41 protein-coding genes are annotated in these 48,108 nt (G+C 43.4%); 26 read left to right on the forward strand and 15 right to left on the reverse strand.

The window, feature by feature from the left end:
- A partial coding sequence (locus AC438_RS12805; protein ID WP_238376390.1) for a DNA topoisomerase occupies positions 1-891 on the forward strand: 891 nt, incomplete at its 5' end.
- A gap of 27 nt (positions 892-918) precedes the next feature.
- Here AC438_RS12805 and AC438_RS12810 read toward each other — a convergent pair.
- Together AC438_RS12810 and AC438_RS12815 are read right to left on the reverse strand one after the other, a co-directional pair.
- The gene (locus AC438_RS12810; RefSeq protein WP_053981661.1) at positions 919-1,785 is read right to left on the reverse strand and encodes a hypothetical protein; all 867 of its coding nucleotides are present in this window, start codon (positions 1,783-1,785) and stop codon (positions 919-921) included.
- A 62-nt stretch (positions 1,786-1,847) separates the two neighbouring features.
- Positions 1,848-3,032 carry a hypothetical protein gene (locus AC438_RS12815; RefSeq protein WP_053981662.1) on the reverse strand — a complete coding sequence of 395 codons (1,185 nt, stop codon included), beginning with the start codon at positions 3,030-3,032 and terminating at the stop codon, positions 1,848-1,850.
- Between the two features lie 747 nt (positions 3,033-3,779).
- Here AC438_RS12815 and AC438_RS12820 point away from each other — a divergent pair.
- From AC438_RS12820 to glmU, 10 genes are all read left to right on the forward strand, one after another.
- Positions 3,780-4,130 carry an ATP synthase subunit I gene (locus tag AC438_RS12820; protein ID WP_162230740.1) on the forward strand — a complete coding sequence of 117 codons (351 nt, stop codon included), beginning with the start codon at positions 3,780-3,782 and terminating at the stop codon, positions 4,128-4,130.
- 76 nt (positions 4,131-4,206) lie between these two features.
- Positions 4,207-5,121: a F0F1 ATP synthase subunit A gene (gene atpB, locus AC438_RS12825; RefSeq protein ID WP_053981664.1), complete on the forward strand. Its 915-nt coding sequence runs from the start codon at positions 4,207-4,209 to the stop codon at positions 5,119-5,121.
- A gap of 76 nt (positions 5,122-5,197) precedes the next feature.
- On the forward strand, positions 5,198-5,443 hold the full coding sequence (atpE, locus tag AC438_RS12830; protein WP_053981665.1) for a F0F1 ATP synthase subunit C: 246 nt from the start codon (positions 5,198-5,200) through the stop codon (positions 5,441-5,443).
- Between the two features lie 50 nt (positions 5,444-5,493).
- Positions 5,494-5,964, forward strand: a complete 471-nt coding sequence (locus AC438_RS12835; protein WP_053981666.1) for a F0F1 ATP synthase subunit B — start codon at positions 5,494-5,496, stop codon at positions 5,962-5,964.
- Between the two features lie 12 nt (positions 5,965-5,976).
- Entirely contained in the window at positions 5,977-6,513 is a 537-nt protein-coding gene (locus AC438_RS12840; protein WP_053981667.1) for a F0F1 ATP synthase subunit delta, read from the forward strand.
- Between the two features lie 42 nt (positions 6,514-6,555).
- Positions 6,556-8,100: a F0F1 ATP synthase subunit alpha gene (gene atpA, locus AC438_RS12845; RefSeq protein ID WP_053981668.1), complete on the forward strand. Its 1,545-nt coding sequence runs from the start codon at positions 6,556-6,558 to the stop codon at positions 8,098-8,100.
- Between the two features lie 51 nt (positions 8,101-8,151).
- Positions 8,152-9,012 (forward strand): F0F1 ATP synthase subunit gamma, encoded by an 861-nt coding sequence (gene atpG, locus AC438_RS12850; RefSeq protein WP_053981669.1) that lies wholly within the window; start codon positions 8,152-8,154, stop codon positions 9,010-9,012.
- A 77-nt stretch (positions 9,013-9,089) separates the two neighbouring features.
- Positions 9,090-10,490, forward strand: a complete 1,401-nt coding sequence (atpD, locus tag AC438_RS12855; RefSeq protein WP_053981670.1) for a F0F1 ATP synthase subunit beta — start codon at positions 9,090-9,092, stop codon at positions 10,488-10,490.
- 49 nt (positions 10,491-10,539) lie between these two features.
- Positions 10,540-10,965 (forward strand): F0F1 ATP synthase subunit epsilon, encoded by a 426-nt coding sequence (locus tag AC438_RS12860; protein ID WP_053981671.1) that lies wholly within the window; start codon positions 10,540-10,542, stop codon positions 10,963-10,965.
- Between the two features lie 133 nt (positions 10,966-11,098).
- Entirely contained in the window at positions 11,099-12,463 is a 1,365-nt protein-coding gene (glmU, locus tag AC438_RS12865; RefSeq protein WP_202904765.1) for a bifunctional UDP-N-acetylglucosamine diphosphorylase/glucosamine-1-phosphate N-acetyltransferase GlmU, read from the forward strand.
- Positions 12,464-12,543: 80 nt separating this feature from the next.
- Here the strand turns inward: glmU and AC438_RS12870 are convergent, their stop codons facing one another.
- On the reverse strand, positions 12,544-13,398 hold the full coding sequence (locus tag AC438_RS12870) for a PhoH family protein (RefSeq protein WP_238376391.1): 855 nt from the start codon (positions 13,396-13,398) through the stop codon (positions 12,544-12,546).
- Positions 13,399-13,889: 491 nt separating this feature from the next.
- Here AC438_RS12870 and AC438_RS12880 point away from each other — a divergent pair, with 491 nt between their 5' ends.
- Positions 13,890-14,771 (forward strand): ATP-grasp fold amidoligase family protein, encoded by an 882-nt coding sequence (locus AC438_RS12880; RefSeq protein ID WP_053981675.1) that lies wholly within the window; start codon positions 13,890-13,892, stop codon positions 14,769-14,771.
- An 82-nt stretch (positions 14,772-14,853) separates the two neighbouring features.
- On the opposite strand, the gene AC438_RS12885 is transcribed toward AC438_RS12880, so the two are convergent.
- Positions 14,854-15,750, reverse strand: a complete 897-nt coding sequence (locus AC438_RS12885) for a glycosyltransferase family 2 protein (RefSeq protein WP_053981676.1) — start codon at positions 15,748-15,750, stop codon at positions 14,854-14,856.
- Between the two features lie 218 nt (positions 15,751-15,968).
- On the opposite strand from AC438_RS12885, the gene AC438_RS12890 reads away from it, so the two are divergent.
- The 4 genes from AC438_RS12890 to AC438_RS12905 all read left to right on the forward strand — a co-directional run bounded on the left by AC438_RS12890 (position 15,969) and on the right by AC438_RS12905 (position 21,399).
- Positions 15,969-16,865, forward strand: a complete 897-nt coding sequence (locus AC438_RS12890; RefSeq protein ID WP_053981677.1) for a glycosyltransferase family protein — start codon at positions 15,969-15,971, stop codon at positions 16,863-16,865.
- Positions 16,866-17,085: 220 nt separating this feature from the next.
- Positions 17,086-17,307: a hypothetical protein gene (locus AC438_RS12895; protein ID WP_053981678.1), complete on the forward strand. Its 222-nt coding sequence runs from the start codon at positions 17,086-17,088 to the stop codon at positions 17,305-17,307.
- A gap of 73 nt (positions 17,308-17,380) precedes the next feature.
- Positions 17,381-18,346, forward strand: coding sequence for a D-2-hydroxyacid dehydrogenase (locus tag AC438_RS12900; RefSeq protein ID WP_053981679.1), 966 nt, complete (start codon positions 17,381-17,383; stop codon positions 18,344-18,346).
- 98 nt (positions 18,347-18,444) lie between these two features.
- Entirely contained in the window at positions 18,445-21,399 is a 2,955-nt protein-coding gene (locus AC438_RS12905) for a DEAD/DEAH box helicase (protein ID WP_053981680.1), read from the forward strand.
- Positions 21,400-21,417: 18 nt separating this feature from the next.
- Here the strand turns inward: AC438_RS12905 and AC438_RS16640 are convergent, their stop codons facing one another.
- Complete coding sequence (locus tag AC438_RS16640; protein ID WP_338011127.1) at positions 21,418-21,660, reverse strand: DUF1289 domain-containing protein; 243 nt, start codon at positions 21,658-21,660, stop codon at positions 21,418-21,420.
- Between the two features lie 465 nt (positions 21,661-22,125).
- On the opposite strand from AC438_RS16640, the gene AC438_RS12910 reads away from it, so the two are divergent.
- Complete coding sequence (locus AC438_RS12910; RefSeq protein WP_053981681.1) at positions 22,126-23,265, forward strand: hypothetical protein; 1,140 nt, start codon at positions 22,126-22,128, stop codon at positions 23,263-23,265.
- Positions 23,266-23,351: 86 nt separating this feature from the next.
- Here AC438_RS12910 and ftsX read toward each other — a convergent pair whose 3' ends face one another.
- From ftsX to AC438_RS12950, 8 genes are all read right to left on the reverse strand, one after another.
- Positions 23,352-24,347 carry a permease-like cell division protein FtsX gene (gene ftsX, locus AC438_RS12915; protein WP_053981699.1) on the reverse strand — a complete coding sequence of 332 codons (996 nt, stop codon included), beginning with the start codon at positions 24,345-24,347 and terminating at the stop codon, positions 23,352-23,354.
- Between the two features lie 23 nt (positions 24,348-24,370).
- Positions 24,371-25,039 carry a cell division ATP-binding protein FtsE gene (gene ftsE / locus AC438_RS12920; RefSeq protein ID WP_053981682.1) on the reverse strand — a complete coding sequence of 223 codons (669 nt, stop codon included), beginning with the start codon at positions 25,037-25,039 and terminating at the stop codon, positions 24,371-24,373.
- Positions 25,040-25,381: 342 nt separating this feature from the next.
- The gene (ftsY, locus tag AC438_RS12925; RefSeq protein ID WP_082354151.1) at positions 25,382-26,536 is read right to left on the reverse strand and encodes a signal recognition particle-docking protein FtsY; all 1,155 of its coding nucleotides are present in this window, start codon (positions 26,534-26,536) and stop codon (positions 25,382-25,384) included.
- A 225-nt stretch (positions 26,537-26,761) separates the two neighbouring features.
- Positions 26,762-28,222: a class I SAM-dependent methyltransferase gene (locus tag AC438_RS12930; RefSeq protein WP_053981683.1), complete on the reverse strand. Its 1,461-nt coding sequence runs from the start codon at positions 28,220-28,222 to the stop codon at positions 26,762-26,764.
- Between the two features lie 36 nt (positions 28,223-28,258).
- Positions 28,259-28,711 carry an Lcl C-terminal domain-containing protein gene (locus AC438_RS12935; RefSeq protein ID WP_162230741.1) on the reverse strand — a complete coding sequence of 151 codons (453 nt, stop codon included), beginning with the start codon at positions 28,709-28,711 and terminating at the stop codon, positions 28,259-28,261.
- Between the two features lie 95 nt (positions 28,712-28,806).
- Positions 28,807-29,619 (reverse strand): Lcl C-terminal domain-containing protein, encoded by an 813-nt coding sequence (locus tag AC438_RS12940; protein ID WP_162230742.1) that lies wholly within the window; start codon positions 29,617-29,619, stop codon positions 28,807-28,809.
- Positions 29,620-29,716: 97 nt separating this feature from the next.
- Positions 29,717-30,967 carry a DUF1552 domain-containing protein gene (locus AC438_RS12945; RefSeq protein ID WP_053981686.1) on the reverse strand — a complete coding sequence of 417 codons (1,251 nt, stop codon included), beginning with the start codon at positions 30,965-30,967 and terminating at the stop codon, positions 29,717-29,719.
- A gap of 67 nt (positions 30,968-31,034) precedes the next feature.
- Entirely contained in the window at positions 31,035-33,614 is a 2,580-nt protein-coding gene (locus AC438_RS12950; RefSeq protein WP_053981687.1) for a DUF1592 domain-containing protein, read from the reverse strand.
- Positions 33,615-34,699: 1,085 nt separating this feature from the next.
- On the opposite strand from AC438_RS12950, the gene AC438_RS12955 reads away from it, so the two are divergent.
- The 6 genes from AC438_RS12955 (at position 34,700) to AC438_RS12980 (ending at position 42,849) form a co-directional block, all read left to right on the forward strand.
- The gene (locus AC438_RS12955; RefSeq protein WP_274377618.1) at positions 34,700-35,311 is read left to right on the forward strand and encodes a GspH/FimT family pseudopilin; all 612 of its coding nucleotides are present in this window, start codon (positions 34,700-34,702) and stop codon (positions 35,309-35,311) included.
- On the forward strand, positions 35,305-35,838 hold the full coding sequence (gene pilV, locus AC438_RS12960) for a type IV pilus modification protein PilV (RefSeq protein ID WP_082354153.1): 534 nt from the start codon (positions 35,305-35,307) through the stop codon (positions 35,836-35,838). The genes AC438_RS12955 and pilV overlap by 7 nt, the downstream gene beginning before the upstream one ends.
- 1 nt (position 35,839) lies before the next feature.
- Positions 35,840-36,964: a PilW family protein gene (locus AC438_RS12965; protein ID WP_053981690.1), complete on the forward strand. Its 1,125-nt coding sequence runs from the start codon at positions 35,840-35,842 to the stop codon at positions 36,962-36,964.
- A complete protein-coding gene (locus AC438_RS12970) occupies positions 36,961-37,644 on the forward strand; it encodes a pilus assembly PilX family protein (RefSeq protein WP_053981691.1) in 684 nt (227 codons plus the stop codon). The genes AC438_RS12965 and AC438_RS12970 overlap by 4 nt, the downstream gene beginning before the upstream one ends.
- Position 37,645: 1 nt before the next feature.
- Positions 37,646-42,469: a pilus assembly protein gene (locus AC438_RS12975; RefSeq protein WP_053981692.1), complete on the forward strand. Its 4,824-nt coding sequence runs from the start codon at positions 37,646-37,648 to the stop codon at positions 42,467-42,469.
- Between the two features lie 119 nt (positions 42,470-42,588).
- Complete coding sequence (locus AC438_RS12980; RefSeq protein WP_053981693.1) at positions 42,589-42,849, forward strand: DUF5062 family protein; 261 nt, start codon at positions 42,589-42,591, stop codon at positions 42,847-42,849.
- Between the two features lie 208 nt (positions 42,850-43,057).
- On the opposite strand, the gene AC438_RS12985 is transcribed toward AC438_RS12980, so the two are convergent.
- On the reverse strand, positions 43,058-45,220 hold the full coding sequence (locus AC438_RS12985; protein WP_082354154.1) for a TonB-dependent receptor plug domain-containing protein: 2,163 nt from the start codon (positions 45,218-45,220) through the stop codon (positions 43,058-43,060).
- Between the two features lie 121 nt (positions 45,221-45,341).
- On the opposite strand from AC438_RS12985, the gene AC438_RS12990 reads away from it, so the two are divergent.
- From AC438_RS12990 to AC438_RS13000, 3 genes are all read left to right on the forward strand, one after another.
- Entirely contained in the window at positions 45,342-45,971 is a 630-nt protein-coding gene (locus AC438_RS12990) for a tRNA-uridine aminocarboxypropyltransferase (RefSeq protein ID WP_162230743.1), read from the forward strand.
- A 227-nt stretch (positions 45,972-46,198) separates the two neighbouring features.
- Entirely contained in the window at positions 46,199-46,621 is a 423-nt protein-coding gene (locus AC438_RS12995; protein WP_053981696.1) for a hypothetical protein, read from the forward strand.
- Positions 46,622-46,633: 12 nt separating this feature from the next.
- Complete coding sequence (locus tag AC438_RS13000) at positions 46,634-47,038, forward strand: diacylglycerol kinase (protein WP_053981697.1); 405 nt, start codon at positions 46,634-46,636, stop codon at positions 47,036-47,038.
- Here AC438_RS13000 and AC438_RS13005 read toward each other — a convergent pair.
- Positions 47,019-47,759 carry a glycerophosphodiester phosphodiesterase family protein gene (locus AC438_RS13005; RefSeq protein ID WP_053981698.1) on the reverse strand — a complete coding sequence of 247 codons (741 nt, stop codon included), beginning with the start codon at positions 47,757-47,759 and terminating at the stop codon, positions 47,019-47,021. The genes AC438_RS13000 and AC438_RS13005 overlap by 20 nt on opposite strands.
- Positions 47,760-48,108 lie beyond the last annotated feature (349 nt).

The following is a 48,108-nucleotide window of genomic DNA, read 5'->3' on the forward strand; positions in this document are numbered from 1 at the left end:
AATTGCCCGCCTTTACAATCCGCGTGTGAGGGTGTCAATACCACACAAAAAAATGCTGCCTGGAATAATAAAAAGGTCACCGCTCATCACGCCATTATTCCTACTGCACGACAGCTAAGCAGCCAAACACTCAGTGGTGACGAGGCCAAAGTCTACGAGCTTATTGCCCGCCAGTATTTGGCACAGTTTTACCCTGTACATAGCTTTGACGAAACCGCCGTCACCATTAAGATATTAACCGGTGACTTTTTGACTAAAGCTAAGCGTATTGTTGAAGAGGGGTGGAGGGCGCTCTACTCAAAAGGCTCGCCGACAAGCGACAACAATACTCTGCCCCGTGAGCTGCCTGCGCTCAATAAAGGCGATACGACTTTTTGCAATACCGGCGAAGTTATCGAAAAACAAACCAGCCCCCCTAAACCCTATACCGATGCCACCTTAATTGCGGCCATGACCGGCATTAATAAACACGTACAAGATGCCAGTATCCGTAAAATACTAAAAGATACCGACGGCCTAGGCACCGAAGCGACACGAGCCGGTATTTTAGATTTATTAACCCAGCGCAATTTTATTGAGCGCAAAGGTAAAAACTTATGCGCCACAGACGCCGGTAAAGCGCTCATTGCCAGCCTACCCAGCGAAGCCACAACACCCGATATGACCGCCCACTGGGAGTCATTATTGGATGCCATTTGCCATAAACAAGCTAACTACCAAGATTTTATGCAAAACCTAGAGCGCGTATTACCCGAGGTGATGAGCAAAGTAGAGGGCGAGCGCTTTAGAGGGTTAAAAAGCACCCGCGCACCCTTTAAAAAACGCAAAAGGCCGCAGGGTAGTGCGAGCAAGCCAAGGCCAAAAAAAAGGAGCCTCAAGAGTTCCTCTTAACATCAATAAATGTTCACTACCTAAGACTTAAAAAGCTTTTTGTAGCCTAAAGCCAATATAAGTGGTTTCTTGCTCAACCTCTGGCTGATCAATAGTACGGTTAAAAGTTGTGCCCTTAAGCTTAAAGGGTATATTAGTAGGTTTACTTTTATCCATATCCGCAAAACCAGACTCAACAACGAAACTTGCACGCCATGTTGACAAAAAATCATAATGTATACGACCGTATAAATTTAAGGCGTATACCGCTCTAAGCTCAACAGTACCTTGATAATCATCAGTGCGCGCGCCCTCAGCACTTACAGTAAAACCAATGACATCGTTTTCGCCTCTGACGGTACGGCTAATATTACCGCCTACATCCATGCTCAAACCATTCCAGCTAAATATCTCAGCCTCAAGAAGTGCACCAAAATACCAATGAGTAAATTTTTCATCTAGACCTCCACCGGGTGAGCGTAGTGGATTAATTAGACGATTTTTTTGCTCATAACCCCCAAATACTGCCGCATAGGGCTTAATATAATCCATCTCAAACCAAGCGCCGTACTCTAGCTCTATGGTGTAAAGGTCATAATCGGTCGTTGATGAAAAGCGCTCACCAGCTGTACCACCATTAATTTCACCGAAATAGTCAATGCTGCCTGAGGAGAAAGTAAAGTCTGCTTTAAATTTACTTCCCTTATCAGTGTAGGCGTAATCTAAACCAAAGGCACCAAGAGTACCTTCTTCTATTAGGGCCTCGCGCTTAACATCATCGTTATTAAGTAGATATTCGCGCCACGTAAAATCAGTACCACCACCGTGTATACCTAGCTGGTGCTGCTGTGCATTTACCTCAATTGCAAATGAACCACTAAGCAATAGACCCAATAACCATTGAGCTTTAATCATTACCTTCTCCCACGCAAAAAAAAGCCCGCTCAGAGCGGGCCTTAATAATAGCAGAGTGTTACTTATAGGGTAACATCACATGTATCATTATCTATTTCGTCCCAAGTACATTTAGCATCTTTTCGGGTGCCATCATCTTGTTGTAGGTCATAATTTAAGCCATCAGCATCAGCTGTTGCATAATGAGTATAGCCAGTGTTTTGATCGATAATGCCGATTCTACCACTTGTTGGGTAAATACCCTCAGCACTGCCGGCTGTTTTTTGCAAGGTACCATCGGTAAACAGGCGATAAGAGCCTACAGCCCCTGGAACAGTACTTGTGATATTCCCTTTTAACAGAACATCATAAGACTTAATTTCAATACCATCTGTCTCATCTAAACCAATCTGACCATCTGCGGTAAAGTCTAAAACGTTATAGCCTTCTTTACTTCCTGTGTTAGTAGTAATATTACCGTAAATGTATGCCGTGTAATTACCTGCGTCAACATTATCGGTAGCCAGTGACAGATTAAAGCCACCCGATATAACATCTGGTTTTTTTGTTAAATCAGTCTGAACAAAATAATTGTCCATAGTGATTTTACCGGTTAACTCAAAGTCTTTGTTGTTGGCAGCTTCGCCGGCGATATTAGTTTCAGTCGCGAGTACAACAACAAAGCCACCATCTAATACACGAGGCTCACTACCAATGATCTTATTAGTGTCATCTTCATCGTAGGTGTGAACGGGCTCGTTACAAGTCCGGAAGCTCATATTTAAATTTGTTCTTAAATTACCGGTGGCAAGCTCTGCAAGACCTGAAAACTTAGGTGTGATTTTTTCCGTAGGGTTATCTTTATCGACAATATCGACCAATACGTCCATCTCAAAGTAGTTAGCCGCTTCAATATCAGAGCTTAAGGGGTATTTAGCCTCACCGCCACACAATGCGCCAACGTTAGTTTCAACACCAACGGGGGTTGCACCGCTAGCCAAATCACTGCCTAAAAGTTTACCTACAGAGGTATTATCATCAGAGACAACGCTGATAGTATCAAAAACAACTGAACCAGTACCCATGATTTCTTCAATCACACCAGCCATAAGGTCAGCAATACCTTGTAATGTCGCTGTATCACTGTTGCTAACATTTTCACCGATATCCGGGTCGTTTAATGGGTTTTCATCAGATGCACCGCCACAAGAAGTAACTGTCAATGCAATTGCGGCCGCTAAAAGCCCGTTACGATAAGTTTTAATCATTCCTCTTCCTCCGTGCTTTCTTTTAAGATGCACATTGAATTATTGTTACAACACAAGGTGAATGATGCACGATTTATAGCGGTCTTGCTGAAAACCAGATCACATTGTGTAAAAAATGTTCGATTTTGGAGCTATTGCACCTCGAACTGTAATGCATGCTAAATATTGACATTATATAGCGGTGCAAGCTCGTGCAGATTTAGCTGGTTGTTATTGTGCGCGAGATAGCGCCCCATAGCCACCCGTTAAAGCAGAAACCTGTCGCATTTTTGAACAAAAACCGCTCTAACTGCCAATCATCCACCCATTATCTCACGCGTTAGCCATCCTTAGCCTTCAGTTTAGCCTTATATAAATCTAACAACGGGTGAAAACTTAACAATTTTGCTAACTCCTAATATACCCAACAAGCTAATTTATAACGCTAAGCTAGGTATTTTAAGTCTAGTGGCGCCAGCCTGCCAATAAATGTCGACAGATCTCAACCACATTGCGACTATTTACTCAGTCTACAATAACCAAAACCATCTAAAATCGTATGTTTTTAATCTTTTTAATCTAGATGTCAAGCAGCTGTTGAATAGGCTCGGCATAAACTCTATAATCCACGCGCTTTTGGATAGGCCAAAAAACAACCACATAGTTTATAGGTGATTGTGACTGGGCAATATGTTTGTAAATGAGCTCCTTGAACGTAGGTGATATGTGCTACAAAGCCCGCAGGTTTTAGTCTTATTAGGCCATGGAGTGAGTTTATGTATTGTAGTCTTGCTAGCGACTGCTTATGGCGCACTATTTACGTCATCAGCGTGGCTTATTGCTCAATCTGCTTTTTGGGGTGGGTTGGTTTTTAGTCTACCGACATTGTATTTTACGCTCTATGCTTTTCGATATAGTAAAGCAGGGCAGGCTGCCTTAATGACACAGTCATTTTATAGGGGCCAAGCTGGCAAGTTTTCGCTGGTAGCTATGGGCTTTGCCCTAGTGTTTGCGTTTGGCACTACACTTGCCATTCCTATTGTATTTGTTAGTTTTTGCTTGATGATTCCCGCCCACATTGTGGCTGCGACGTTCATTGGCAAAAATGACAGTCGTTAAGGCCGTTATGTGAGATAGCTCGCAACCTAAGACCTTTGCGTTAACATTTTTTTAACTTTGAAACTTTGAATTAACTATGGCGAGTGAAAACCTTACCCCGACAGCGTACATTCAACACCACTTACAAAACTTAGCTTACGGCAAGCTACCTGCAGGCTACGAGCGTGCAGATGGTACTATCGTTAGCCAAGATATGTGGACTCTTGCTCATACCTCAAAAGAGGCCTCTGACATGGGTTTTTGGTGCTTGCACTTAGACACCCTAGGCTGGGGTATTGTACTAGGTACTATTTTTAGCCTGTTTTTTTGGCGCACCGCCAAAAAAGCAACTGCAGGTAAACCTACAGGCATACAGAGCTTTATTGAGCTTATTGTCGAGTTTATCGATACAACCGTTAAAGGCACCTTTCACCATGCCAACAAAATGGTTGCTCCGATGGGCTTGACTATTTTTGTATGGGTCTTCTTGATGAATCTCATGGATCTTGTGCCTGTTGACTGGCTACCCATTGCTGCCGCTAAGATCTCTGGTAATGATCATCTGTTCTTTAAGGTTGTGCCCACTACGGATCCTAACGCTACTTTAGGTATGGCCTTTACTGTATTTGCCTTAATGATCTTCTTTTCTATCCAAAAGAAAGGTGCCATAGGGTTTTTGAAAGAGCTTACGTTGCATCCCTTTCATTCAGGCAAAATTTACATTGATATTTTCCTTATCCCTATCAACTTTGTACTCGAAACCATTGCGTTAGTTTCAAAGCCTGTTTCTCTCGGCTTGCGTTTATTTGGCAACATGTATGCTGGTGAGATGATTTTTATTCTTATTGCTATTATGTTTGGTGCCGGTGCAATACTCGGTATATTTGCCGGTGCGTTGCAGTGGGGCTGGGCTGTATTCCATATTTTAGTGATTACCATCCAAGCATTCGTCTTCATGGTATTAACAACGGTATATATGGCTATGGCGCACGATACTCACGAAGATCACTAATTTTGATGCCTAGCGCTATGCGCTAGGCCAAACACTTTTTCACTTTTTATTTTTTAACTTCCTTGGAGATATAACCATGTCAGCTTCATTAGTTTATTTTGCAGCCGCTTTTTTAATTGGCTTAGCCGCTTTAGGTACCGGTATTGGCTTCGCCCTTTTAGGTGGTAAATTATTAGAAGGCGCTGCTCGCCAACCAGAGCAAGGTCCTCAGTTACAAACCAAAATGTTCCTTATGGCTGGTCTTTTAGATGCTGTACCTATGATTGGTGTAGGTATCGGTATGTACTTGATTTTCGTTGTTGCGCCGGGTATGGCTGCTTAATTGTTGGCAAAAACTGACTTTTTCAACAAATTAACGCAAGAGGTGTTGGTGTGAATATCAACCTAACGCTAATCGGTCAATCTATAACCTTTTTGTTTTTTGTGCTGTTTTGCATGAAAGCCGTTTGGCCTGCACTGTTAAGTGTAATGCAAGCGCGTGAACAAAAAATTGCCAAGGGTTTGGAAAACGCCGAAAAAGCCGATAAAGATTTAGAGTTAGCAAAGCAAGAAGCTGGCAAGAAGCTTACTGAAGCAAAAAGTCAAGCAGCAACACTTGTTGAGCAAGCGAATAAACGCGCAAGCCAAATCGTAGACGAAGCGAAAGCTCAAGCGCAAATGGAAGCTGAGCGTATCAAAACTGCAGCGCAAGCTGAAGTTGATCGCCAGGTAAGCCAAGCGCGCGAAGAGCTTCGTGGCCAAGTATCTGCCTTAGCGATTGCCGGTGCCGAGAAAATTCTTGGTGCCAGTGTTGATGCTAATGTACACAACGCCATGCTAGATAAACTAGCCGCAGAGCTATAAGCGGAGACTGTTATGGCAGAACTAACCACGCTCGCACGACCTTACGCGCGCGCTGCTTTTGAATCTGCTTATGCTGATAGCCAACTCAATGAGTGGGCTCATGCATTAGCAATTGCAGCAGCCGTATCGAGTGAGTCAAAGGTTAAGCAACTGCTAGCAGCACCCGGCCTAACGGCAGCGCAAAAAAGCGCTGCTTTTGCCGATGTCTGCGGTAGCGAGCTTAGCGACAAGATTAAAAACTTTGTTAGTGTCCTCGCCGATAATAAGCGCTTGGCTTTATTGCCATTTATCGAAACCCTATTTGCCGACTTAAAAGCTCAATTCGAAAAAGCCATTAACATTAATGTGACTACTGCCTTTGAAATATCGGCAGAGTCACAGGCACAGTTAGTGATTGCTTTCACGAAGAAGCTCGACCGAGTCGTGACTCTCGAAAGCACTATCGACGAGAGCCTGATAGGTGGCGCTATTATTCGCGCGGGTGATACCGTAATCGATGGTTCAGTCAGAGGTCGTTTGGCCAAAATGACTGACGCCATGAACTCATAACCTGAACTCCTAAGCAAACGCATTAGGACTGAGGAATAGAGAATGCAGCAGCTGAATCCTTCTGAAATCAGTGAAATTATTAAGCAACGTATTGACAGTTTAGACGTTGCAACCACCGCACAGAACGAAGGCACTATTGTGTCTGTTACTGACGGTATTATCCGCATTCACGGTCTTGCCGACGCTATGTACGGCGAAATGATCGAATTTGAAGGCGGCATTTTTGGTATTGCCTTAAACCTTGAGCGCGACAGTGTTGGCGCTGTTGTACTGGGTGACTATAAAGGCGTAGCCGAAGGTCAAACCTGTAAGTGTACTGGCCGCATTTTGGAAGTACCTGTTGGTGAAGAACTATTAGGTCGTGTTGTCGACGCTTTGGGTATTCCCATTGACGGTAAAGGTCCTATTAACAGCGGCAAAACTGACGCAATCGAAAAAATTGCACCTGGTGTTATTGCTCGTCAATCGGTTGATCAACCTGTTCAACTTGGCCTTAAAGCTATTGATGCCATGGTACCTGTCGGTCGCGGTCAGCGTGAGTTGATTATTGGTGACCGCCAAACCGGTAAAACCGCTGTAGCGGTTGATGCTATCATCAACCAAAAAGGCACCGGCATTAAATGTATTTACGTTGCCATTGGTCAAAAAGCTTCTTCTGTTGCAGCCGTTGTGCGCAAATTAGAAGAGCACGGCGCAATGGATCACACCATTGTTGTTGCTGCAACAGCTTCTGACCCAGCCGCTATGCAATTTTTGGCTCCGTTTGCGGGTTGCACCATGGGCGAATACTTTCGTGACCGTGGCGAAGATGCTTTGATTATTTATGATGATTTGACCAAGCAAGCTTGGGCTTACCGTCAAATTTCATTGCTTCTTAAGCGCCCACCAGGCCGTGAAGCTTACCCCGGTGATGTTTTCTATTTGCACTCACGTTTACTCGAGCGCGCCTCACGTGTTAATGCAAACTACGTTGCCCAGCTTACTGACGGTCAAGTGACCGGTAAAACGGGTTCTTTAACCGCCTTACCTATCATTGAAACGCAAGCAGGCGATGTTTCTGCCTTCGTTCCGACTAACGTGATTTCGATCACTGATGGTCAGATTTTCTTAGAGACCAACCTTTTCAATGCCGGCATCCGTCCAGCAATGAACGCCGGCATTTCGGTATCGCGTGTAGGTGGTTCTGCGCAAACTAAAGTGATTAAAAAGCTATCAGGCGGTATTCGTACTGCATTAGCTCAATATCGCGAATTAGCGGCGTTCTCTCAGTTTGCATCTGACCTCGACGAAGCAACGAAAGCGCAATTGGAGCACGGTCAGCGTGTTACCGAATTGATGAAGCAAAAGCAGTACTCACCACAATCTATTGGTGAAATGGCTGTTGTACTTTATGCCGCTAACGAAGGCTTTTTGAAAGACGTTAACGTTGAGAAAATTGGCGACTTCGAATCTGCATTGTTAGCCTACTTTAACTCTGAATGCGCCGAGCTGATGAATACTATCAACAGCACCGGTGGTTATAACGACGAGATAGCACAAGGCATAAAGCAAGGCTTAGAAACATTCAAAGCAACGCAGACTTGGTAAATCCTTTTTGGGAGTACGTTTTGGCGTACTCCCTAAACTGCGAGAGATAATATGGCTAGCGGAAAAGAGATACGTACCCAGATTGGGAGTATTACCAATACGCAAAAAATTACGAATGCTATGCAAATGGTAGCAGCAAGTAAAATGCGTAAAGCACAAGACCGCATGCAAAAAGGCAAGTCCTATGCGCAGCGCATGCGTAGCGTAGTAGGCCACATCGCCAATGCAAACCTTGAATACAAACACATTTACCTACAAGAGCGTGATGTAAAACGTGTAGGCTACATTGTGGTTTCTAGTGACCGTGGTTTGTGTGGTGGTTTGAACATTAACATCTTCAAAAAAGCCGTTGCCAGCAGTAAAGAGTGGGCAGATAAAGGCGTACAATCAGATTTTTGCTTGATTGGCGCTAAAGCATCGGCCTTCTTTAAAAGTGTTGGTGGCAATGTGGTTGCCTCGGTACGTGATATTGGTGAAGACCCCAGCTTAGAGCATCTTATTGGTAGCATCAAAGTGATGCTCGATGCCTTTAGCACCGGCAAAATCGATAAGTTGTACTTATTGAGCAATGAATTTGTTAACACAATGACACAAGCGCCTTCGGTTGAGCAGCTATTACCGCTTGAACCCGAAGACGATAATAAATTAAAGCACGCATGGGATTATGTCTATGAGCCAGACGCTCAAACATTATTAGACGGTATCCTTGTTCGTTACATAGAAAGCCAAGTTTACCAAGCAGTCGTTGAAAACTGCGCGTGTGAGCAAGCAGCGCGAATGGTGGCCATGAAAGCCGCTACCGACAATGCGGGTGACTTAATTGACGATTTGAAGTTGGTGTATAACAAGGCGCGTCAAGCGGCGATTACACAAGAGCTTTCAGAAATTGTAAGTGGTGCATCGGCGGTTTAAGCCTTTTTAGGTTTAAACCCCCGCATCAAACGAACGTGTTTTAGCTTTAAAAAAATTAAATTTAGAGGAAGCCTCCAATGAGTAGCGGAAAGATCGTGCAGATTATTGGCGCGGTGATTGACGTGGAATTCCCACGTAACGCCGTACCTAAGGTTTACGATGCATTAACCGTAGCCGACAAAGGTTTGACTTTGGAAGTGCAACAGCAATTAGGTGACGGTGTAATCCGCGCTATTGCGATGGGCTCTTCCGAAGGCATCAGCCGTGGCTTGGTTGTCGAAAATACCAATGCGCCTATTAATGTGCCTGTGGGTATCGAAACCCTAGGCCGAATTATGGATGTATTGGGTAACCCTATTGATGAGTGTGGCCCGATCGGTGAGAAAGAGCGTGCCTCTATCCACCGTAAAGCGCCAGCTTATGATGAGTTATCAGCAAGCACCGACCTTTTAGAAACAGGCATCAAAGTGATTGACTTAGTTTGCCCGTTTGCTAAAGGTGGTAAAGTCGGTTTATTTGGTGGTGCTGGTGTTGGTAAAACCGTTAACATGATGGAGCTGATCAATAATATTGCCACAGCTCACTCAGGTTTATCGGTGTTTGCAGGTGTTGGTGAGCGTACCCGTGAGGGTAACGACTTTTACCACGAAATGCAGGAAGCGGGCGTTGTTAACGTTGAAACCTTTAGCGAATCTAAAGTCGCCATGGTTTACGGCCAAATGAACGAGCCACCTGGCAACCGCTTACGTGTTGCTTTAACAGGCTTAACCATGGCTGAAAAATTCCGTGACGAAGGTAAAGACGTGCTATTGTTCGTTGATAATATCTATCGTTACACGCTTGCGGGCACCGAGGTTTCTGCATTGTTAGGCCGTATGCCTTCTGCGGTAGGTTATCAGCCTACACTTGCCGAAGAAATGGGTGTTCTGCAAGAGCGTATTACATCGACCAAAACCGGTTCGATCACCTCGATCCAAGCCGTATACGTACCCGCTGATGACTTAACTGATCCATCGCCAGCCACGACCTTTGCGCACTTGGATTCAACCGTTGTACTGAGCCGTGATATTGCTGCTAAAGGTATTTATCCAGCGATTGACCCACTTGACTCATCTTCACGTCAACTTGATCCGTTAATTATTGGCCAAGAGCATTACGACATTGCTCGCGGTGTGCAAACTGTTCTTCAGCGCTACAAAGAGCTCAAAGACATTATTGCCATTTTGGGTATGGATGAGCTTAGCGAAGAAGACAAGTTAACCGTAACCCGTGCCCGTAAGATTGAGCGCTTTTTGTCTCAGCCTTTCCATGTGGCCGAGGTTTTCACCGGTGCACCAGGTAAGTACGTATCGCTCAAAGATACCCTTGCAGGCTTTAAAGGCTTGTTAGCGGGCGAATATGATAGCCTACCTGAGCAAGCCTTTTACATGGTAGGTACCATGGAAGAAGCTGTTGAAAAAGCCAAAAAGTTTAAGTAAGTCGCGCGTTTTTAAAACACAACTGACTTAAATTGACGGGGAATTAATTATGGCAATGACGTTTCATTGCGACATTGTAAGCGCTGAAGATTCGCTCTTCAGCGGCCTTGTTGAACTACTGGTTGCCAGTGCTTCAGACGGTGATTTGGGTGTGTACTACGGTCATGCCCCATTGCTTACGTCGCTCAAACCCGGCCCCATCCGTGTTAAAAAACAAAATGGCGAAGAAGAAGTTTACTATATCAATAGTGGCTTCTTAGAAGTTCAACCTCATGCAGTGACTGTCTTGGCTGATACGGCCTTGCGCGCTGGTGATATGGACGAGGCCAAGGCCTTAGAAGCGCAAAAACTCGCAGAGCAAGAGTTAAGCAATCAAAGCGGCGAGATCAACTACTCGCGTGCTGCGATTCAACTAGCAGAAGCTTCTGCGCAATTGCGTACTTTACAAGCTATTCGTAAAAACACCGGAAAGTAGGCTCGGCATTTTAAATACTATACAAAAGGGTAGCTTCGGCTACCCTTTTTTGTATCAGTACATTAAGTCACTGCATTTTTCCTATAAACCCAATCTCGATACACTCTATTTACGCCTTTTTGAGGGAATGCACATGTTAGAAGTTGTGATCTTAGCAGCCGGTAAAGGCTCTCGTATGAAATCAGCTGTCCCCAAAGTTATGCACAGCTTAGCCGGAAAACCCTTTTTACAGCATGTTGTAGACAAAGCCCGCGCTATGGCACCTAAGACCATACATTTGGTTGTAGGTCATGGTGCAACTATCGTTAATCAACACTTTAATCAAAAAGATATCCACAGCGTTGTGCAAGCCCAACAATTGGGCACCGGCCACGCTGTCGCACAAACATTAGAACACCTAGCTGATAGCAGTGTTGTGCTCATTCTTTATGGTGATGTTCCCCTTATTCAGCAAGCTACACTCGAGTCACTGACGGCCCTTGTCAGTGCCGATAGCATGGGCTTACTGACCGTAACTTTACCCAACCCTACAGGCTACGGTCGCATCGTGCGCAATCACGGTGCAGTCACATCCATTGTTGAGCAAAAAGATGCCACTGACGCACAGCTTGCCATTGGCGAAGTGAATACAGGCGTCATGGCGGTTAATGCTGCGCATTTAAAACAATGGCTGCCTCAACTCACCAGCAATAATGCTCAAGGTGAGCTTTACCTGACTGATATCATTGCTATGGCCTCCGAGCAAAAAGTTGCCATTCATACGGCGCAGCCAGCCCATACTTGGGAAGTACTAGGCGTCAATAACCGCCAACAACAGGCCGAGCTAGAGCGCATCTACCAAGGTGAGCTCGCGAAACAATTAATGGAGCAAGGTGTAACACTACTTGATCCGGCACGCTTTGACTGTCGTGGTCGCTTAACGTGTGGCGATGATTGTGTGATTGATATCAACTGTGTCATCGAAGGTGATGTGGTTTTGGGTAACGGCGTTGAAATTGGCCCTAACTGCGTCATCAAAAATACGACTATTGGCGATTATACAATCATTAAAGCCAACTGTATTTTAGAAGACTCTACATTACACGCAAACTGCGATATAGGCCCTTTTGCACGTTTACGCCCAGGCACCGAGCTGGCCGATAAAGCAAAAATTGGCAACTTTGTAGAAACCAAAAACGCGCTTATCGGCAAGGGCAGCAAAGTTAACCATTTAAGCTATGTAGGCGATGCGCAACTTGGTGAAAGTGTGAATGTCGGGGCAGGTACAATTACCTGTAACTACGACGGCGCGAATAAACACCAGACTCTCATTGGCGATAACGTCTTTGTTGGCTCGAATACCGCATTAGTGGCGCCCGTTAGTGTTGCCAGCGGCGCAACTATCGCAGCAGGCTCTATTATCACGAAACCCGTGAACGCTGATGAACTCGTTATTGCCCGCGCCAAACAAAAAGCCATTACAGGCTGGCAGCGTCCCGTCAAAAAACCAAAAGCGTAAGACTTTATAGGTAAAAGGGCTCTATAGAGCCCTTAATACAATTAATACAATTAATACAATTAATACAATTTTAGCAAACATTATTCACATTCATAGCGATCAATAACATCTCGCACCAAACCGCTGCGTACAATGTCTTCACGTTCAAAGGTATGAATGGCAACACGACTTAAGCCCTCTAAGCGCTTAATCGCATCTGCCAAACCGTTATCCCCTTTAATATCACTTTGATTAACATCGCCATTAATAACCACTTTACAATCTTCGCCAATACGGGTTAAAAACATTTTCATTTGCGCCGGCGTCGTATTTTGCGCCTCATCTAAAATGACAAAAGTATCTTCTTTAAATGTTCGGCCCCGCATATACGCTAAAGGAGCAGCCACAATACGGCCATGGCGCATTAAATATTTCACGGTACCCGCACCTAAACGCTCATTCAAAATATCGCGAAAAGCATCAATATAGGCGGCAAATTTTTCGTCTAAGTCACCAGGCAAAAAGCCTAAGTTCTCTCCGGCCTCCACCGCAGGGCGTGTAATAATAATGCGCTCAATTTGGCCATCTTGCATAGCCTGTGCGGCAAGAGCACCAGCACAATAGCTTTTACCTGTACCTGCAGGCCCAACACCAAAGGTTAAACAATGATCGGTTATAGCGTGAATATAATCTTTTTGGGCTTTGTTACGAGGGCGAAGCGGTTGGGTATCAAGCCTAGGGGAGTAGGCTGTCGCTACGTTTTGACGAGCATTCAGCTCAAAAATCTCTGCGGTTTGCTCTTGGTTTTTATGAGCTTTTTTGCGTTGTTTACTTCGCCCTGATGCAGGCTTAGATGAGTGATTATGTGTAGAATAAGCTGAATTGCGCCGTGTACTTGCTCGCTTAGCCATAGATTGTGTTCTCCGGTTAACGTCGTTAAAACTAATTAAACTCAAACTTTCTATCTAATGTGCAGACTCTAATTCTCACTATTTAGCAGTGCCTCCGCGTTTTAGCACACCCTGCCACGTGCGATAACCATCAAATTGATATAAATGACATTTCTATGACACCGTGTGCCATACCCTGCAATACCTTGTTGATTGACGCTGGTATCAAGCCACTCAACAAAGAAACCTACTAAAAGACTATGAAACAAAAATACAATTTTGCCAAGCCTAAAATTAAAATATTTATTGTTTCTGCAAGTTATATAACAATGCTCAATGTTCTCTTGGTCTGAATAAGTGCTAAAATCGGCCAACTCCATCTAACACAAGAGTTCGGCACTAACACAAAGGTTCGGCGTCTAGTCAGTATCCATCAGCAGCCTATAGCCGTATAACTTAAACAGCCAGCAACTACAGCAGTACATACAGTACGAATAAAGTAAGAGAATAGCTTTAGATCGCCATCTAAAATTCTCTATATACAAGGTAACACTTTAATGTTAATCATTTATAAATATCGTGAAATAATACAAAATTTTTTAAAATTATCATTTTTAAGTGAGAAAAAGATAATTAGTCATAAATTCAAAAAAAAATTGGGCTACACACTTAACATTGATCAACCCAAGACATTTAATGAAAAAATACAGTATCGTAAATTATATGAAAGAAACCCATTATTTATCACATGTGCAGATAAATATGCTGTTCGAGAATATGTCACCCAAAAAATAGGCAGCCACTATTTGATTCCATTGATTCAAGTTATAGACAGTGTCGATACTATCAATTTTGCGAGTTTACCCGAACAATTTGTCGTAAAAGCGACTCACGGTTCTGGCTGGAACATGATTGTAAAAGACAAATCTAAAATTGACTTTCCGGCAATGCAGTATCAACTGGGTAAATGGTTGCTCAAAAACTTCTACCCTAGGCAGCTAGAATGGCATTATAAGAATATTAAACCGCAGCTCGTTTTTGAAGAAATGATTCTCGATGCTTCAGGTAATATCCCTACGGATTTTAAATTTCATGTATTTAATAAAAAGAATGAAACAGAGATTTATATTCAGGTTGATTCTGATCGATTTGGCGCTCACACAAGAGACTACTTTACAACCTCATGGGAGAAATTAAAGCTAGCCGTCAAGTGCCCTAACTCTAATGAAGAGCCTCAAAAACCTAAAAACCTAGAAGAAATGATCGAAGTCGCTAGAAAATTAAGCGAAGACTTCAATTATGTTAGGGTTGATCTTTATTCGGTCGATAATGCTATTTATTTTGGTGAATTAACATTTTCACCTGAGGCAGGTTTTTCTAAATTCTCACCTGCTGAGGCAGATCGACAGTGGGGCGAATCGTTTATTTTACAACAGTAATTGATAGTTATTTTTGATCCGTATTATGAATAATGATCACTGCGATATATTTCATATACTGACATCAATGCCTAACTGTTTCTTATAATATTTTAGCAATAGCCAGTTCTATTTTTTCTAAAGACTTTAATACTCGGCGTCCCTCAAGAGGGTGAAGAGACCAAGGTTTTTTTAAATTTACACCCACAATAGAAATATGATCTTCAGCAAAGGGGAGCATTTTATCATCTCGATGAATAAATGCTTCGCTCTCTTCTTTTGTCATAATTTTTGCAGGGTACAGCCCTGCTTTACATTGTTTTTCGGCTATTTTCAGTGCCAAGCTTTTTTTCTTGCCTCTATAGCAGGACACATTAGGTAGCCATATAATGAAAGGGCTTAATAGGCAGTGCATAGGCTCAAAATAATTTTGCGCTTGAATTTCATTCAGCTTTTCTCTGTTTTCGAATGTCCAACGTTTTTTTTGTAAACGCCCTACATGAGCAATGAAGATATCTGAATAACAGGTACCTGCCGATTGATTAATGATTTTTCGGGTAAAATAAAAGGTATTATCAATGGGCAGTATTTTTTTTAAGCTTTTTTCTTTTTTAGATAACTTCAAGAAAGTTGGGCTCATGAATGCCATCGATTCAAAGTCTTCAAAATGCTGATAGATAGCGCCTAATTCATCTTTAGATAGTGGGCGAACCAACTGCATATCATCTTGCAAAAAACATGCATAAGCCTCGCCCGGCAAGCTATCGAGCGCGCGCTGCATATTGCCGTACAAACCGCCATGCTTACTTTGGCCGGCATCATTTTCGGGGGTTGTCACTGTATGTTTTTGAGCGATGACAGCCAGCGCCGCTAATGTTTCAGGATCATCGCTATTATCATCAAAAACACGGATATCGGGCGCCTCTATACACTGTTCAATGCTGCTGACACAGTTAAGTAAGTGGCGTCCACGATTGTAAGAAAAGATGCAGAATATCATTAGAACCCGTGCTGTCGCTATGAGATAAGATGCGCCATAGACTAGCATTTTTTCCGTGAAATCTCACGGATCAACGCTCGCAAAGTGACTAGTGTTTGCTATGATGGCGCTGTTCGCTTTTAGCCTTTTACCGGTATACCAATAGTCTCTGTGTCTACCTCCCATAGAGCGATCAATATAGAACTATAAATAGAGCGATCAACATCGAGATGTTCACTATGCCCTCAACCCCCTCTACCTCACCATTCTATGAGCCTTTGATTCATCAGCTGTGGAAATTAGCCGCAACAGGGCTTGTGCCGGGCCGCTGGTTTAGGGCAGCTATACCTACCGAAGCCACCCGTAAAACGCATACGCAAGGCATTACCCTCGAAATTGTGAGCCATTGCTGGCAATATTCGCACTTTCTCGCTTATCAACTCAGCTCATTAGCGCTGACGCCACCGCAAAATCATCGTGTGATTATGACGGTTTACTACGCCCAAGAAGATGAAAAAACCACCGCCTTGCTGGATTTTTTTAGTCAAAAAGCCATTAACAACGTCACATGGCACTGGCAAGCAATGCCAAAAGAAGAGCTGTTTCGCCGTGGCATCGGCCGCAACCGCTCAGCTTTAACTTCAACCGCTGATTGGCTTTGGTTTACCGATTGCGATGTGATTTTTAAAGGCCATTGCATTGATACTATTTGCGATGCCATTAAAGGCCGCCGCGAAGCGCTCTTGTACCCCTCACATGAAAACATTACCCCCATGCTGGCCGAGTCAGACCCGATGGTGCAGCGAGGTGCGCAGCCTGCCATTATTGACATCGAAGGCGATGAGTTTACGCAGCACACTCTCACGCGGGCAACAGGCCCTATGCAAATTGTTCATGGTGATGTAGCCCGCGCTATGGGGTATTGCGATCGACTCTCAATTTATCAAAAACCGACGCACCGCTGGCGCAAATGTTATGAAGATATTCTCTTTCGTTGGCTGGTTGGCTCAGAGGGCGTGCGCCTTGATGTGGGTGGCACATATCGTATTCGGCATATATTTAAAGGCCGCTATAAAAAAGGCTCGTGGTTTTCGCGTTTACGCAGTCGTATTCGTCGTGCAAAAGATCAATATTAGTCGCCTTCTCAATCAAGTTAATGTCAGTAAGTGCTTTTTAAGGGCCGCTTAAAAAGCCTAACGGCTGTCACCTTAAAGGCCAATAGCCAAAAAATGTAGCAGCCGCTTTTGCACAAGTCAGCTCATTGGTCTAACCTCATAGTATGATTGGGTGACTGTAAGACACTAAGCAACTCACCCTACTATTGGCTACTGATAACCTTAACTCGATGGGCATACTATGCACGCTCACTTTGCTTTACTCACTACTGTCATGACTAGTTGTATCGCTATAAGCGCCTGCGGTAAAGGCTCGCTGGCAGAGCTAGATAACATCGAGATCGCCGCCAAACATGATGAGTGTGTTCGCAAAGCACCGACCTCACCGGGCCGCGTGACAGCTTGCGAAAATATCCGTAAAGAGTGCGAAAGCCGGCGTAAAAAAGGTAATTACGCCTGCTAAATAGTATAAAAAGGCTTAGTAAACGTTTACATTACTGTACTTTTATAGCGTTTCTCCTAATAAAGCTTTATTTATGCATAAAATTACATTTTTAGATCACAGTACTTTTCCCCCCAATATCACCTTTACACCTCCGCGCTTTAGACACCAATGGCAAAGCTATGACACAACAGCGCCAACGCAAACCGCCAAACATTTACAAGGTGCAACCTTTGCGATCACTAATAAAGTGGTCATCGATGAAGCTATTTTAAGCCAGTGCCCCACGCTGCAATACATTGCCGTAGCCGCCACAGGATTTAATATCGTTGACATCGCCGCATGCAAAAAGCGTAATATCGTCGTCACCAACATCACCGACTATGCTACTCATAGCGTCGCAGAACATGTATTTATGCTGATGCTTGCGTTAAATAAACAATTGAAAAACTACACTCAAGCGCTAGAGGCTGGTCAATGGCAGCAAAGCGAGCAATTTTGCTTTTTTTTAGATGGCGGCATTCATACATTACGCGGTAAAACATTGGGCCTAATAGGGACTGGGGCTATCGCAATGGCCACAGCCTCGCTGGCGCACGCGTTTGGCATGGAGGTGATTTTTTATAGCCCGTCAGGGCGTGAAGCGGTCGGCAATAATGCCTGCGTTTCACTGCCAGTGTTACTTGAGCGCTCTGATGTGGTGTCGGTGCACTGCCCATTAACCAGCGATACCCAACACCTCATCAACCCGCACACCTTAAAATTGATGAAACCCAGCGCGTTACTCATTAATACCGCACGCGGCCCTATTGTTGATGAAGCCGCAGTGATTGCCGCGCTGCAGCGCAAACAACTCGCTGGGGCAGGGCTAGATGTTGTGGCGCAAGAGCCACCCCGTGCGAATAGCTCAGTAATGCAAGCACTGAAGCACCCAGGACTCATTATTACCCCGCACGTAGCATGGGCTAGCCAAACAGCCATGCAAGCGCTGGCTAATCAACTTATGCAAAAAATAGAAGACTATGTCGCGGGTAAGCCGGTCGTTAATTTGGCGCAATAAGGCATCTTTTTTATAATTAGCGCACACTGGCTCAATACCAAAAAATCGCTCAAAGGCCTGTATAATTATAGGCCTTTTTTTGTTTGAGCCTGTAGCCCATGAGTTTTTTGGCCGCACTGCGCGTGCAACAATCCCAAGTCCAATCCCAAGCTCCATCCCAAACCGAGCAACCTCTTAAGCTATTTTACCAGCTGAGCCTTGAGCACAATACGCTGCCGACCACCGCACAACAGCGGCCCATACTACAATTACAATTAAAGGTAGGTCTTCGACCCAATAGTCCCGAAGCCAAGCCCTATAGCCCACAAACAAGCCACCTGACACTGCCGCCACCTTTTATTCACGATACCGATAAAGCAGTATTGCGCTATTTACTCAGCACACCGCTCAGTCATGGCTGGCCAGTCATCGATACCGAGTTTATCCACGCCCTACTCAATACTGAGCGCGTCATCTTTCAGCCTCTTAATGGCTCACCACAAAAAGTTGGGCTTAGTGCAACACATCAAAATATACTCTTCTGGCAATCACTCAGTAATGGGCAGCAGCAACTCGCCGCCCAAAGCTCTGCAAAACAATCTTTATTCACGACGGGTGATGCGCTAGCGGCTGTCAGTCTGATTGCACATAACACAACAGAGCTGACCTTGGTTATTCATACGTTTTGTATTAATAACCAAGCCCTCAGCCCCGCACAAGTAGCACTCTTACAGCAAGCATTAACACCTCACAACTACACTTTAAGTCCCGCTGACATTCCCGATTTTTTAATGCGTTACCAACAACCCTTTAGCGCATTGAATATTCCACTGCCTACTGCTGTCCCGTCACAGCCTTTAACCGCGCAAGTACGTGGCGCTGTTCGCTGCACACAACATCAAGGGTTAGATACACTAGCCTTAGAGTTCGTGTATATCACCGAGCATTATTGTACCTGGTTTAATGCCGATACAACCGAGCAAAGACACAGCATTATTTTTAATGATGTGCTCTACCATATTAATCGTAACCTCGCGCTTGAAGCGCCTTTTAGCGCACGCTTCAAAAAAGCCATTAAACCCTTTACATATAACAAAACCACCAATACCTACAGTCAAACACAAGATACCCTCTGGCAGACATTTTTTATTCATGAAAAATTAAAGCTTGAAAAAGAGGGCTTTTTTTTTAGGATCAACCACAATTTCACCAAACATTTTATTCAAGCCGATCATTTTTTAAGTGAACTTAAACAAAAAAGTGATGGCAGTATTCAGGTTGATTTATTTTTAGAGTTGGCAAATACACAGAAAGATAAACCCACTAAAATTAATTTACTGACCTTACTCGATCAAATTCATCAGTACAATTTAGGCCTGCAACATGGTGATATTACTCTAGTTCTTGAAGATGGACGTCTTCTTTTAATGCCTGCGGCACATGTCACTAAACTGACCGAAGAGTTTGGTGATGTCATGTTTGCAGGCCGTACAAATTTAACCTTTAACCCCAATCAAGCCTCAAGGGTGGCTCAACTTGCCGCCAGTTTACCCAAACACAGTACGTGGCAAGGAGACACGCAAATACTCGAGCACAGCCAATTATTACAGCAAGCGCCCAAAGTTATACAACAAGCCGATTGTCGCGTGAATGCGGCACTCAGACCCTACCAATGGCTAGGCGTAAACTGGATCCAGCACCTTAAAGAGTGTGGCGTTAACGGCTTATTAGCCGATGATATGGGCCTAGGTAAAACAATACAAACTATTAGCCACCTCAGCTTAGAGCGTGCTAAAAACCCACAAGCTCAACCAGCACTCGTTGTGGTACCCACCAGCTTGCTCCATAACTGGCTTAACGAATGCCATAAATTTGCACCGCACCTAAAGGTGCTTATTTATCACGGCAACCAACGCCGAGCTAAGTTAAGCAAAAGTATTGAGGCTAATAATACCCCGCATATTATTTTAACTAGCTATCAACTCATTATTAATGATAGTGATTATTTTGAGAGTGCGCTGTTTAGCTGGCTCGTACTTGATGAAGCCCAAAATATTAAAAACCCACGCACTAAAATACATATCGCCATTAAAAATGTACAGGCCGAGCATAAACTCTGTTTATCGGGTACCCCAGTAGAGAACAACCTGCAAGAGCTATGGGCCTTGATGAATTTTTTAATGCCTTTATGCTTAGGCAGCCTCAATGATTTTAAATTTCATTTTCAAAAACCGATTGAGCAAGAGGGCAATCACAAAAAATTAGCCCAATTGCTCAAGCGTATAGAGCCTTTTATACTGCGTCGCACTAAATCAATAGTGACTAAAGATTTACCCGAAAAAACAGAAATCCTACAAACAATTGATCTTGGTGAAGCGCAATACAGTTTTTACGAAAGCATTAAAAATGATACTTGGCAAGCACTACAACAAAGCTTAGAAGGCACCGAAAATCCGGGAGAGCAACAATTATTTGTACTTAGCGCTTTACTTAAATTACGCCAAGCGTGTTGTGACCCAGCCTTACTTGGCGAAAAAAGTACTCCTAGCGCTAAGCGCCAGCACTGCATACACATGGCAACTGAGTTGGCCACAGAGGGCCGCGCTCTGTTAATTTTTTCTCAATTTACCAGCATGCTCGATATTTTAGCCTCAGACTTAAAAGCTGCTGGAATCAGCTATGGCTTGTTAACCGGCAAAACCCAAAACCGCCAAGCACTCGTTGAGCAGTTTCAAGCTGGGGCCTTTCCTGTTTTTTTAATCAGCCTGAAAGCCGGAGGTGTAGGTTTAAACTTAACCCGCGCCGATACAGTGATTCACTATGACCCTTGGTGGAATAGCGCAGCACAGCAACAGGCGACCGATCGCGCACACCGCATCGGACAAAAAAATGCCGTCTTTGTGTATAAACTGATCGCCAAAGATACCATTGAAGAAAAAATAGCGGCACTACAAGCGCGCAAAGCCGAGCTTGGCCAAACCATCAATCAGCAAGCACAGCAAACAGGCGCTAATTTTTCAATGAAGCTAGAAGAGCTACTGAGCCTTTGGATCGACGAGGACGCTGCATGCTAAACCCTCAATAGTGATTATTCAGCCGTCACGTGCTAACTGCCGACGTAGACAACGCTGAATAATTTCCATTTTTACTGCCTCCTCCGCTTGAGACCAGCATTTGATCTCTTCAAGGGTACGATGGCAACCAGAGCACACATCGTTTGCGTCAAGGTTACAGCTTTTGATACAAGGTGAAAGAATGACACTGGATGTCGTTAGCATACCAATGGGCCTTATCTGTGGCGTTAAAATTTGCAAAATTGCGCTAACCGCCATCATAGTAACGTATTTGGCACTTATTTATTCGTAAAAATACCCGAAATAATATCGTGCTATCTTTACTATCAGCCTTCAACCCTCTAAACGCATAGACAGCAAGCTGTCATCCATATTGAATAACAAAGCGCGTAAGCCGCCTCATCTACTATTAAACCTATAATCTCTTTTACTATTAAACCTATAATCTCTTTAGCAATATTTACATTGACTGCTAGTATCTTTAATGGAAATGACGCTATTTGATGTCTACAAATAATCGATAATCATGAGTTCATCATTGATAAGACATTTACAGTTGATAAATTTTTACATCATTAGAAATTTATATAACAAAAACATATAAGCTATTTTTTAATAAGGAGTTCTAATGTTTTTTTCAGGCGGTCTGCAATTCATTAGATGACTATTGATGTATTGATGTGCATCTGGCCATGTATTCAATCACTAAAATATAAGGGCAATATAATGAGATTATTTATTGTTAGTTTAATGTCACTTTTGATGTTGTTTTCTCTACCTGCGATTTCTGATATTAAGTTTACCGGCTATGGCTCTATTATAGGGGGAAGAACATTAGGCCAGGTAGATGATCCGTTGCAACCGGGTCAAAAGCGCGATGAAATACTTACCGCTGATTTTTATGATGTAGGCCAGTACAACAATGACTTTACATTTAATGCAGAATCTATTTTTGCACTACAAACAGTGGTTAAACTGAGTGATCAGCTCAAAATTACTGGGCAACTAGTCGCTAAAGCAGTAGATAAATTTCAGCCAGAATTTGACTGGTACTATTTAACTTACACCGCCAACGATAGCTTAACGTTTATGGCGGGTAGAAGAAATATTCCCATGTATTACTACTCGGAATATTCAGAAGTAGGGTTTGCTTATCCCTGGATGCGTCCACCTTCAAACTTGTACTGGTGGCAGGTCACTCAATTTAACGGCTTACATGCCATGTACGATTTTGAATTAGGTAAGTATGATAATACCCTTACCTTTTTTTATGGCAATGAATACTCTAACGATAATGTAGAGCTACTATATTACAATAAACTGTATGGCGGCTCAGCTCAAGCCATTAATGAATTTTGGACAAAAATTGCTGGCCTTAACTGGAATATATCGGGTGACAATTTTGACCTTAGATTTGTGTACTTTCAAAATAATCGAGGCCGTGAAACCATTGAACAAGATGGCAGTATTACAGACGGCACACCTTTTACGCAAAGCTTTATGGGGGTAGGCGGTAAAGTAGATATTCAAAATTTAACCGTCCTTTTTGACTGGAACGTCGCGCAATACAAAGACGCTGTAGAAACAAAATTTCCTACTTATTTAGTCTCGCTCGTGTACAACATTGGTGATTATCAGCCGTATATTGTTTACTCAAAAGCAAATCAAGAACAGGGCAAATTACAAATTACCAAAGACTTAGAAGAGCATTATATTATGGGTTATGGGTTGCGTTATAACGTACTACCCAACGCATCACTCAAATTGCAGTATGATCATTTTGAAGATGAAGGCAATGCCGCAACAGGCTGGGCCTATCACGGTAACTCTGACACGGTGACTGTCGGCTTAGATTTTATTCTATAAATCGCCGACTAAAGAGAACACTGAATAAATAAAAACCGAGCTTAAAAGGCTCGGTTTTTTTATGCCAATAAGTCAATTAGCTGGTACTACGTTGGTTCAATCTCGTTTAGGTGTTTACCCACGGCTAACCACGCCGAAAACAAACCTAAAAAAGTACTGACTGCTAACAACGATAAATTATCGAATAAACTTAAGCCTGCGAGCGCAAAGCTGCTTTGATAAGCGGCGGCTAAGCTTGCGACCGACTCAGCCAGCGATTGGTGACCAAGCTCGACCAGCAGCACCGCCAAAGCGCCACCAAAAAAGCCATACCATGCACCCGTGTACAAAAAGGGCCGGCGTACAAAACCATTCGTACCACCGACAAGCTTCACAATCACAATTTCGTCGCGGCGGCTTTCGATAGCTAAACGAATACTATTACCCAGCGCGAGCAACACCCCCAAACCTAAAAGACTGGCAAGAATAGTGACTATTTTTTTGCCAAGCACCATAATTTCTCGTAAACGACGCACCCAATCCATATCCATATCCACCGATTCAACTAAAGCACTTTTAGACATACTTTGACCTAAGGCCGCCAAACCTGCAGGTGTGGCGGCTTGCGCAGATGGGGTCACGACCAGTGTTGGCGGTAGAGGATTTTGCTCGAGTAAATCTAAGGCATTGCCAAAGCCCGCCATTGTTTGAAAGCTCGCGAGGGCTTCTTTAGGCGATATATACTCCACACTTTTCACATCAGCACGATCACTCAGCTCTTTTTGAAAGCCCTCAATCGCCGCTTCACGGGCACGCGTATGTAAATATACCGAGATTTTAGGGCTTGCATCCCAGCTATCGCCCAAGCTTTGCACATTATTGATCGCGATAAAAAGGGTCGTCGGTAGCGCCAACGCAATCGCCACCACTAAGCTTGTCATAATCGTTTGCAGCGGCATACCCAGTAAGCGCAGTAAGCTGCTCACGGCAGATATACGATGGTGCTGACGCCAGCTTTTAAACTTTTGCCCAAAAGGCGTTTGGCTTTGCACTGCACCGCGTTGATTAGCCAAGTCTTTGGACGCGTTTTTGGCTGGGCTCATTTTTGCGCCTTGCGTTTTTTTACTCACCACATTGCTCCATCATGCGTTAATTGACCGCCTTCAAGAGTCAGTACGCGCCGGTTCATGCGTTTAATCAGCTCAATATCATGACTTGCAATCATTACCGTGACGCCCACCTCACTAAATTGGCGAAATAGCTCCATAATCTCGGCGCTCAACTCGGGATCAAGATTACCAGTGGGTTCATCGGCAAGTAAAACAGGCGGCTTATTCACTACGGCACGGGCAATACCGACACGCTGCTGCTCCCCGCCCGAGAGCGAAATAGGTAAAGCATTTTCTTTGCTCAATAGGCCCACTTTATCGAGCGCTGCACGTACACGACGCGCTACATCACGGTGATGTATACCGCAAATTTGTAAAGGCAGTGCAACGTTTTCAAAAACCGAGCGATCAAACAATAATTGATGATTTTGAAAAACAGCACCCACTTGGCGACGGTGATAGGGCACATGGCTAGAGCCCAAACGGCCTAAATTGCGCCCTGCAATCATGACTTCACCACTGGTGGGCTTTTCCATCAACATAATAAGCTTCATTAGGGTGCTTTTGCCTGCACCTGAGTGGCCCGTTAAAAATACAATCTCTCGCTCTTCTACGCTAAAACTGACTTTATTTAACGCTTCTTGCCCTGTGGCATAGCGTTTACACACATCATGAAATTCGATCATTACCAGCGATATTCCTTTGTCAATAGGGTTTTGCAGGCTTAATTAGGCATAATCGTCATACGACAGCCAAGTAAATGATGCTTACTGTAGCGCGCTAAGGCGCTTTCGCCAAATAAGGTAGGAGTCGATGAGGAATAGAGCGTGATTTTGTATTAATACCTGCCGGTATATAGTGGCCAAAACACAGATGCACCCGCACACCACCACAACAACGCGACGGCGCCCACCCTTAAGTGTTTTACACACACGTTAAACATAACGACCAGAACTTAAAAGGTGGGCGATTCAAGGCTAAACGACGCATGAGAGCCGCTAGAGTATACAAACACTCTAAGCGAGTTCTTACTCATCGTCCCCGTCTTTTCTAAACAATGCATTAACAAAAGCTTTAGCTCTAAAGGGCTGAAGGTCTTCTATACCCTCACCAACACCAATCAAGCGAATGGGCAAACCCAATTTTTGGCTCAGCGCAAAAATAACACCACCTTTAGCCGTACCGTCGAGCTTAGTTAACGCTAAACCTGTCACGCCTGCCACTGTCTGAAAGTGCTCTGCTTGATTCACGGCATTTTGGCCGGTACCCGCATCGAGCACCAAGAGCACCTCGTGTGGCGCGGTATTATCGACTTTGCCCATCACGCGCTTCACTTTAGCAAGCTCTTCCATCAAGTGACTTTTGTTATGCAAGCGCCCGGCGGTATCACAGATCACGACATCGAGTTGCTTAGATTTTGCCGAGGCAATAGCATCATAAATAACACTCGCGCTGTCGGCGCCGGTGTGCTGCGCCACCACATGGATATCATTGCGCTCGCCCCACACTTGTAGCTGCTCTACCGCCGCAGCACGGAAGGTATCACCGGCCGCTAGCATCACACTTTTCCCTTCTTGGCGCAGCTGATAAGCCAGCTTGCCAATCGTCGTTGTTTTACCCACACCGTTTACGCCTACCACTAAAATCACATAGGGCTGCTTAGTGCTATCAATCACCAGTGGCTGCTCGGCAGGGGTAATAATATCGAGTAACTTAGTTTGCAGCGCCGCATACAGGGCATCGGAGTCGGCTAATTGCTTACGCTCTACTTCAGCGGTTAATGCATCAATAATATCAGTGGTTGCTTCAATACCCACGTCAGCCATTAAAAGCTGTGTTTCTAGCTCTTCGAGCAACTCGTCATCAATGGCTTTTTTGCCCAATAGCAAATTGCCAAAGCCTTCTGCAAATTGATGACTGGTACGAGCTAGGCCGTTTTTAATCCGCGCAAACCAGCTTTGTGACTTGGGTTTTTCTCGGGTCTCGGCCGTATGCACCGCTGGCGCTTCAATTTTTACTGGCTGCGCATTGCTTGATGCCGCATCAGAGTCTGACTCAATACTCTGACTATCGCGGCTAAATAAGCCCATAAAGCCTTTTTTCTCGGCTTTTACTTCACTTTTTGCGGGAGTTTCGGGTTTTTTTGGAGCAGAATTTTGGGTTTTATCGCGTTTAAAAAACATGGGCTATTAACTGTCGCCGTTGGCGTTTACAAATAGAAGGGAAAGGTAGCCGCACAGGCTATAGCTGTCTATATAAGCGGCGTACAAAATTTAGACGTAATCGTACCATTTTGTAGGTTGTTTGCTCCAGCGATGAATAATCGAGACGCACGCAATCACTGTGTTAATTGTGGTGCTCCGTACACGCCATTGGCATTGCGCCGCTCTTATACCCCGCCTGTGCCGTTAGCCCAGTAAATATTCAACAAAGGCATTGCGGACGATCTCTAATGCATCTTTTTCTGGGCCAAGATTAGCGCGCATCACCTCGGCAATGCTATTAAGGCTATTCACCCCATCAACTTTTGCCGCCAGCTGCTCAAGCACCGCGTTGCCTTGTGTGTTAAACGTGATATTTATCGGGATAGGTAAGTGTGGTAAAAGCACCCACGCCGGTGGCTGTGTAGGTAGAGGGTGTGTTGGTAAGAGATGTGTTTGCACGGGATGAGTAGCGTTAGCCAAAGGCGCAACAGCGGCGAATGTCCAAATTTGCTCAGTGCGTGTTTGTGCATTAAGAGGGCTATTGAGGTAAGCACTGGTTTCAATATTTTGGTAAACCACCTCAAAACCCGCTAACACCAGTAACTCGATAATCTCATCATGGCTGAGCTTTTGTGCATCGTTAAGGCTGGCACTGTACAGCAGTGGCCCAGTATTCAACCAAAGGCCACCGGGCTTTAAGTACTTTTGTACTTGGGCAATTAATGCCGCAGGTTCACGGCCATTAACATCCATAAACCAAGGGGTCACCACGCTATCAAAACAGCCAGGTTTAAGCGGTGGCTGCCACGCGTTACCCGCCATGGCATACCAATGCTGTAAGTGTTCGCGCGGTGTCGTGTAATCGGGCCAAGGCCTGTAAGGCAATGACCACACATGGTGAGTGGCAAACCCATGCTGAGGCTGGGAATTAAGCTCGGGTAGCTGCCATGCAATATTTTGTGTTACCAAGCGGTGAGCAGCAGTTATTAAGAGTAAATTAGCATCTAAGGCGATTGTATGACTGGCGCCTAACTGCATATGCATATCAACACTTAAACGCCCAGCACCTGCTCCTATCACCCATGTATCACCCAAATCTTTGCCCGTTGCCTTGAGTGCAACGGCAATACGGTTTAGCTCCGCTCTATTTTCGTCCACCGTATTGCGACCAATAACGTGATTAGTCCCGCTATCGGCATCCAACGCCTCAGTCGCCGGCCATGCCCAATCACGCAATAGCAGCTCGTAGTATTGCAACATATGGCTCGCGTCATGATCAGCGTACTCGGCATGTTTTATCGCGCTTAAGCCAGCATCGGCCAATAATGTATTTAGCGCGCCTAATAAGGCTTGATTGCCCTCACAAAGTTGCTGCAAGCGCGCTTGTGTACTGGCTAACTGTGTTTTGTCATTTAATAATGCTTGGCTTTGAACTAGGTTGGTTTCGCCGCGCTCAAGCATGTTGGCATACAAGTTTTGCCATACAGCTTGTTGCCCTATACCCGTATCAAACCAGCATGGCATACCAGCTAAATCAAAATAGTGTTCACTACAGTTTTGGCACCTTTGCTGTTCGGGCTCAAACCCACTATGTGTATCGGCTTGGCATTTGGGGCAAGCCAGCAAATGGGAGGGGGGCGTGTGACATTTGGCAGTGTGGTGCATGGGTACCCTTAGCAACGTATGGCTGAATACAAGGATTTATTGCGCATCGCGTACAAGGCGCACGCTATAGGTTTGATCGGTTTGAATATTAAGAATATCGCCCGTTTTAAAATTAATCCGCCAAGCGTAACCGCCTTCGCGACGCCCGGGTGTACTGGTCCAAAATTCGGCCGCTGTTGTACTCGGAAACACAGTCTCGTTAATGGCAGGCCCGGTACAAGCACGCTCTACAATTGAGGCTAGTTCGTTTTTATTGGGTAAGCGCCAATCACTATAGCCGCCCAACGGGCTGGCCTTTGATGCCTCTAGTGCTTGCGGCCATGTAAATAAGCGCTGTTGCTCAAGGTTTAAATTGCAACGGCTTTTCTCGGTTTGCCATTGCTGCCCCAGTGCACAGCGTTGCCACATTAGCCCGGTGTGGGTATCGGTGACGACATCGGCTTGCAATGTAAAACGGCTAGTAGGTGTTTCTTGGCGTAGGCCATTCACACACGCCGCATGACTCACACTAGCGAATAAAAAAGCCCCACAAAAAAGGGAGGTTATAGATAGTGAGCGCTGACATCTTTTCAATTGAATGAACATTACTGTTGCCCCCCGCTCACCAAGCGCGTATAGGTATCTAATGTTTTGAGCGCCGTGCCATTCCCGCCATCACTAAAGTACACATACCACGCGTTAGCGCGGTTAGGGGCGTAACTTTGGTAGCTCCAATACTGGTCATTTTTAGCATTGGGGAAGTAATCGGTATCAATGGCGTAATCTAAGTTAGCGCTCACAGCAATACTTAAAAGCTCATTAACACTGGGTAAACGCCATTGCTGAGTACCGCACAGCGCTTGCGTATTGGCCGCTGCAATGTAGGCTGCGGTATTACACGCGATACCATTGCAATCATCAGTGCTGGCAAGGCCTTCATTACCGCCGTTACGGGTCGTATCTGGGTCAAACCAGGTATAGCGTAAATCACGAAAGTTAACCGCTGTAGGGACATCGGACTTCACCTCCCACAAAAGCCCGGTGTGGTGGTCTTGCACGCAGCGCCACTGCGTATTGGCCGCCTCAGACCCTGCCGCTTGCCACGCCAATGACTGCTGGGCCAATGTGCTGCCATCGGTGGCGATTTTACTCCAATCAAAACCCGCTTGCCCGCCACCGGTTTTCACTAAACCCACTTGTGCATCGCGCCCTTGGTTACCATCTTGAGCACTTGCCACAAAACAATCCTCTTCTAGTCCGCTTGAGTCACGGCAAAAAGTGGTGCCTGTATCGTTCAGCGGCTTGGCCAGCAACTTAGCCACCGGAGGCTCCACAGCCGCTCCCTTACAACCACTAACACCAATAGCGGCGAGTAATAACGTCACCCTCATAAAACACTGTTTTAGATTTATAGACATTACGCTCAACAACCCTCCAAAAAGACCAAAAAAAAGCCCATACATTACTGTACGAGCCTTTTATGAGATAGGCCATCTAATACGCCTAATTTATACGCTAAGCAATATTGGCGTTTTTCTCAATATCGGTCGTACTAGAGGCAATTTGACCTTTAACGCCTAGCCCTTCAGCAATATCCATCATTAGATCACGGTTACTCCCACCGCCGCCTACGCGCCCTTTAGGGAAACCAGCCATGTTAGTCGCCATTAAGTTGGGGCAGCCGCCTGTGGTATGCGAAATACCGTCTTGGTCGGTCGTTTGTAAAAACACAGTATTGTCGATCATATTGCCGCCGGCAGGATCTGGCGTATCAATCAATGTTTTTACAATGTGCGCCACACCGGTATGCACGTACTTGGTAATGGTAATCAAATCATCACGGCCACGACCATGACACGTTTGATGGTGGCCTTCACTGAACGTGGGGCCTGCATAACGCCATTCGCTCTGGCTATCATCTAACTGAATTGTCGCTACGTTACTCAACCCGCAGCGCATGGCGGTAATGGCAATCTCAGCCATAATTTTAATTTCTGTTTGTACACCGCCGCCTTCATCCATCGCATTGAGCGAGGCAATGGCAGGGTCAGCACAACCCATAGGGGGGACAAATTTAGAGGCATCATCTAAGCGCTTACGAATACGATCCAATGCAGCAAAATGCTCATCAAGACGGGCTTTTTCTTCACTGCCGAGCTTTTTCTTTAATTCATCAAGCGCAGCTTTATTGGCATCGAGTGCCGAGGCTTGCTGTTTGAATAAAGCTTCTGCAGCACCACCGGGAGGTGGTCCACCAAAGTAGGTGTCGTAAGCTGTGGTTGCGTTGCTCTCCGGAATAATGGGGTCACCATTACGACGCCCCATAACATCCCCTTTTGATTTAGGCACGCGCACACCTAAGTTAAGCGCTGAATAAGGTGTGTTAGCACTTAAAATACGCGATAACTGAACATCAAAGCTATCGCCCGAGCCAATATTCATCGCCGCATGCGAAGACCCATGGCCGCCACCAATAACGTTAACCAGATGGAAGTTGCAATAAGCTGCCACCTCTGAATAAGGTGCGCTTGATTGGTTCATACTGCTAATGCTGCTTGGCATCCAAGAGCCTTGCGGTGCACCTGCAGGGTGGTTAAACGTTAAAAAGCGCTTAGGGGTTTCGCCTGCAGCCTCTGCAAAACGGTTCACCATAGCGCCGCCTACAAAGGGGCTTGCGCGCCATAACGCCGATGATATGCCTGCTTTAGAGACCATATCAAGGAATTTGCGGCGCTGTCTGTTGAATTTACGATCTTCAGTAGTCATTCCTATTTACCTTTATTTTATTCTTTGAGCCTAGACAACTGCTGGCTAGCCAGCAGTTGGCCGCGTGTTATTGCGCTTTACGATAGCGTAGCAAGTCTTGCATAACCATTTCGGTCATGACAGCGCGAGGGTTTTTGCTCGCAGCGTTATAAGCTGTCGTGGCTTTATCTTCTACACATTTAAAATCTGTGCGCTGCTGTGCAGTTAAAGAAGATTCAAAGTTGGCATCAACAGAGGTTTCTTTAATGGGCATACCCGCCACAAAACGGAAGGTTTTATCCATTAAACACTCTTCAACACCGGGTAACTGGGCAATCACTTTAGATAAACCTTTAGCACCATTAAATTCAATAGCGCCCGAGTTATCGGTCACCGTTGTTGCGCCGTATAAGGTGCCTGTATTATCGATATCTAAGTCCATACCCGTGCTCCCTTTTTGGGTATCACGCCATTGGCCCACTTGGTCAAAATCTTCGGTACCAAAGAGTGGGTTAATTTGATATTCGTGACAACCAGCACACGCAGGGCTGTCAGTAATGACTTCATAGTAACGACGCGTAGTGGCAATACCTTTTTTATATTCTTCATCCGCTAATGCCAATAACGCATCACGATCGGCCACTAGTAGCGGTGGGGGTGCAATATGCTGACAGAGCATTTGCTCGCGCATACGTACCGCACGGATAATGGGTGCAGTTTTGTCTGGGTGCGCGTTAACCGTCATAAAGGCGCCGGTAGTTAAAATACCACCGCGTTTCTCTAGGCTATCAACCACTTGCCAATCATCAGCGCCCGTACTGCCCGAAACCACACCGTAGTAATCGGCCAAGGTTTTATTGAGCACGGTAAAATCACCGCTGTATAAGCTGTTGAATTCACGATTGTTATAGAAGATCTCACGGAATAGCTCACGCACCTCTTCAGCCATCGACTCGCGTACAGCCATCGTGTAGTTAGGAAACTCGGTGGCATCACGATTAGCCCCTGAGTCTGTCACTTTGTCGGTTTCAAACCAGTAACCCGCAAAAGCCCCCATGCGCTCACGACCCCTTGGGCTATCGAGTAAACGCTCAACTTGTGCACGAATTTGCGCCTCGTAATGCAAACCATCGTTGTTGGCCGCATCAAACAACGCTTTATCGGGCGTAGAACCCGTCAACGTGTAGGCCAATAACGTCGCGTACTCATAAGGATCGAGTACATAGCTATCGGGGTCAGCTTTTTTCATTTTTTCTTCATCGCCACGTGCTGGCGTATAAAGCTCTAATTTACCAAAGGTAAAGCCGCTGACATAAAACTTTGAGTTGTTAGGTAGCTGATTATTAATCTGGACATTCTTACTGGCATTCGAGCTTAAACCTTCCAACTTATAGCGGTATGTTTTGGGTTTATCCGTAGTAATCTCCTCTTCAAACTCTTTGCCACCAATCGTAAATTTAACTTGAGTGGGCAACTCACCGTTGGCACCTTTAGTGGCTTTTACTGTAAAAGCTACAATATCATTTCCAGTCCAGTTATAGGTGGTTTGAGAGCCGGCATAGTACCTGATTTCTGTAAAACCATCGGCATCTGGCGTACCAATATTCCACTGCGTTAACGGCGGAGCAGGGCGATAATAAGGCACCGGCTCTGTCGCAAGCACCTCTGAAACTTTATGACCAAGCTCAGAGCGGTATAAAAACTGTGGCGAGTTTAATGCTGTAACTAGCGAAAACTGTAAACCGTCGGAGCCTGTTGCGTTATCGAATATTTTTTCATAAATAGCGCGCTCCGCATCCGTTAAGGGGCGGCGATACATCATGGGTGCAAATTCATCAATAAATTTATCAGCACAACCACCGTTACAGCTAAAGGGTTTGTCATTCTCAACAGCCCAAGCAGCAATGCTTTCGGCGGCTGCCCAGTATTTATTGGCACGGTTTTCACCAACAACAGTTGTCGCATTATTCGGGAATTTACCTTTTTTACCATCACCTACAATTTTATCGGTGTAGTTAGTATCTAAACCTAGTAAATCTTCGAGTGAATTTTGATACTCATCAACGGTTAATAGGCGTAAGCGACGCGGGGTATACCCTATGGTATCGGGGTTGCTACACGTCACTGTCGCCGGACGCCATGTTTCTAGGTAAGCGGTAATATCAGCAGCACACTGATCAACACATGTTGTTGGCTCTGCAATTTGTAAGGGCATTTCTTCATGCACCTTGGCAAAGAGCGACTGCGAAGTGTATTTGTTGACGTTAAGCGGATTGATCGCACCGTCTTCGTTATTGCTTGTCCCATGACAGGCATTGCAATTGTGCGCACTAAAAAGGTCAGCCCCTTTTAACGCATCTGCCGCAAAGCTGGCATAAAGCGGTGTTGAACCACCCACAGGCGGTACGCTGCTGTTACTCGCGCTTGAGGTGGGCATACTGGATACAGGGGTGCTTGAGACCGGTGTACTGGAAGTCGTAACTTGCGAGCTACTACTCACAGGGGCTGGCGTACTACTAACAGGTGTACTACTAATAGGCACACTGGATACGCTAGCAATACTGGAAGATGCAATAACATCCACGCTAGAAGAGCTCCCTTCTTCATCGGTTCCCGAACACGCTGCTAACACAGCTGACACGAGTGCTAATGGCACAATTTTGCGCATTGTTGCTTCCTCTTAAAAAATTGAACCTGATTGCTGTACCGATCCAGCAAGGTACTATATGAGGTACTATATTAAATACCTACACAAAAGCCATCGTCAGTGAGCGTCTCAGATCTATAGTCGTATATATCAAATATCAGTACCAATCATAGAGTGTCTTAGTTATGTGCGATACGACATATAGCCTGATTTAGTTAATAAACGGGTGGTGAGTTTCGAAAATGCGAACATAAACACAATTAATACCCGTATAAACGACAGAACCTCAGGTCAATCTCCCACTAAATCTTCAACAACTGATCAATATCGCCAGCCTCTCTTCACCTTTGAACTTCGAAACACGCTGTACACAGCTCATTATCATGTTGAACGTAAGTGAGCTAGGTAGTGAGCATAGAATAAGTGCATCATTGCCATCGCATATGGGTCATATCTTATCGCTCTCCACACCTTTTCCATATAAAGGCAATAACAACCCACCAACATATATCTTGATTTTGCTCTATATCAATACATGAGTACAGAGGATTGGCTAGCACCTTCTTTATCATAAGCGCTATCAAACAGCCTCTACTGTTTATTATTACGAGTCTACTTGAGGGCTTACAAATACAGCTTTGGGGGGGCTCCGCCGGCTTTAATGAGACACCTAATACAGTTATAAAAAGCGACACCAATAAAAACCTTTTAATATAACAATTGGCACCTAAAAATAGACAACCCCAAACTCTTCAAAATAAAACACCACTTATCGCTATTTAATACCGTTTAATTCATGGTTTTAAAAACCTTATGCTATAAAAAAATATTTATAGTAACTATTTAAGCATAAGAGCTCCATCAATCATTAGCCTCTCCCGTTTATCTTACTAATGGTCACAATCCATAAGCGAATACGCTAATGTTTAACCCATAGCCATAACCTTATTGAGTCGTTGAATGATGTTGTCATATTTTATTTTTATTCAACTCAACATTATCAGACCTATTGGGTGTTATGTCACACCCTGCTATCACTACTTAAAAAGAGCCCTGTCGTGAAAACACACAAAGTATACCTCTCAGCAAAAACGATCACACAGAGGGTGAGCCAACAACAAGGCTTTAGCATGATTGAATTAATGATTGTAATTCTTATCGCAGCTATTTTAATGATGATAGCCACACCCTCTTATCAAGGTTTTATTAAGCGAAATAATATCGAAAGTCTACAAAATCGTATAGCGACAGCGGTTGTGACCGCCCGCAGTGAAGCGGCCTCTCGCAATAGTGTAACAACAGTATGCGCCAGTGCTAACGGCAATAGTTGCGGCGGCAACTGGAGCCAGGGTTGGATTGTATTTTTAGATAATGGAGCAGGGAGTGCAATTGCTCAAAATGCTCAACGTGAAAATACTGAAGAGATTATTTTAAGTTATTCCAATATCGGTAATTATCTATTGAGTATGATTGACATTAGCGATTCAAAAGCTATCAACGCACTGAGTTTTAATAGTCAAGGCTTTAGCCTGAATAAACAGCGTGCATTAGTCACCATTTGCGAACCCGAAAAAGATTTGATTTATGCGCGTGGCGTCATTATTGAACGTAGCGGGCGAACAATGATAACACGCGATTTAGAAAATAACGACGGTATCCATGAGAGTCGTTTTGATGATGGCTTTGGTAAAACCACAGTGAGTAATTTGTCATGCTAAGCAACTATCTTCCGAGAAAAATCAGCCCACTGACTACAAGACAATATACTTCTGTGCTTAAAAAATCCTGTGGTGCAACACTTTTAGAAATGATGATATCACTCTTTGTCATGGGAGTTGGCATGCTCGGTATTTTAGGTATGCAAACACAAGCTATGCGTTTTAATCATCAAGCTTACTCTTATTCACAGGCTGTTTTTTTGGCGCAAGATATTTTAGAAAGCATGCGGGCAAATCGTGCTGCAGCGCCAATTTATCAAATTGCTATGGGCAATAATCCAGGGGTTGCCAAATCTTGTGAAGGAGCCAATACCAACTGTAATGCTCAACAAATGCGCGATTGGGACATCCAGCGCTGGCGTAACAATATTAGCCAGCGTTTGCCTGGCGGGCAATCATCTATCGAATTAGTCGGCGATACCTACAGTATTAATATCGAATTTGATATCGTAAAAATTAACGAAGAAGAACACAGTGCAACCACTGATTATAAACGCCAAAATTATATATTAAAGTCAGGTATTTGATATGAGTTATGATATCGATAATTTATCACTCAATACCCTATTCATTAAAAAAAATGAGAAAGGCTATTCACTGATTGAATTAATGGTGACTTTATTAATAGGTATGATTATTTTAAATGGTGTATTCCAAGTAGTGATTGCTAGCAAACGTAATTATTTAGACCATAAAGAAATCTCCTATATCCAAGAAAACGCTCGCTTTGCCTTAGATACCTTAAGCCGCGATATTCGCATGGCCGGCTATATTGGCTGCGCTAATAATAATACAGAGCAAGTTAATATTATAAGTGGCGATATTATGGGGTTTATAGGTACCGCTGGCATTGCTGGTTTTGACGATACTAGCGGGACGGGAAGCTTTCCGGTGGGGTACCGTCATCTAGCGCTAGCGAATACCGACTCCTTATTGATTCGTCGTGGTGAATCTGAAGATGAGTTTTTAGTTCGTAATCAAAACCCGACAACAAAAAATATTACGCTATGGGATAACCATAACTTTGAGGTTAATCAGCCCATAGCCATCGTTGATGGCTCATGTAGCTTCAGTGCTGTATTTACTGCCAGCACAATTAAAGGGCCCAACAGCGTTAGTCACGAAGCTTCAGCCAATAATTGTAATGACATTATACGTGGACGCTATACCTGCTCCGAGTGTAGCGGCACGAATTGCCCCCGAGCATTACCGACAGCCTCATATCAAGTCGGCGCTCGCATTATGCCACTTATATCTCATGCATATTTTATTGGTGACTCAAGCTTGTTACCTGGAACACCCGCTCTTAAACGTCAAGCGATGGTTGCACATAATGGTGCCCTAACAATGCGTACAGAAGAGCTTGCCACAGGCATTGAAAACATTCAATTTATGTATGGTGTTGATACTAATAGCGATGGCATTATTAATGAATATCGTCATGCCAATAACATGGATATTAATAACGATGGTTTTACTGATAGCGATGATTGGGAAAACGTATATACCGTAAAAATTAATATGCTTTTACGATCTAAATCACCGGTCTTTTCTGATCCACAAAGCATTCAATTTAACGGTAGAGCCTATCTAGGTTTATTTATGCGTCAAGTCGTTAGCACCACTATTCAAATTAGGAATCAAAATATATGAACCTAATCAAACAACCTTATAAAATTCTATCTCCTAATATTTTCTATATAAAATATCAACAAGGTGCAGCATTAATTATCAGTCTTATTATATTAGGTGTATTAACAGTGATTGGTATTACCAGTATGCAAAATTCTGGGTTAGAACTAAAAATGGTATCGAGTGCGCATGACCGTGGCGTTGCCTTTGAAGCAGTAGAAACCGCCTTAACTACCATTGAAAAAGCATTAGCCGATAATCCACCAAAGCTGGAAAAACATTACACCAGCTGCACCGGAAATGATTGTTTTTCTTCGGATTGCAATGACGGTTTATGTTTTGCAGGTAATTTTGACGCCGGAACAGAGCGTGCACATTGCTATATTGCCAATGCAAGTACCAATCCTAAAAAAGATTTTTGGAAAGATGAAACACTAAATGTATGGAATGTAAATAGTAAACACAAAAAAATCACGATCGATGGCTTAAAAAATCCGGTTAAATATATTATAGAATTTTTATGTTTTACCAATGTAGGCTTAGAGCTAGGCGCTGGCTTTAGTACACAAGGTGCCAGTGTACAAGCTAGCGAGAATGAAAACTATAAACCCCTGTATCGCATTACCGCTATGGCCAGTGGCAACGCCAACCGCGCAACAGTTATTTTACAAACAACTTACCGCATTGTTAAGGAGTTATAACATGCCAATAACAATGAAAAAAAACCATTATAATATCAATGAAATATTTCAATTACGTATTTTAAATAACTGGCTATCACACCTTTTATTAATAGCCTGTATTGTCATTATTGTGTTATCAAGTTCCAATATTCATGCTCAATCAGCTTATGATTATCAAAACACACCACCATTAAGCGGCGGTAATAATACACCACCAATGGTCATGCTAAGCATGTCATCAGATCATCAATTATTCTTTAAAGCCTATAATGATTTTGATGATATTAATGGTGATGGGAATGCCGATACAACCTATAATAAAACTATTGAATACATAGGCTATTTTGATAGTGAGATGTGCTACGTTTATGGTAGTGGTGTTTTTTCACCGAGCACACCTACCTCAGCAAGTTACTACTGTAATACACGAGGAAAAAATCAATGGAGTGGTAATTTTTTAAATTGGGTTTCCATGACTCGTATCGATATTGTTCGTAAAATTCTTTACGGAGGATTACGTTCCACTGATACTGATAAAACCACTATCCTCGAACGATCACACCTCACCAGTGATGCCCATAGTTTTGCTAAATATTATAATGGCAACGATTTAAAATTTTTAACTCCTTTTAATGTTCAGGTGGGTAAAGATTCTGTTGATTCAGGTGTAACATTTTGTAATACCACCGTTGATTTAAGCATGGGGATAGCCTCACATAAAAGCACCCAACCGCCCCTTATACGTGCAGTAAAAGGCAATTTTAGTTTTTGGCCTGCCGGCGAAAGATGGCAATGCTTGTATCAAGAAGAGCAATATATTACCGGAGGCTCTGTCGCTAATAGTGACCCTGGCGTATTAGTCAGCTTAGGTATTTACGCTCATCATCAAAGCCCCAAAAAAAGTACCCATCAACTCGCCGATTACATTGCTCGAGTCAATGTATGTACCTCTAAAAGTAATGCCTTACGTGAGGAGTGTCTTCAATACCCGAAGGGGAATAGCAAGCCTACCGGGCTCCTACAGCGGTACGGCCAAGCCGGTGAAATTCAATTTGGTTTAATTACTGGCAGCTATATGCGTAATAAAGATGGCGGCGTATTGCGCAAAAATATTGGTCCACTAAGCGATGAAATTAATACCACCACCGATGGAACCTTTAAAACTACCTTGGCAAATGGTGGTATTATTCAAGGCCTTAATAGTCTACGCTTGGCTAATTGGTATGCTCAAAAAACAGGGTTAACAGCAGGTACCTATCAAGCCGATAAATGCACGTGGGGCTTGAATATTTTTGATAACGGAAGCTGTACTAACTGGGGCAATCCTTTTGGTGAAATTTTATTAGAAACTTATCGCTATCTAGCTGGCGCAACACCCACACGTCAATTTACAGCCGATGATTCATTTATTTCACCTTACCTAAAGCCGGTCATGTGGGAAAAACCACTAACAACAGACAATTATTGTTCAAATTTAAACATATTAGCTTTTAATAGCTCGACGATTTCTTATGACGGTAACCATTTAAATGCCTCTGATATCAATTTATCAACAACTGGATTAAATGCTATTACCGATCGCTTAGGGACACTAGAGGGCATTAAAGGTGAGCAGTATTTTGTCGGTAAAACTCTGGGTGTAGATCAAGATGAGCTTTGCACCGAAAAAGTGGTAGGTAGCTTATCTTCTGTGAGAGGGACTTGCCCTGACGCACCACGGTTAAACGGCTCTTATTACTCATCAGGCTTAGCGTTTTATGCAAAAACCAATGATATTAATAAGAGTATTGATGGTGATCAAACAGTGAATACTTTTGGCTTTTCATTAGCACCTTCAATCCCCAAAATCGTCTTACCGCGCCCCAAACAAGAACATAAAAAAATTACAATATTCCCCGCTTGCCGTAATAAAGACGTCAAAGGTAATTGCGCTATTGTCGATTTTAAAATTATTGAGCCTCACAATGACGATGATGGCGATGGTATCTATACCGGCTTAATGTATGTGACTTGGGAGGATAGCGAACAAGGCGGTGACTTTGACCAAGATATCAACGGTCTCATTGCTTATGAATTAGACGAGCAACGCTTAACCGTTAAAACCCGCGTACTTAAAAATTCTACTTTTTATAAAATAGGATTTGGCTTTGTTGTCAATGGCGTAAGCCGTGCTATTTCTCTCAACGGTAATGCCATTGATCAACAGGGTAATGGCTTTCATGTAGTATCGGGTACCAATGGCTTTGACGGCGATGGCTGCAGAAACTGCTCACAAAAAGATGGCTGGTCTTATAAAAAATTCATAGTCGCTTCAGGTAGAGCACAGTTTTTAGAGCAACCGTTATATTACGCCGCAAAGTACGGTGGCTTTAAAGATGTTAATGGTAACAATATTCCCGACTTACAAAATGAATGGGATGCTATCAATAACCTTACTGGTGCGCCAACACCCGATGGAATTCCTGATAATTACCATAATGCGAACAACCCTAAAGAGCTAAAAATTCAATTTGACAAAGTCATTACAGAAATTTTAGCGGGTGCTTCCTCTGGTACGGGCTCAAGCGTAGTTACCAATGCGGGCGATGGCGTCGGCCTATTTTTACAAAGCCTTTACTACCCAACACTCAACTATGCGGGGAGTGAATTAAGCTGGGTAGGAACATTAAATGGGATGTTTATGGATGAGCATAACCATGTACGCGAAGATACAGACGGAAGCCGAGGCCTAACAATCGCCGATAAAATTATTGATATTGAATATGATCCAACCAGTAAAAATATGATGGCCCAACGGTATAATATTAATACTGACGGCACACGTGGTGCCAAGCAAGGTGGCCTAGTGTCTTTACATACTTTAAAACCCGTATGGAGCGCACATCAAGCTCTTGCAGAAGTCACCGACCCCATCACCCAGCGCATTTATAATACATCGGCGCAAAAACAACGGCATATTTTGACTGCCATTGATGATAATAACGATGGATTAATCACACAAAATGCTCATCTTAAAGATTTTATTCCTGCCACCTTTACAGGTCCTAATAATTATTTATTAGGTAATGTGACTAGCACTGAAAAAGTGATTAATTATATCCGCGGGCAAGATTATCCTGAATTTAGATCACGTGCTGCCAATATAAATACAACAACTTCAGGTTTAGAAACATGGCGCTTAGGAGATATAGCCAATGCCACACCATTAATTATCAACGCTCCCAAAGTCGGTTATGACATCGAGTTTTCTGATTCGAGTTATTTAACCTATCGAGAAAAGTACAAAAATAGGCGCACTGTGATTTATGCTTCAGCAAATGATGGAATGATTCATGCTTTTAACGGAGGGTTCTATAACGCGAATGACAAAAAATACTCGACCGATAAGCACCCTTTAGGAGCTGAGCTATGGGGCTATGTACCTTATAACTTATTACCTCATCTACAATGGTTAACTGACCACGATTATCCGCATGTTGCTTACATGGATGGAAAATTACAGAGTTTTGATGTTAATATTTTTAATGATGATGCAGATCATCCAGGCGGTTGGGGAACTATTTTAGTCGCTGGTATGCGTTTTGGTGGTGGCCCTATTGAGATCAATAATGCAGGTACACCACAAACCATGCGCTCAGCTTGGGTTGTATTAGATATTACTAACCCCGAAAAGCCACCTAAGTTAGTAGCAGAAATCACCGATCCAAACCTAGGCTTTACTACAACTAATGTAGATATTATTAAGGCACGCAGTCCTAATACGCGGACGGGAAACTACACTGCAGGCACTAAAAATAATTGGTTTTTAACCTTTGGCTCTGGACCTTATGGAAAAGATGCCTCAAGTATGCGTAGAGCACAAAAAACAGCTGTTAGCGATCAAAGCGCTAAATTATTTTTATTTGATTTGCGTAAAAAACAACTTAAAAAATATGACACCGGTGTTATGAATACCTTTGTAGGTGGTGTGCATGCGACTGATTGGAATCGTGATTATCAAGATGATGTTATTTATTATGGTTTAGTCGGTGGCTCAATTGATAAACCCGAGGGGCAGCTACGCCGTGCTCAACTCACATTTGGTGCAGCTGGTGTCACTATTAAAGATACTCAAATGTTAGATGTTGTAAATCAAGCCTTTAGCGGGGCGCCTTTTACTCGTATTGATAAAGACTATAATTATTGGGTGTTTGCCGGTACCGGCCGGTTTTTTAATGATATTGATGGTACCTACACATCAAATAATGGTTTTTATGGCTTGAAAGAGCCCATTAATGCACTAAATGAATTAACAGGCAATACCATTAAAAAACGTGAATTAATCGATACAACGAATATTCAAACGTACAGTAATGGACAGGTTAAAAATCTTAATGGCAGCCAAGTATTTTTAAATACAGGCGACCCAGCAGCAACCACTGATGATGTAACAAAAGTGATTGCTGATAACAAAGGCTGGTATTTAGATTTTCCTAATAATTATGCCCGTAATATCGGTCAAGCGACTTTATATTCGACCAGCTTACTCTTTACTGCCTTCACCCCAAACGATGACTTATGCTCGGGCGAAGTCGGTAATACACGTCTATATCAACGTGAATTTTTTAATGGTCTATCACCCACTTATAGTGCTGTTACAGAACCAGGAAAAACAATTAGCGATGGTACAGAGGTAGGCGAGGCAATACCTGATGCCATTGATTTAGGTGATAATTTTTATGCAGAGCCTAACGAAGAAGGTTTAACACAGAGCAACGAAGGTGAATTAAAGCGTATCGATTTAGGCCAACCTGATATCAAGAACCGTCGTGAATCTTGGCGAGAAGTGAATAAAGACTGGTGACAACCAAAAGCATAAAGGGCTGTTAATTTGATTAACCTTTGTGCTTTCTTTTGCAAGTTATATCTTTTAAGCTGTCACTGATTATATTCAGTGACAGCTTTTTGCTATAAGGACCAATCATGAAAAAAATAAAAAATGAAGCAGCACTCGTCACAGAAGCTCTTAGAGTAGGTGCTATCTATGCTAAAAAACGCGGGGCAGGTGAATTTGAAGCAACTGATTCAGCTAAATTAAAAATTACCTATCTTTATAAATTACTAGTGCACGATAAGCTCATTCAACCATTAGCAAAAAATCAAGAAGACGAACCTCATATGCGTCATAAATTAGCCTTATGGATTTCACGTACACTACCCGAGAATCACACTTTATTACAATAAACAAGATTTTAGCATACTTAATAAGCCTCTATCTTAGAGGACTTATTAAGTATTACGCGACTAATCTTTGATACCTATAAGCCTCAATACTCAAACCAAAAATACTCGACAATAATCCATCAATCTTTTTATCGTTTAAAGTTAATTGACCTGATTAAATGATCAGGTCAATTAACTACTGAGCCATATTGACTTCTATAAATTATATTTAAAAATGTATTCTCAAACCTATTGCAGGCAAAATACCTAGCCCAGCAACATCTTCGGTTATTATCGGGCTATCCTCAGTATCTACATTATCGTAGTCCAGTTGCCGTGTTTTTATATTTTCACGATTAAGTACATTAATCACATCAACAATTAATGCTGATGCTAAATTACCAATATTAAAATTCCACTTATAGCGAATATCTAGCCGTGCATATGTCGGGAGCCGCTTAGAATAAGCTTCTCCGTATTTCGGCACAATCGTATCTGAAAATTCACTACCCTTTTTTAAACCAATAATAGGCGTATAGGCTTCACCACTCTTTAAGCTTAAACGCCAACCTATGTCCATATTTTTATTAAATTGGTAATTCATGACCCAAGTGGTAAGCCATGGTGTATCTAAATAATAATTGTTAGTCTTTTGCGTTATGGTATTGGTTCGCTCACTTTGGCCATAACTCATCGCCAGCCAGCCATACCAATTAGTTGTTTTATTTTTATTAATTAATAGATCAATACCCATCGCCTCCCCTGTAGTTGCATTAATATAAGGAGGCTGAGCGTGTGTTGCGCTATTGTTTTGAGTAGGTATTGCGGTGGCTAAATCATCTAAGGTTTTATTGTATAGTTCAATATTGACACTCCAGCTATCATTTATGGTGTGCTCAAGCCCCACAACACGATGAGTCGCTTTTACGGTCAATAGCTCAGGGTTACCAATACCTGGAAAGGTATATTGTATTTCGGGCAAACGAGCATAATGACCATAACGAGCACTGATTTGTGTACGATGAGTCAATTGATAATCTAATCCGATACGCGGCAATAATAATGATTCATCAGTAAAATCGTTGTTATACCATTGTGCGCCTATTTCTAAATTAGCTCTTTGCTGAATCGCCCAGCTATCATTAATATAAATTGCCGACTCTTGAATATTGATACTATCATTTAGCTTGATTCTTTCACGCTGAGCTGTACTACAATCAGGATTTTGTTCGGTGCAAATTAATATTACACCATCATAATTTAATGTGTAGTCACCATCGATAAATAGCATACCCGTATTTAATGTGTGCTGCGGTGCTATAGCATAACTTAGCTCTCCTTTAGCGATAGACCGGTTTTGTTCAAACTCACTTTCATAATTATTACCCCAATAAGTACCTGTTGTCAGCTTTGTTGTACCAAGTCCTAATGTAATATCTTCTAACCTATCACCAGCATAAGAATAAATAATATTTTGCCCGTCATAATCTTTTTCTATTTTTGCTAATCCGGAAAAATCTGGATTAGTCGCAATAAAATTTGCATCTTCCGTGAGTTCAGCTTCCACATAATCAGTGGCACCATTGGCATTCAATGTTATCTTATGCTTATCCGCAATATTCCATAAATATTTAAACTGATAATCATCATCTTGCGGTGCTTCAATAATACGAATACCTTCACCCTCATCTTCGGCATCTTCTTTTGATTGTTCGTCGACCACCAAATGAATAAAGCTCTTGCGTGCCGATACATAAAAGGCCGTATTTTCTGTGAGTGCACTTTCTATAAAAATGCCTGATCGCAATAGTGAAAGATCCAAGGTAGCACTCAAATCTTGATCACTTGGCTCTCTTAACGTGATCCCAAATGCAGCACCTGTAACACCACTATAAGCAGGACCAAACCCTGCTGAATATAATTGAAAATCTTGTAAGATGTATTCACTAAATATAGATGATGAAAAATCATGAAAGATATAGTCAGCAGGTAAAAAGTCGACTAAATAGAGATTATCAACAGGAGAGGAGCCTCGTACTGATGGCTCCCCGCCGTCACCAGGCACCACACCAGGTAAACTAAACACGGCGGATAATGGATCGCCTAAAGCACCAGGTACATCGACTAATTTTTGAGCATTCTCAGTAATAATTGTAAAGTCCCCCTTACGCTCACCAACAACGACAACTTCCTCTATCGCACTTGGCTCAGAAGCCTCTATCACTTCTTGTGCTTGCGCGTGAGAGCCTAGTAGTGAATACAGCACAGGAAAACTCAATGAGATAAGAATACGCCAAGCTTTATAATGAGATAAACGACGAGATAATGATATTAAAATTATAGAGAGACACATGACGGATCCATATGAGAAAAGTGATATCGAGAAACCCATTAATACATTCTTAATACTACAGTCAGTATATTCAACAATGATCTATTATGTCATTATTCGATATATTTTAAGCGAACTCTCATTAAGAGCCTGCCTACACATTTCACTAAGATATCCATACATGATCCAACGCACTTGCTGTACTCACTGCCTATACCCAATCAAAACCTGTATTTGTAGTGCCATTAGCCCGCTCAGTAACAACAGTATGATTGATATTATCCAACACCCCAGTGAGCAAAAAGCCGCTAAAAACACGGCGCGCTTAGTCGCGCTATGTGCCGCTAATACGCAGCTATGGCTAGGCGAGAGCGCAACCGACTTTATACATTTAAAAAATCAGCTCAAAACACAAGAGCGCTCTGTTTGTATTGTGTACCCTAATCACACAGCACAGCCTATTGGGACATTATTAACACAAAATACACTCAACAACCCAAAAGGCTGGCGTTTCATTTTTTTAGATGGTACTTGGAAAAAAGCCTATAAACTTTGGCAACTCAACCCCTGGCTGCACGCTTACCCTAGTATCCACTTAACCGCTGTCAGCTCGCAATACCATATTCGTAAAGCCCCTCATGATCACTGCCTATCCACTCTTGAAGCAGTTGCGCATTGTTTACACCATTGCGAACACATCGATGTTCAGCCCTTGTATAATTGCCTGCACAAAATGCAAGCGTCGTTTATGGGCTTTGCACCGCATAAACCGCGTTGTAACGATTCAGCCAAGCTGAAAAAAATCACCTGATAGGGTACTGATGGATTATTTTCTGGGCATTTAAGCGCCGGGAGTGCTTATGGAGTGCTTCTATAGCGCCCATATAGCGCCCATGGATGACTTGAGCGGCCCAGACAATGCTTCATGAGTGCCCATTTCGGTACCTCTTATCGGTACCTCTGAATAGTTACACCGCGCTAAGCATGGCGTTTACACCATGACATAACACAGATCCCTTAGCTAAAGCAGTCCACATTATGTACTACCCTATAACCCTATCGCCCGAGCTAGCACTCACTATCACTCAAACACTTAAGCTTCCTAGAGATAGCCAAATTTTAGATATTACCGCCTTTGGCGATATTTTTATTCAAACAGGCCCAACAGTCACCCTGTATAGTTTTACCGATGGCACCATCAGTGATGTGAGCGATTTGATTGAGGAGTTTGGCTTGCCCCCGGTAAATTTAGATTTAGGAGATCAGTGGTATCAGGTAAGTGCGCAAGCTATGCTGCATGAAAAACAATATATTTTAAATTCGGACGAGTGCTTCTGCTTTAAGCAAGCTTTATATAATGAAGGCGTTTACGGGCCAGAAAATATTATTGTCATTAAAATACTCGATTATTATGCCCAGCGATTACAGCAATTGACTCGCACCACCCATCAACACCAATGATCAGGACACACCATGAAAGATGAGTACAACAAGCCCAATGGTACAGGGGCGAAGCGTATTATAAATGCTGCATGTTGTAGCTTGCGCGGTCTGCGCTTTGCGTGGAAGTATGAATCAGCGTTTAGACAAGAAGCTATTATGGTGGCCACTCTTTTTCCCAGTACATTCTTTTTAGCCGAATCTTTGGCGCACTGGGGGGTACTGGTCGCAGCACTGTGTCTTTTACTACTCACAGAGCTCATCAACTCTGCCATAGAGACTCTCGCCGATCGTATCACCCTAGCGCACGACCCTATGATTGGCCGAGCTAAAGATATAGGCTCTGCTGCAGTTATTATTGCCTTAAGCTTTATTGTACTACTGTGGGTCATGGCCATTTACACCAAGATATTTGGCTCTATATTTTTAAGTCTTTAATTAATGCGGTGACATCCCAAGACTCTACCCAGCTCACACCTCGAGCCGCTAACTGTTTGGCCACTTCGGCATCGGTAATATCATAAATAAACCATTGCCATAAACCCAAACAAAGCGCAGTAGGTGCTGGTGGCAGTTTAGCGACATGACAGATAAGGTATTCGGGCTGACATTCTTTCGCCTGCGCTAAAATATCATCATTGTACTGGCTCAACACCCAACCAATAGGCCAGTCCAATAGCTCTCGGACTAAGCGTAAAACAGCAATATCGTATGAAATAACAACACATTGATTCGCGATCGGTGCCAATACAGTCGCTAATTTAGTGACAGCTTGCTGCCGATGCGTATGAGCAAATGACTCAGCTTTAAGCTCTACAAATAACGTCGCTTGGCTATAGAGGCGCATCAAGGGCACAATACTGCGCAGGGCCTCTATGGGTGTCGGTAAAAAACGGCTTCCAAAGCGGGCAGGCTCATGGGCGCTCATTTTACCTAATACACTAAATTCAAACATACTCACATCGCCACTGAGCCCAGTGACACGCTTCAAAGTGAGATCGTGGAGCAATACAGGCTCGCCGTCTTTTGTAAACTGAATGTCAATTTCAACCCCATGCGCTCCAGCCGCTAAAGCAGCCTCTAAACCGATCAAGGTATTTTCAGGGTAATCTTGTGGTAGGCCACGATGGCCAGCAATATACAGGGTAGGAGCAGGCATAAGGTCGTTTTACCGCATATGATAAAGGGTTTTATACTGATAAAAGCGTAACTATTCAGAGGTACTAGATGAGACGCTAATGAATCATTGACCGAGACGGCGTCAAGTAGGGTAGCTTAACATAAGGTTTTTTGGGGCCAATATAAGTCGTTTTGATGTACTGGATATTTTTCAAAATGATCAATGACCTAAAAATACTTACCTAACGGGCTAAATAGTCATTTTTCTATCTCAATCCCGATTCACAATAAAAATTTAATTATTTGTATCACTTCTGTTGAACTCTTTGCTTAATAGCCCCTCATAGATACCGTGCGATATGACTTTATAGAATATCACTTATAGCAAC

Source organism: Marinagarivorans algicola (assembly GCF_001292705.1).
Lineage (GTDB): Bacteria > Pseudomonadota > Gammaproteobacteria > Pseudomonadales > Cellvibrionaceae > Marinagarivorans > Marinagarivorans algicola.

Bases quoted from the DNA above. Each gene is read 5' to 3' on its own strand.
- AC438_RS12810 (WP_053981661.1), bottom strand. From the start codon at position 1,785: ATGATTAAAGCTCAATGGTTATTGGGTCTATTGCTTAGTGGTTCATTT.
- AC438_RS12815 (WP_053981662.1), bottom strand. From the start codon at position 3,032: ATGATTAAAACTTATCGTAACGGGCTTTTAGCGGCCGCAATTGCATTG.
- atpB (WP_053981664.1), top strand. From the start codon at position 4,207: ATGGCGAGTGAAAACCTTACCCCGACAGCGTACATTCAACACCACTTA.
- atpE (WP_053981665.1), top strand. From the start codon at position 5,198: ATGTCAGCTTCATTAGTTTATTTTGCAGCCGCTTTTTTAATTGGCTTA.
- AC438_RS12840 (WP_053981667.1), top strand. From the start codon at position 5,977: ATGGCAGAACTAACCACGCTCGCACGACCTTACGCGCGCGCTGCTTTT.
- atpA (WP_053981668.1), top strand. From the start codon at position 6,556: ATGCAGCAGCTGAATCCTTCTGAAATCAGTGAAATTATTAAGCAACGT.
- atpG (WP_053981669.1), top strand. From the start codon at position 8,152: ATGGCTAGCGGAAAAGAGATACGTACCCAGATTGGGAGTATTACCAAT.
- atpD (WP_053981670.1), top strand. From the start codon at position 9,090: ATGAGTAGCGGAAAGATCGTGCAGATTATTGGCGCGGTGATTGACGTG.
- AC438_RS12860 (WP_053981671.1), top strand. From the start codon at position 10,540: ATGGCAATGACGTTTCATTGCGACATTGTAAGCGCTGAAGATTCGCTC.
- glmU (WP_202904765.1), top strand. From the start codon at position 11,099: ATGTTAGAAGTTGTGATCTTAGCAGCCGGTAAAGGCTCTCGTATGAAA.
- AC438_RS12880 (WP_053981675.1), top strand. From the start codon at position 13,890: ATGTTAATCATTTATAAATATCGTGAAATAATACAAAATTTTTTAAAA.
- AC438_RS12885 (WP_053981676.1), bottom strand. From the start codon at position 15,750: ATGATATTCTGCATCTTTTCTTACAATCGTGGACGCCACTTACTTAAC.
- AC438_RS12890 (WP_053981677.1), top strand. From the start codon at position 15,969: ATGCCCTCAACCCCCTCTACCTCACCATTCTATGAGCCTTTGATTCAT.
- AC438_RS12895 (WP_053981678.1), top strand. From the start codon at position 17,086: ATGCACGCTCACTTTGCTTTACTCACTACTGTCATGACTAGTTGTATC.
- AC438_RS12900 (WP_053981679.1), top strand. From the start codon at position 17,381: ATGCATAAAATTACATTTTTAGATCACAGTACTTTTCCCCCCAATATC.
- AC438_RS12905 (WP_053981680.1), top strand. From the start codon at position 18,445: ATGAGTTTTTTGGCCGCACTGCGCGTGCAACAATCCCAAGTCCAATCC.
- AC438_RS16640 (WP_338011127.1), bottom strand. From the start codon at position 21,660: ATGATGGCGGTTAGCGCAATTTTGCAAATTTTAACGCCACAGATAAGG.
- AC438_RS12910 (WP_053981681.1), top strand. From the start codon at position 22,126: ATGAGATTATTTATTGTTAGTTTAATGTCACTTTTGATGTTGTTTTCT.
- ftsX (WP_053981699.1), bottom strand. From the start codon at position 24,347: ATGAGCCCAGCCAAAAACGCGTCCAAAGACTTGGCTAATCAACGCGGT.
- ftsE (WP_053981682.1), bottom strand. From the start codon at position 25,039: ATGATCGAATTTCATGATGTGTGTAAACGCTATGCCACAGGGCAAGAA.
- ftsY (WP_082354151.1), bottom strand. From the start codon at position 26,536: ATGTTTTTTAAACGCGATAAAACCCAAAATTCTGCTCCAAAAAAACCC.
- AC438_RS12930 (WP_053981683.1), bottom strand. From the start codon at position 28,222: ATGCACCACACTGCCAAATGTCACACGCCCCCCTCCCATTTGCTGGCT.
- AC438_RS12940 (WP_162230742.1), bottom strand. From the start codon at position 29,619: ATGTCTATAAATCTAAAACAGTGTTTTATGAGGGTGACGTTATTACTC.
- AC438_RS12945 (WP_053981686.1), bottom strand. From the start codon at position 30,967: ATGACTACTGAAGATCGTAAATTCAACAGACAGCGCCGCAAATTCCTT.
- AC438_RS12950 (WP_053981687.1), bottom strand. From the start codon at position 33,614: ATGCGCAAAATTGTGCCATTAGCACTCGTGTCAGCTGTGTTAGCAGCG.
- pilV (WP_082354153.1), top strand. From the start codon at position 35,305: ATGCTAAGCAACTATCTTCCGAGAAAAATCAGCCCACTGACTACAAGA.
- AC438_RS12965 (WP_053981690.1), top strand. From the start codon at position 35,840: ATGAGTTATGATATCGATAATTTATCACTCAATACCCTATTCATTAAA.
- AC438_RS12970 (WP_053981691.1), top strand. From the start codon at position 36,961: ATGAACCTAATCAAACAACCTTATAAAATTCTATCTCCTAATATTTTC.
- AC438_RS12975 (WP_053981692.1), top strand. From the start codon at position 37,646: ATGCCAATAACAATGAAAAAAAACCATTATAATATCAATGAAATATTT.
- AC438_RS12980 (WP_053981693.1), top strand. From the start codon at position 42,589: ATGAAAAAAATAAAAAATGAAGCAGCACTCGTCACAGAAGCTCTTAGA.
- AC438_RS12985 (WP_082354154.1), bottom strand. From the start codon at position 45,220: ATGGGTTTCTCGATATCACTTTTCTCATATGGATCCGTCATGTGTCTC.
- AC438_RS12990 (WP_162230743.1), top strand. From the start codon at position 45,342: ATGATCCAACGCACTTGCTGTACTCACTGCCTATACCCAATCAAAACC.
- AC438_RS12995 (WP_053981696.1), top strand. From the start codon at position 46,199: ATGTACTACCCTATAACCCTATCGCCCGAGCTAGCACTCACTATCACT.
- AC438_RS13000 (WP_053981697.1), top strand. From the start codon at position 46,634: ATGAAAGATGAGTACAACAAGCCCAATGGTACAGGGGCGAAGCGTATT.
- AC438_RS13005 (WP_053981698.1), bottom strand. From the start codon at position 47,759: ATGCCTGCTCCTACCCTGTATATTGCTGGCCATCGTGGCCTACCACAA.